Below are 54,871 nucleotides of genomic sequence, written 5' to 3'. Positions count from 1 at the left end.
GCGGCCCACGCGGGGAAGCCGCTGGCGGCTATGCCGGTGCGCATGATGCTGGCCAATGACGAATTGCGCGTCGTGCTGGTGAGCATTCATGTGTCCTTGCTCGAGGCTATTCAAGCGGTGACTTTTGACAACGTGCTGCAGACGCTGCGCATCACGCACGAGTCGCTGGCGGCGATTTTGGGCCGTGCGCCACGCATCGGGGTGGCAGGGCTGAATCCGCATGCCGGGGAGGGCGGATTGTTCGGTCGGGAAGAACTTGACATCATTGCGCCAGCCATGGCGATGGCCCGCTCACAGGGCATGCAGGTCAGTGGCCCGTTCGCCCCGGACACGGTGTTCATGCGGGCGCGCGCCAAAGACGGCCAGCCGGGTGAATTCGACGTTGTCGTGGCCATGTACCATGACCAGGGCCTAATTCCAGTGAAATACCTGGGGGTGGAAAAAGGCGTCAACGTCACGCTGGGCTTGCCGCTGGTGCGCACCAGTCCGGATCACGGTACCGCCTTTGACATTGCCGGCACAGGCCAGGCGGACGCGTCCAGTCTGATCGAAGCGATTCGCATGGCGCGGCAACTGAGCCAGTTAGCCGAAGTATAAAAAATAGCCGTGAACGCCCAACCGATGAGCGTTCACGGCCATTCAGTCTAGGGCGGCATTACTTTTTAAGGCTGTCCCGAATCTCGCGCAACAGCAATACATCCTCGGCTGTCGCGGCAGGTGGTGGTGGCGTGTTCTTCTTCAGCCGGTTGATTTGCTTGACCATCATGAAAATGATGAATGCCAAAATTGCAAAATTGACGGCAACGGTGATGAAGTTGCCATAGGCAAAAACCGGAACGCCTGCTTTTTTCAGGCCATCAAGTGTCATGACCGTGCCTGCCGGCGGCTGCGCCAGTGCGACATAGAGACTTGAAAAATCCAGTTTTCCAAAAATGGCGCCAACCACCGGCATGATCAGGTCGCCCACCACGGAATCCACGATTTTTCCGAACGCGCCACCAATGATCACGCCCACGGCGAGATCCATCACATTGCCTTTAACGGCAAACTCTTTGAATTCTTGCATCATGGCCATGTTTGAAACTCCTATTCAAATTAGATGAATGAAGTATTAACCAAAAGCGCAAAGATGAGCAAGCTTCCCGCGCAGTGTTGGCCGCAAACGGTCAGCTACAATCTAGCGTTAACCCCAGTAGCGATGTTTTCATTGAGGATACTCATGAGCGAAACCCTTGTCGACCAAAGTCAGATCGACGCCAATAAACGGACGTGGCTGATCGCGTCCAGCTGCGCTGGCGCAGTAGGCGGTATAGCCGCCGTTGTCCCCTTTATCAGTAGCTTTCAACCCTCGGAACGAGCCAAAGCGGCTGGCGCGGCGGTGGAAGCAGACATTTCTGCGCTCAAGCCGGGCGAAAAAATGACGGTAGAGTGGCGTGGCAAGCCGGTGTGGATCATGCGTCGCACGCCCGAGCAACTGGCCGCTTTGCCGACGTTGGATTCGCAATTGGCGGATCCAAAGTCCGAGCGCAAGCCAGCCGATCAAGCTCCTGAATATGCGCGCAACGCAACCCGCTCCATCAAGCCGGAATATTTGGTTGCCGTGGGTATTTGCACTCATTTGGGCTGTTCCCCTTCTGATAAGTTCAAGCCTGGTGCGCAGCCTTCTTTGCCGGATGACTGGCAGGGTGGCTTCTTTTGCCCTTGTCATGGTTCTACCTTTGATTTGGCTGGCCGGGTCTATAAAAACAAGCCTGCGCCGGACAATCTCGAGGTGCCGCCGCATATGTATATCTCCGACACCAAGCTGATCATTGGTGAAGACAAGAAAGCCTAAGGACGAACAACATGGCTGAATTCCACGAAATTTCCCCGAACGCCCCGGCAGGTGAAAAACTGCTTAATTGGGTCGATAACCGGTTTCCGGCGTCCAAGCTCTTCAAGGAGCACATGAGCGAGTATTACGCTCCGAAAAATTTTAATATTTGGTACGTATTTGGCTCGCTCTCCCTGTTGGTGCTGGTGATTCAAATCGTCACCGGCATTTTCCTTGTGATGCATTACAAGCCTGATGCCGCCTTGGCATTTGCTTCGGTTGAATACATCATGCGCGACGTGCCATGGGGCTGGTTGATTCGCTACATGCACTCCACTGGCGCGTCGGCGTTCTTTGTTGTGGTCTATCTTCACATGTTCCGTGGGTTGATGTACGGCAGTTACCGTAAACCCCGCGAGTTGATCTGGATTTTCGGTTGCGGTATTTTCCTTGCCTTGATGGCAGAAGCTTTCATGGGTTATCTGTTGCCTTGGGGGCAGATGAGTTACTGGGGCGCTCAGGTGATCGTCAACTTATTCTCGGCCATTCCCTTCATTGGTCCTGATCTGGCACTGCTGATTCGTGGCGACTTTGTGGTGGGTGATGCCACGTTGAACCGCTTTTTCAGCTTTCACGTGATCGCCGTGCCGTTGGTGCTGCTGGGTCTGGTTGTGGCACACATCATTGCTTTGCATGAAGTTGGCTCCAACAACCCGGACGGTGTCGAAATCAAGGGTCCCAACGCGCCGAAAGACGCCAAGGGCCATCCTCTGGATGGCATTCCTTTCCATCCTTACTACTCGGTGCATGATATCTTTGCGGTCAGCGTGTTCCTGATGGTGTTCACCGCCATTGTGTTCTTCGCGCCGGAAATGGGCGGCTACTTCCTTGAGTACAACAACTTCATTCCGGCCGATCCATTCCAAACGCCATTGCATATTGCACCGGTCTGGTATTTCACGCCCTTCTACTCGATGTTGCGTGCTGTCACGGGCGAAATGATGTACGCCCTGATTGCCTGCGTGCTGGGTGGTGCGGTGCTGGGTGTGTTGAAAAACAAGATGCCGAATTTGTTCAAGGGCATTATCTTGGGCGTCGCAGTCGTCGTGGTGGCCATGATGCTTGCCATTGATGCGAAATTCTGGGGCGTCGTTGCCATGGGCGGTGGTGTCGTGATTCTGTTCTTCCTGCCATGGCTGGATAACAGTGCGGTTAAATCGATCCGGTATCGGCCTGATTGGCACAAATATCTGTACGCGGTTTTCGTCATCGACTTCCTGGTGCTGGGCTACTTGGGTATGCAGCCTCCTTCGGCAATCGGTGGACGTGTGTCGCAAATTGGCACCCTGTTCTACTTCGGCTTTTTCCTGCTGATGCCTTGGTGGAGTCGCATTGGTAAATCCAAGCCAGTGCCGGATCGCGTTACTTTCACGGCGCATTGAACGGGAGAAATAATATGAAAACTTTAAGTTTCACTAAAAAAATCATTCTCGGTTTAATGATGACGCTCGGTGTAACGCTGGGTGCACAAGCCAATGTGGGGGCCTTGGTATGGGACAAGGCACCCAATAAGATGAATGACATGGCAGCCTTGCAAAATGGTGCCAAACTGTTTGTCAACTACTGTCTGAATTGTCATTCGGCGGCGTTCATGCGCTACAACCGTTTGCAAGACATCGGCTTGACCTCGGCTCAGATCAAAGACAACCTGTTGGCAACGAATACCAAGATTGGCGACACGATGAAGGCCGCCATTGATCCGCAGCAGGCGAAGGCCTGGTTCGGTGTCAATCCGCCAGACCTGACAGTGATCGCCCGTTCGCGTGCGGGTGCTGGCGGAACCGGTGCCGATTATCTGTACACCTACTTGCGTACTTTCTACAAAGACGAAACGAAGCCAACTGGCTGGAATAACATGGCGTTTCCGAATGCCGCCATGCCGCACGTCCTGTGGGAGCTTCAGGGTGATCGCCGCCCGGTGTATGAAGAAATCGAGCAGCATGGCGCTTTGGTGCATGTGCTCAAAGGCTGGGAACAAGTCAAGCCCGGCACCATGACCCCTCTCCAATATGATGAGTCCATCGGTGACTTGGTCAACTACTTGCAGTGGATGGGCGAGCCGATTCAAAGCACACGCGTTCGTGTCGGTATCTGGGTATTGCTGTTCTTGGGTGTATTCACTTTCTTCGCTTGGCGACTCAATGCCGCTTACTGGAAAGACGTCAAGTAAAGCAGATAAACGGCTCGGGTTTCGCTCAAAAGGCGTGGCTTGAGCTTCTCGGAGTGGGACGGCGTAAAGCATCCCACTCTTTTTGATTTTTAGGAGCTTCCGCCATGATGGTGTTGTATTCAGGTACTACCTGCCCGTTTTCCCACCGTTGCCGTTTTGTCCTGTTTGAAAAAGGCATGGACTTTGAAATTCGCGACGTGGATCTGTACAACAAGCCCGAAGACATCAATGTGATGAATCCGTACGGTCAGGTGCCGATCCTGGTCGAGCGTGATTTGATTTTGTACGAATCAAACATCATCAATGAATACATTGATGAACGCTTCCCTCATCCTCAGTTGATGCCCGGAGATCCCGTTGATCGCGCTCGTGTTCGCCTGTTCCTGCTCAATTTTGAGAAAGAACTGTTCGTGCATGTGTCGACTCTGGAGTCCCGCGCTGCCAAAAGCAACGAAAAGGTGCTGGAGAAAGCCCGTGCCCACATTCGTGACCGCTTGACGCAACTCGCACCTGTATTCCTGAAAAACAAGTACATGCTCGGCGACGGCTTTTCCATGCTCGATGTAGCCATCGCGCCCTTGCTGTGGCGCCTGGATTACTACGGTATTGATCTCAGTAAAAATGCGGCGCCTTTGCTTAAATATGCCGAGCGTATATTTTCGCGTCCGGCCTACATTGAAGCACTGACTCCTTCCGAGAAAGTGATGCGCAAATAAGCGCATTGCCTGCGACCGATGATTAACGCTCCAGAAGCTACTTCCACTCGTCCTTACCTGATTCGGGCTTTGTACGAGTGGTGTACTGACAACGGGTTTACGCCTTACCTTGCCGTCTCGGTGAACGACAGTGTGCAGGTTCCTCGTGAGTACGTGAAGGATGGTGAGATTGTGCTTAACATCAGTTTTGATGCCACGAGCTCGCTCCAACTGGGCAACGACTTTATTGAGTTCAAAGGCCGCTTCGCCGGCACGGCGCGGGACATCATGGTGCCTGTCAATCAAGTCATTGCTATTTATGCCCGCGAAAACGGACAGGGCATGGCGTTTCCTTTGGGTCCCCCGCATGGGGTTAACGCAACGGCATCGTCTTCGACCAATCTGGTGTCTGTGCGAGATGCTGCCGCGCCAGCCACACCGGAGATTAAAGCGGTCAAGTTAGCCAGCGTTGAATCGGAACGACGGACCAACGAGCCAGGCGATGAGCCGGATCCACCGCGCTCCCCATCGACGAGTCCGAGGCCCGCGCTGAAACGGGTGAAATAATTTAGTTTTTCTCAGGAAAGCTTGAAGAGTCCGCTAAAATAGAAAAAGTGCCGATTTAGCTCAGTTGGTAGAGCAACCGCCTTGTAAGCGGTAGGTCGTCAGTTCGAATCCGACAATCGGCACCATTTTTCTCAGTCAAACGCAACTCAACGATTGCGTGCAATTTGAACTTTCACTCGAATTGAGTTCACATCCCACCCCTTAGTCCGTAAGTGAGCTTCAAGCGCAGGCAGCAACTGACGGATTTTCGCGGCGGCCGCATTGTTGTCTAATACCAGGCACCATACGGGTCCTTCAATCGGACCGGCTTTAACGGCGGTTCGCAAAGTCCCGGGTATGAGGGATTCAATGGCTTTGAGTCGTGCAGCTGATTCACTGGCAAGTTCAATCAAACCTGCCAGCGTGGGGGAGTTTTGACTGGCCTGCAGCAGCGTGACTGAGTGTTGGCGGCGGTTCATAAGTGAGTTGTTGAGGGACCATCAGAATGCAATTGATTATCACGGATGCCTGGCTCGCTAAAAGCCGCGCCATTCAGCTTAGTGGCACCCGGCTGGTTTTGACCGCATTGCTCGCTTCATTTATCTTGATGCTGGTCGCCGCTGTTTTGTATCACTGGGTTTTTCTGAAGGGTGCGCGAGAAGGTTGGCCGGTGGTGGGTTCACTGGTCAAGCTGGTCGTCAAGGATGAATTTGATCAGCGCGATCGATTCATGCGGGAAAACCTTGATGTGCTGGCACGCAAGCTTGGAGAAATGCAAGCCAAAATGACGCAGCTTGAATCCTTGGGTGAACGTGTTTCGAGTTTGGCGGGTGTCAATCCCACCGAGATCAAGATGAAGCCCGGGCAAGGGGGTGTTCTGGTGTCGGGCCGCCCTCTGTCCGTTGAAGAGCTTCAAGCTACGCTGGCGGACCTTGATCGCCTCACAGATCAACGCACCGATTTGATGACGGTGATGGAGTCCCGACTGTTCGACCAAAAAATTCGAAACATGATGGTGCCGACACAGCAACCGGTAGCGGCAGGCAATCTGGGTTCCCTGTTTGGCTGGCGCATAGATCCGTTTACGGGACGGTCGGCACTGCACACGGGCCTTGATTTTCAGGCGGATTTTGGCACCTCCATATTGGCTGCTGCCGGTGGCATCGTGGTGACGCAGGAATTTCACCCGGCGTATGGCAACATGATTGAAATCGATCACGGCAATGACCTGATCACACGTTATGCCCATGCATCCAAAACGCTGGTTAAAAGAGGCGATTTGATCAAGCGGGGCCAGAAAATTGCCGAGGTGGGAACCACCGGTCGTTCCACTGGCGCGCATTTGCACTTTGAAGTGCTGGTGCAAGGGATTCCGCAAGATCCACAGAAGTTTTTGGCGGCTGGCCGCAATCTGCCATCACAGCGTTTGGCCAAGCTGGTGGCCCCGACTCATACAGTTCCGCTAGCCCAGACGGTGCCAGCTGAAAGCCGCTTGCCCGGTCAAAGGTAAAATCAAGCGTTTGGTTATCTCAGCGCGGCGTATTCCGTTCTAACGGTTGCATTTCGCGACAGTGACCCCATTTCATTCAGATTAGAAAAAAGGATTGCGCAGCTCTGTTGGCCCAAGTGGGTTGGCGAGTCCGTCTTGCATTCATGGCCACAAATATTCTTACCAAAATTTTCGGCAGTCGCAATGACCGCCTGCTCAAACAATATCGCTCCAGCGTGGTGCGCATCAATGCGATGGAAGCTGACTTTGAGAAGCTTTCTGATGACGAGTTGCGCGGCAAGACCGAGGCCTTCAAGGCGCGCATCGCCAATGGGGAGCCGCTGGACGCCTTGTTGCCGGAGGCCTTTGCCGTGGTGCGCGAGGGTTCCAAGCGCGTGATGAAAATGCGCCATTTCGATGTGCAGATGCTGGGTGGCATGTCGCTGCACAACGGCAAGATTTCAGAAATGGGCACAGGGGAAGGCAAAACACTCACGGCCACGTTGCCGGTCTACCTGAATGCCTTGACCGGCAAAGGCGTTCACGTGGTGACGGTGAATGACTATCTGGCCAATCGGGATGCGCAGTGGATGGGCAAGCTTTACAACTTCCTGGGCTTGTCGGTCGGTATCAATTTGCCGAACATGGCGCGCGAGGAAAAGCAGGCGGCTTACCAGAGCGACATTACCTACGGTACCAATAACGAATATGGCTTTGATTACCTGCGCGACAACATGGTCTACGAGGCCGGCGACCGTGTTCAGCGGGGTCTGAATTACGCCATTATTGACGAGGTCGATTCCATTCTGATTGATGAAGCGCGCACGCCCCTCATCATCAGCGGTCAGGCAGAAGACCACACCGACCTTTACCTGGCGATCAACAAAGTCGTTCCCTTGCTGCACCGGCAAGAGGGCGAAGAAGACCCGCGTACCGGCGAGGGCATCACCAAGCCGGGCGACTTTACGCTGGACGAAAAGAGTCATCAGGTCTTCCTGACCGAGCAGGGCCATGAGAGCGCCGAGCGCATTCTGTTCGACCTCGGACTGATTCCCGAGGGTGCCACGCTTTACGATCCGGCCAACATCACGCTGATGCATCATCTGTATGCGGCCTTGCGTGCCAACCACCTCTACCACCGTGACCAGCACTATGTGGTGCAGGACGGCGAGATCGTGATCGTGGATGAGTTCACCGGTCGCTTGATGTCGGGTCGTCGTTGGAGCGAGGGCTTGCATCAGGCCGTGGAAGCCAAAGAAGGCGTGACCATTCAGCCTGAAAACCAGACGATGGCGTCGATCACCTTCCAGAACTATTTCCGTCTGTATGGCAAGTTGGCCGGCATGACCGGGACGGCAGATACCGAAGCCTATGAGTTCCAGGAAATTTACGGACTTGAAACGCTGGTGATGCCACCTAACCGCCCCAGCAAGCGTGATGACCAGCTGGATCGCGTTTACAAGACAACGCGTGAAAAATACGAAGCCGCCATCAAGGATATCCGGGAGTGCTATGAGCGCGGCCAGCCCGTGCTGGTTGGCACCACTTCCATCGAGAACTCGGAAATCATTGCGCAGTTGCTGGAAAAAGAGAAGCTGCCCCACCAAGTGCTGAATGCCAAACAGCATGCGCGTGAAGCCGATATCGTGGCTCAGGCAGGTCGTCCCAAAATGATCACCATTGCCACCAACATGGCGGGTCGTGGAACCGATATTGTGCTAGGCGGCAACATCAGCCAAGCGGTGGAGGCGGTGGAGGCGGATGAATCGCTGGACGCTGCGCAGAAGCAAAAACAGATCGAGGCAATCCGTGCGGAGTGGGCGCTCGTCCATGAGCAGGTCAATGCACTGGGTGGTTTGCGCATTATTGCCACTGAGCGGCACGAGTCACGCCGGATTGACAACCAGTTGCGTGGTCGCTCCGGCCGGCAGGGCGATCCTGGCTCATCGCGTTTCTACTTGAGTCTGGATGACTCCCTGATGCGTATTTTTGCCGGTGACCGGGTCAAGGCCATCATGGACCGGCTCAAAATGCCCGATGGCGAAGCCATTGAAGCGGGTATCGTGACACGCAGCATCGAAAGCGCCCAGCGCAAAGTCGAAGCCCGCAATTTCGACATGCGCAAGCAGTTGCTCGAATATGACGATGTGTCCAATGACCAGCGCAAGGTGATTTACCAGCAGCGCAACGAAATTCTGGATGCCAAGGACCTGTCGGCCCAGATTACGTCCTTGCGTGAAGGTTGTTTCACTGATCTGGTGCGGGAATACGTGCCTGCCGAATCGGTTGAAGAACAGTGGAATATCGCAACGTTGGAGCGAGTTTTGTCCGACGAATGGCAGGTAACGTTGCCCCTGCAGCAGCAGGTGAGTGAGGCCAGTGCCATTACAGATGCTGATCTGCTGGAGGCAGTACGCAACGAAGCCAACAAGGCATTTGCAGCCAAGGTGGCGCAGGTTGGCGGTGAAAATTTCACCCAGTTTGAACGCATGGTCCTGTTGCAGAGCATTGACACGCATTGGCGGGAACACCTGAGTGCGCTGGATTATTTACGCCAAGGCATTCATTTGCGGGGCTATGCCCAGAAACAACCGAAACAGGAATACAAGCGGGAAGCTTTTGAGCTGTTCGGCCAGTTGCTGGACTCGGTGAAGAACGATGTCACCAAGGTCCTCATGACCGTCAAGATTCAATCCAACGAGCAGTTGGAGCAGGTCGCCGAAGAGATGGAAAATCGTGCTGAAAGCATTTCCAACGTCACCTATACGGCGCCCACCGAAACGGGCGAGGTTGAAACAATCGTTGATGCCGAAACGGTGAACAAAAGATCGCTTGCCATGGGGGCCGCCGTGCCGCGTGTGGGGCGCAATGAACTCTGTCCTTGTGGCAGTGGCAATAAATACAAGCACTGCCACGGCAAGCTGGCTTAAAGTAAACAGTCGCTGAGCAATCGGGTCTTGGATTATTTCCAAGGCCCGATTGTTTTTTGGCAGGATGACTTTTTGGATAATCCGTTATTTTCTAAAGGAAAAAAATGTCCGTTAACTTAGCCGCTCCCAACCCGGCAGAACTGTATCCCGTCACCGGTGTCCGCATCGGCGTGACCGAGGCCGGTGTGCGCAAGGCCAACCGCAAAGACCTGACAGTCGTCTTGATCGACCAGGGGGCTTCGGTGGCGGGGGTCTTCACCCAGAATCGTTTTTGTGCGGCGCCGGTGCAGATATGCCGGGCGCATCTCGCCAGTAGCGCGGGTATCCGGGCCATGCTCATCAATACCGGCAATGCCAATGCCGGAACCGGCGAAGACGGGCGGGTCCGCGCCCTCAGCACCTGTGTGGCGCTCGCCTACAAGCTTGAGATCTCACCCGACCAGGTGCTGCCGTTTTCCACTGGCGTCATCATGGAGTCCTTGCCCGTTGAGCGGATCGAAGCCGGGCTGGACGCTGCATTAGCGGATGCCCGTGAAGACAATTGGTTGCGTGCCGCTGAAGGCATCATGACCACGGACACGGTGCCCAAGGCCTTTGGTGCGCAAGTGATGATTGGCGGTGCCCTGGTGAGCATCACGGGCATCAGCAAGGGCGCTGGCATGATTCGGCCCAATATGGCGACCATGCTGGGCTTCATGGCCACCGACGCCTGTGTCAGCCAAGCGCTGATGCATCAACTGGCGACGGAACTGGCCGAGGGCTCCTTCAACCGGGTGACGGTGGATGGTGACACCTCCACCAATGACTCGTTCGTCGTCATTGCCACCAACAAGGCGGCGCATGCGTCGATTGATTCGCTGGACAGTGCCGAGGGAGGCGCACTCAAGGCCGCCATGCTGGAAGTTGCGCGAAAACTGGCGCAAGCCATCGTGCGTGATGGGGAGGGTGCTACAAAATTTATAGCAATCAAAGTCGAAGGTGGCAAAACACAGGCCGAGTGCCGCCAGGTGGCCTATGCCATTGCCCATTCACCGCTGGTGAAGACTGCCTTTTTTGCCAGCGACCCGAATCTGGGTCGCATCCTGGCCGCGGTCGGTTATGCCGGCATCAGCGATCTGGATCAGACCGGCATTGATTTGTACCTGGATGACGTTCATGTGGCGGTGCAGGGCGGTCGCAATCCGCTGTACCGTGAAGAAGATGGCCAGCGGGTCATGCAACAAAGCGAAATCACGGTGCGGGTGGTGCTGGGGCGCGGCGATGCGCAGGACACAGTCTGGACTTGTGACCTCAGCCATGACTACGTCACGATCAATGCGGACTACCGCTCATGAACGAGAAATTCGAACATCTGCTGCTGCGCGCTGAGCAACTCATCAGCCGCATTGAATCGGTGCTGCCACAACCGCTCTCGCAGCCTGACTGGACCGCCTCCGTCGCCTACCGCTATCGCAAACGGAGTTCAGGTCATGGCGCGCTGGAGCCCGTCCGTCATGTTGGGGCCATGCGTTTGTCGGACTTGAAAGAAATTGAGCCTCAAAAAGAGAAGATTCAGATCAACACCCTGCAGTTTGTCAACGGGAAACCGGCCAACAACGTGCTGCTGACCGGTGCCCGCGGTACCGGCAAGTCGTCGCTGATCAAAGCCTGTCTGCATGAATATGCCGAGCGCGGTTTGCGGCTGATTGAAGTCGATAAAGCGGATTTGACCGACCTGCCCGATATTGTGGACGTGGTGTCGGAACGGCCCGAAAAATTCATTGTGTTCTGCGATGACCTGAGCTTTGAAGACGGTGAGCCAGGCTACAAAGCGCTCAAGTCCATTCTCGATGGTTCGGTTGCCGCCACCACGCCAAACGTGTTGATTTACGCCACCAGCAACCGGCGACATCTGTTACCGGAGTACATGAAGGAAAACCTCAGCTACACGCATACCGATGACGGTGAGGTGCATCCTGGCGAAGTGGTGGAGGAGAAAATTTCCCTGTCCGAGCGCTTTGGTTTGTGGGTCAGCTTTTACCCCTTCACCCAGAATGAGTACCTCATCATCGTGGCGCAATGGCTGTGCTCTTTTGGCGTGGCGCCTGCCGCCATTGACGCCGCGCGCGCGGAAGCTCTGGTCTGGGCCTTGGAGCGGGGATCCCGCAGCGGCCGGGTGGCCTACCAGTTTGCACGCGACTATGCGGGCAAACACGCGACGAGCGCATGAGCCCCCCCCTCTTGGTGGCGGACGCCGCGCTGCCGCGTGAAGGCGGCACAGACCGTGCCGTGGTCGAGGTCGCGGTAGGTGTGCTGATTCGACCGGACGGTGACTTCCTGCTGACTTCACGACCGGCGGGGAAGGTCTACGAAGGCTACTGGGAATTTCCGGGTGGCAAGCTGGAGGTTGGTGAAACAGTGGCGCAGGCCTTGCAGCGGGAACTGCATGAGGAGCTGGGGATCACCATCGGCCCGGCTGCGCTTTGGAAAGTTGAACTGGTGGACTATCCCCATGCGCTGGTGCGCTTGAGTTTTTGCAAGGTCTTCAGTTGGTCCGGTGACCTGCAGATGCGGGAGGCCCAGTCGTTTGCCTGGCAGCGCCTTCCGGTGCAGGTGATGCCGGTGCTACCGGGCACCGTGCCGGTGCTTCAATGGCTGGCAGAGGAACGGGGTTTTCAGGGTGCTACTTATTTAGTAGCTGCTTAGGCATATCAGTCGGGGGCTAGAGCCTGACTTTATATAAATTTTGGGCTACTGCTCGTCGTTGGTCAGTTGATCTTCTGGCAGGCCGTTCGTTGGCATGCGGAAGTTTTCAGTAGCCCAGGCGCCAAAATCAATATTTTGGCAACGTTCGCTGCAAAACGGGCGGAACGGGTTGGAGGGCGCGTAAACACTGTCGCCACCACAGGTGGGGCAGCGCACCAGTTTAGGTTGACCTGGAGCGGTCTTGTTGTCAGGTTTCATGAGCACAGGGCCAGTTCAAAAGCGGCGTCTTCAAGGCAGGCATGGAGTCTGTCGTCATCCCCGTGGCGCATGAGCCGAATCGACACCATGAGGCGGTTACCACTGATTTCTGGAATCAAGCCCAGTGACGAATCCAACGCCAGACGCAAGAGCTGAAAGGTTCTGCCTTGGGGCAGATTTTGCTGAAATACCCCCGCGTTGGCAATCACCTTTTGCGGTGCGCCGGAATCTCGCAGCAACTTGAGCAAGACATGAATTGAATCAGAAAGAGGTGCCAGGGTGGAAATCCAGCGCTGCAGATCGGTTCTGCGCTGGTCGCCGGTTTTGTGTTGCCACGCATAGTAAGCCGGCAGGTCAAATTCGCAGGTGCCGCCCGGAATTCCGACGCGGCTTCGGATGCTCATCAGCCAGTCATTCTCGGTCAGCGATTGACCCGCTTTACCCGGCAGACTGTTCAAGGCCTGGAAGCAGCTGGCCAGCTGGCCGATCACCTCATCCAGAACACTTTCAGCGATGGCGGGGTTGCCCCGGTAGCTGTCAAGAATATGTTTTTGCTTGTCCAGGTCTTTGAGCACATCGGACTTGAGGTCGGCACGGGCCCCCACATCCATGATCTCGAAGAGCGTGGTGAGCGCATAGTGGTGATCCAGTGCGGGTTCACGCGAGACAAGTTCTGTCAGGCGAAGAAACAAGTGTTCCAAGCGCAAATAGGTGCGGATTCGCTCGTTAAAGGGGTATTCGTAAAGGATCAAACTTATTTCTTCGGTAGGCCGGATGCTACTTGGATGATAGCCCGAAGCGATGTGAAATTTGACGCACTTCGTCAGCGAGAGACTCAAGTGTTACATCGACATTAAAAATAACCGTGTCGGCCGCGCCTAAGCGCTGTTCACGCCCCGCTTGGGATGAAATGATTTTTTCGATGACCTTGCGCGTCAACTGGCTGCGCGCCATCACCCGGCTAACCTGAACTTCGGGTGTGCAATCCACCACCAGGACATGATCTACCTTTTGGCGCCAAGTGGGAGACTCAACCAGCAGGGGAATATCAAAAACGATGCAAGCTCGCCCATCGCTTGCGGCGATTAAGGCTTGGCTTTGTGTTTCCCTTGCCACCAAAGGGTGAATGATGGATTCCAGTCGTTTGCGGGCCGTTGGGTCGGCGTAGGCGAGCGCCCGCATTTTGTCCCGGTCCAGTGCGCCAGCCGAAGTGATGAAGTCCTGGCCAAACGTGTCAGCAATCATGGGCATGGCCAGACCGTTGGGGGCGGTCAGTTCACGGGCAATGGCATCGGCATCCACCACGGCGGCCCCCCGTGCCGCGAGGAGACTGGCCACGGTACTCTTGCCGCTGCCAATGCCACCGGTCAGGCCAAGCCGGACAACGGGCGCCACGGCTTACAGTCCGACGAAACGAAGAATGGACGCCGGGCCAAAAATCATGGCTGTCAGCCCGGAGCCCGCCAGAAAGGGCCCAAACGGCACATAGCCGCCTTCGCGCAAACCGCTGGAGAACTTCATGGCAATGCCAACAACGGCACCAATGACCGAGGCCATCAAAATGATGGGTACCAGTGCCTGCCAGCCGAACCAGGCCCCCAGTGCGGCAAACAGCTTGAAATCGCCGAAACCCATGCCGTCTTTGCCGGTGATCAGTTTGAAGGCCCAGTAGACCAGCCACAGCGACATATAGCCCGCCACCGCGCCCCAAACGGCGGCTGACAAGCCAACCGTGGTCCATTGCAGTGCGGCTGCAATGAGACCACTCCACAGCAAGGGCAAGGTGATGTCATCAGGCAAGAGCGTGGTGTCCCAGTCGATAAAGGCCAGGGCCAAAATCGCGGCGGCAAAGCCGCTCCAAACCAGGGCGGTAGCGGTGGCGCCCCAAGTCCAGGCGCAATAGAAAAACAGTGCGCCAGTCGCCAGTTCTACCAGCGGGTAGCGCAAGCTGATGGGGGTTGCGCAGGCGGAGCATTTGCCCCGCAAAAAAAGGTAACTCAGAACGGGAATATTTTCATACCAGCGGATTTGATGGTCACACTTGAGGCAGCGGGAGCGTGGCACCATCAAGTTAAAGGCTTTTGCGGCCGGTAAATCTTTGCCAGCCTGTTCAGCACACTCGGCTTTCCATTGGGCTTCAAGCATGAGGGGAAACCGGTAAATCACGACGTTAAGAAAGCTGCCGATCAGCAAGCCCAGAACGCTGAAAACGGTGGCGTCAAACCATGGCGAAACTTGCATCAAACCACCTGACCCAATTTGAAGATGGGCAGGTACATGGCCACCACAATACCGCCAATCACCGTACCCAAAATGACAATGATGATGGGCTCCATCAGGCTGGAAATGCCCGCCACCATGTCATCAACCTCGGCCTCATAAAAATCGGCCGCCTTGCCGAGCATGTGATCGATGGAACCCGATTCTTCACCGATCGAGCACATCTGCAAGACCATGGACGGGAAGAGATTGGCATTGGTCATGGCGACCGTCAGGGCGGTACCTGTTGACACCTCTTGCTGGATTTTGATGGTGGCCGCCTCATAGACATAGTTGCCAGCGGCGCCGCCTACCGAATCAAGTGCTTCCACCAAAGGCACGCCCGCGGCGAACATGGTGGACAGGGTTCGCGTCCAGCGGGCAATGCATGATTTATCAACCAACGTGCCAAAAATAGGCATTTTGAGCATAAGGCGATCCATGACGTGCTGCATTTTTTCGTTGCGTCGCCACGCTTGCATGAAAAAGTAGAAACCACCGCCAAGCCCCCCAAAAATCAGCCACCAATATTTGACGAAGATCTCACTGATGGCAATCACGACCAGCGTGGGGCCGGGGAGGTCGGCTCCAAAATTGGAAAACACTTCTTTGAAGGCCGGCACTACAAAAATCATGATCACGGCCGTGACGACAAACGCCACGATCAAGACGGAGATCGGGTACATCAGGGCTGACTTGATTTTGGACTTGATCGCCTCTGTTTTTTCCATGTAAACCGCAAGCCGGTCCAGCAATTGGTCCAAAATACCGGCTGATTCGCCGGCCTCGATCAGGTTGCAATAAAGGTTGTCGAAATACAGGGGGTACTTGCGAAAGGCAACGCTCAGGGAGGTGCCTGTTTCGACGTCGGTACGAATGTCGTTGAGCAGCTTGGTGACGCTGGCGTTCGGGTTGCCGCGTCCCACGATATCAAAGGCCTGCAGCAGGGGAACGCCCGCTTTCATCATGGTGGCGAGTTGGCGCGTGAAGATGGCCAGATCTTTGGGCTTGATGGATTTGCCACGGCCCATCCGGCGCTTCTTGATCTTGGTCGCCATCACCCCCTGTCGGCGCAAGGCGGCTTGCACCTGATTCTCGCCAGCTGCTCTTGTTTCGCCGCGCACTTGTTTGCCGTTGCGGTCTTTACCTTGCCATTCAAAGACAAACTCTTTGGTGCCTTTTGACTTTGCGGTTGCCATATGGTGCCTTGGATTGTTGGTTTATTCGTTGGTGACAGCGAGCACTTCTTCCAGAGAAGTCAGACCCATTTTGGCTTTGTGCAGGCCGGCCTGTCTGAGCGTGCGAACGCCTTCGCGCTGGGCTTGCTCTGCAATCTCCAGGGCGTTGCCATCGCGCAGAATGATGCGCTGGATTTCTTCACTGATCGGCATGACTTGGTAGAGGCCCACCCGTCCCTTGTAGCCGTTGTTGCACATGGAGCAACCAACGGCACGGTAGGAGACCCAGTTGTCATCCAGTTCATCCTCGGTGTAGCCGGCATCAAGCAATACCTTGTGGGGAATCTCGATCGGGGTTTTGCAGTTGGGGCAAAGGCGACGTGCCAAGCGCTGCGCCGAAATCAGGATCACGCTGGATGCGATGTTAAAGGGCGCAATGCCCATGTTGCGCATGCGTGTCAGCGTGGTGGGGGCGTCGTTGGTGTGAAGCGTGGAGAGCACCAGGTGACCGGTCTGCGCCGCCTTGATGGAAATATCAGCGGTCTCCAGGTCGCGGATTTCACCCACCATGATGATGTCGGGATCCTGACGCAGGAATGATTTGAGCGCCACCGCAAAAGTGAGCCCCGCTTTGTCATTGACATTGACCTGATTCACGCCCGGCAAGTTAATCTCGCACGGATCTTCGGCCGTGGCGATGTTGACGCCCGGTTTGTTCAGCAGGTTCAAGCAGGTGTACAACGAGACCGTTTTGCCCGAGCCAGTGGGCCCGGTGACCAAGATCATGCCGTACGGCCTGGTAATGGCTTGCATCATCCGTGCTTTTTCATCGGGTTCATAACCCAAGGCATCAATGCCCAACTTGGCACTGCTCGGGTCGAGGATCCGGATCACAATCTTTTCGCCGAACAGCGTAGGCAAGGTGCTGACCCGGAAGTCGATCACCCGGTCGGGTCCGATCTTCAGTTTCATCTTGCCGTCTTGGGGCACCCGTTTTTCCGAGATGTCCATTCTCGAAATAACCTTGATGCGCGATGCCAGCTTGTCTTTGATGGCAATCGGGGGCGAGGCGATTTCCCTGAGCTCGCCGTCAATCCGGAAGCGGACACGGTAATTGTGCTCATAGGGTTCAAAGTGCAAATCGGAGGCCCGCATGCTGAAGGCGTCCAACAGCATCTTGTGCAAAAATTTGACGACCGGGGCATCCTCAACTTCGGAAACCGTGGTCTCCGCGCTTTCCGCCACTAATTCTGCGGACGCTTCATCGAACTCGAACTCGCTGCCAATAATGTTGTCCATCGTTTCCGATGCGGTCGTGGCATTGGCCGTAACCAATTTCAGCAGCTTGTCGTATTCGGCGATAACCCAGTCAACCCCTAACTGCGAGGCAAACTTGATTTTTTCAGCGGCTTGTTGATCTGACGGGTCGGCGGTCGCCACAATCAGCCGGTTATTCCGCTTGCTCAAGACCACCACGCGATAGTCAAGGCAAATTTTCCCGTCCAGAAGGCCTTTGGGGAGGCGCTGAGGGTCAATGGCATCCAGATCAACCAGCGGGGCCGCAAAGGCGGAAGACATGGTGTGCGCCAGGTCAGCCGCCGAAACTACCCCGGAGCCTGTGAGTTCCGCGATAAAGCTGGTGCGGCCACGTTTGGCTTTGAGATAGATTTCTTCCGCTGACTTTTGTCCCAGTTTCCCCGCCAGAATAAGGGCACGGCCCAGTCCAGGAAGAGCGGTGGTGGAGGATTCAGGAGGAGTGGTTTCGACTGCGGCCATAGCCCGAGAATGTACTACGTCAGGAAGGGGCTTTGCGATTAATCGTCGTTTGGATGGGCAATGTAAATTGAAAGCGACGGACTTTGATCGCAGAAAGCAAAATGGGCTAGCTCGCCATCAGAGCTAACCCATTGATTTGTATGGTCGGAATGAGAGGAATTCCGACCAAATGGGCTTAACTTATTGAGAATACAAGTGTTTTTGGTTAATTTTCACGAAATTAATCACACCGATTGATCACACTTTGCCTAATCTTTAAGCGCTGTGGCTGATACACAAATTAAAGTCGCTCTGCGTGTGTCTGATAGCCTTGGAACTAGCCACACGCCAAGTCCATGAACGCGTCGAGGTCTTAATCAAATAAGTTGTCCATTTCACTCTGGGAAAGATTGTCGTCGCCGTCAGGGGCAGAGGCCACCACATCAGCAGTGCCATGTGCGGGATCAGAGTGATCTTCGCCATCGTTATGGTCGGGCGTGATTTCGTTATCGGGTGAGTTTTCAACCAGTTCAATGTGACTCGGGTCTACGCGAAACAAGCGAAGCACTTGATTGACGCCGTCCGACGGAAAATAAACCGTAGGTTTTCGAACGAGAGTGCTATCAGTTTGAGTTACACCGATGCGTCCCGCTAAACCTTGCCTATCGCGTGTTGTCAAGATGGACAAGCGCTCTTGCGTGAAACGTACTTTCGCATTCAATGGAAATGCAATGCTCATAGATCATTCTTATGGATAAACATCACGGCCATCTAGTCACCTAAAAATTTCAAGCAAAAGTGTTGATCTGAGTGCCCACTGACCCGTCTGTCGCCAAGGGCGGTTGTGGGAGAGCTTGCAACAATGTCATTGCTGCCGTAGCTTGAATGTCCAATGCTTTTTTCAATACCAAAATGTTCACACTGCCGGCGGTTTCACTCGAAGCAGCAGAGGTTGCTGCTTGTACTGAAGTTGTACTGGATATGTTCATAAATGGGCTTTCAAGATGGCTTCAATCGTATCTTTTTATCGACGGGAAACGGTTGAACTTGATCTTTGACTCAATGAACGAAATACCAAACCCCTAGTCCGATACCGCCGTACATCAATCCGGACCATGCCCCAACCTCAAAGTCTGTGGCTGATGGGATGCATGAAAACAGTGAGCAAGCCGTTAGGTATCCAGACGCAACCCAAATCAAGTAATTGGCAACCAGAAAAGTTGGCAGCATCCAATTCACGTATAACAGCCATCCGATACCGAGCATCAGCAAAGGCGCAAACGCAACGGGTGCGGCGTTCCAGATATTCAGATTGGTAAACCCAACCGAACCCAACACCCAAGTGTTCCCTTGTCGCTTGGGGAAGATTGAAAACGACTTAGGTTTGGCCAAAAGAACCAATCCCACCATCCCATGCAATGCTTCATGCATAACTGTCCCGGGCAGGCTGATCATTGCAAGCTGCCACTTCGAATACCGAATCGAGCGCAAGACGACTAACCAAGTCAGGATTAGAACAGCAGAAGCAATTGCTTCAGTCGTCAAGGGAAGGTTGTTTGCTTGGTGCATGCTGGGCAAATATAACAACTCGTAAATTTTTGCATTGTCTGGTGAAAGTTTCATCTGTCACTTGAAAAAACTGGATAGGTCACAGTACGAATAATTCGTCAGATGAGAATCAATTTGGTACCGCCGTTCGCTGAACATTGAATGACTGTTGACTGGGAATTTGAAAGTCGGCTTGCAGTCTCAAGCTGCCGCTTACATGGCAGTCAGCAATGCAGAGACGCCGTCGATTGAAATAGCGCAAAGATTCGCATCAACTCCAATGGAGAAATACCGTATCTGCTTAACAGTGCAAAGCAAACTGTCTTGATCGATATTTTTTACGTTGCTCGCTTATTGAATCCTGTGACTGACTGGAAAGAGGTTGTCTGGCTAACGCATCAAGTTGATCAACTTGATGGTTTAAAAAACCGCATTCAGATTCTTTCATCGACGCAACATTGTTAGTTTCTGCAGCAGGCTGCTGCATGACTACCAGTGGTTGGATTTTTGGTGTGGTTGGAATGAATGCCGGAGGTACTACGTGAGCAACATTTCCAGTGCTGACCGTCACGTAAGAGTTTGTCGAACCACTTGGGCATTTGCCGTCGGTAAAAGTGACTTGGCCATTGAGCAGGCACTTCGTAACCGTGTTGCGCGTATCCGGGACTGGTAATGCTGATCCTGCAGGGGCGTTTTGTTGGCTACTCTCAGTGGTTGACGGCACATTCTTTCCGTGACTCGTTGCAGTTTTCTTTTCTGGTGTCTCTACCTTGCTGCTTGGCATAATTTTATTTCTGGCTTCTTTGTAAGATTCCAGCCAAAGAAATGATTGGTACAGCAGAAAAAGCATCGTAGTCCAAGTTAGGACCATCCAGAGCATAGATCGAAAGGGATGGTTTTGAGTGAAATTTCGTTTTTCGAAAACCTCTGCATTTCGTTCATGCATGTAATCACGGTCTTCAAGACCCATGTCGAACTCCTCCCTTGCATCAAACTGGTTTTTATTGAATCAGTGTAGACGCAGCGCTTTGGCGCGCCGTGTAGAGGTGCTTAAAGAGAATGCATTCATCTCGGGATATCTGACGGCATCTGAAACGCGGGAATCACGAATAGCGGTTGGGACAATGGCGTGGCTAAGCTTAGCTTAGCTTTTGCCATGGTTGGGGTAACGAAGACAATCAGAGTCAAAAAACAAAATGGGCGAGCACTGTAAAAGTGCTCGCCCATTGATTTGTTTGGTCGGAATGAGAGGATTCGAACCTCCGACCCCTTCGTCCCGAACGAAGTGCGCTACCAGGCTGCGCCACATTCCGATATTTCTGTCACTGTGCGCACTCAGTTTTAATACTGGCGCTCAAGCAACTGAGTCGATAATTGTATCAAACACTCGGTGTGTGGTCCTGGCGGAAGTTGCCTGGCCGCGGCGCTGGCTCGTTGCGCTTCCTGTTTTGCGGCCAGCCGAGCAACGTCCAGTGCGCCCGTTGTTTTGACGATGCTCACGACCTCATCCAGCATTGCGACATCACCCGTCTCAATCGCCGTCTTGATGGTTTCCATCTGGCCCGAGGTGCCCCGTTGCATGGCGGCAATCAGGGGTAATGTGATTTTGCCTTCGCGCAGGTCATCACCCAGATTTTTCCCCATGACCTCAGCATCACCGGTGTAGTCAAGCAGGTCATCAATGACCTGAAAGGCGGTGCCGAGTGCTTGGCCATAAACAGCGCAAGCCTCTTCCATCGCAGGCGTGCTTCCCGCCAGGATTGCCCCGACCTTGGCACTGGCCTCGAATAATTTGGCGGTTTTGGAGCGGATGACCTGCAAGTAACCGGCCTCATCCAGGGCAGCGTTGTGCATGTTCATCAGCTGCATCACCTCACCTTCAGCGATGACGTTGGTGGCATCGGCCAGGACTTGCATGACGCGCATGTTCTGGGCATCAACCATCATCTGGAAGGCACGGGAATACAAAAAATCGCCCACCAGCACGCTGGCTGGGTTGCCGAAGGTTTCATTGGCGGTGGCGTTGCCCCGGCGCAAGGCAGAGTCGTCCACCACATCGTCGTGCAACAAGGTCGCGGTATGGATGAATTCCACCACGGCCGCCAGATTGAACCGCTGTTCGCCTCGATAGCCCAAAGCCCCGCTGGTCAGCAAGAGAAGTGCAGGCCTTAATCGCTTGCCGCCTGCGGCAATGATGTAGCGCGATACTTGGCCGATGAGGGGAACGCCAGAGTCCAGTCGGCGGGCGATGACTTGATCCACTTCGTGCATATCCTGCGCGATGATGGACATAGAAGGAGTGGGGCTTGAGGGATTGACTTGCAAAACAGATGACCAGTTGTGTGCGCGGATTATAGAAAGCTGAATGCGTTGAAATCTGGGCGAAGCGGCCCTGTTTGCTGTTAAAGGAACGCTGCGTTATAATTTAGGGCTCTGAGAAAATTCGTTCCCGGAGCTAAATTGAAGAGGTCAACATGTACGCGGTCATAAAAACCGGCGGCAAGCAATATCGAGTTGCAGCCGGCGAAAAAATTAAAGTAGAACAGATTGCTGCGGACGTAGGCCAAGAGATTGTGTTCAACGAGGTTTTGGCGGTCGGCAACGGCGCAGAGCTTAAAGTTGGTACTCCCTTGGTGTCCGGCGCAACGGTGAGTGTCACCGTTCTAGCACACGGCAAGCACGACAAGGTCAGCATTTTCAAAATGCGCCGTCGTAAGCATTACCAGAAACGTCAAGGGCATCGTCAACAGTTCACAGAACTGCTGATTGGTGCGATTGTTTCTTAAGAGGTAAGAGTCATGGCACAGAAAAAAGGCGGCGGCTCTACGCGAAATGGGCGCGATTCCAAGCCCAAAATGCTCGGTGTTAAAAAATTCGGTGGTGAGTTGATTGGCGCAGGCGCCATCATTGTTCGCCAACGTGGCACCAAGTTCCATCCCGGCGTCAATGTCGGTATTGGCAAGGATCACACGTTGTTTGCACTGGTCGACGGCAATGTGTCGTTTACCATCAAAGGTGCATTGAACAAGCACACGGTGAATGTTATCTCGGCTTAATTAGCCGGGGTTTCCCAATTAAGACCCTGCGCACGGCGCGGGGTTTTTCGTTTATAAAGCTGGAAATCATGAAATTCGTTGACGAAGCCTATATTGACGTCTCTGCGGGAGACGGCGGCGCTGGCTGCGTCTCGTTTAGGCATGAAAAATACAAAGAGTTCGGCGGGCCTAATGGCGGTGACGGTGGTCGTGGCGGCCATGTCTTTGCGGTGGCCGACCCGAATCTGAACACGCTGGTGGACTTCCGCTTTTCGCGGCGGCATCATGCCAAGCGCGGTGAGCACGGCATGGGCTCTGACATGTTTGGCGCGGCAGGCGACGACATCACCCTGAAAATGCCGGTGGGCACCATCATCACCGATGCCGAAACCGGTGAAGTGCTGTTTGAATTGATCACCCCGGGTGAAGTGATCACGATTGCCAAGGGTGGCGATGGTGGTTTTGGCAACATGCGTTTCAAGAGCGCCATCAACCGCGCACCACGGCAAAAAACTCCTGGTTGGCCGGGTGAAAAGCGCGAGCTCAAGCTTGAACTCAAGGTGTTGGCCGATGTGGGTTTGCTGGGCATGCCCAATGCCGGTAAATCTACGCTGATCTCTGCTATCTCCAATGCGCGTCCGCGCATTGCCGACTATCCGTTCACCACTCTGCACCCCAATTTGGGCGTCGTGCGTGTGGGGCCGGAACAGAGTTTTGTGGTGGCCGATTTGCCCGGTTTGATCGAAGGTGCGTCGGAAGGCGCAGGCCTGGGGCATCTTTTCCTGCGCCATTTGCAGCGTACGCGCTTGCTGCTGCATGTGATCGATATGGCCCCGTTTGACGAGGGTGTCGACATCGTCGCGCAAGCCAAGGCGATTGTGAATGAGCTGAAGAAATACGACCCGGCGCTGTACGCCAAGCCCCGCTGGCTGGTTCTCAACAAGCTTGACATGGTGCCGCTCGATCAACGTCCGGCGCTGGTCAAAGATGTTGTCAAACGCCTCAAGTTCAAGGGACCGGTGTTTGAGATTTCGGCGCTCACCCGCGAAGGCTGTGAGTCCCTGATCAAGATCATCTATCAGCATGTGAAGGCGGTGCAGAAGGCCGAGCAGACGCCCGAAGTCATCGATCCCCGTTTTGCGGTTGATCCCGAATAACGTAAAAACGCTATTTTATTTGTAGCGCCTTGCGCTTGATTGACGGGGGCTGCAGGCCATTATGACTATAGAAACTGCTTCGTTTGTATTGCGTGATGCCAGGCGCATCGTCGTCAAGGTGGGCTCCAGTCTGGTGACGGACGAAGGGCGCGGGCTGGATGAGGCGGCCATTGGTGAATGGTGCCGCCAGATGTCGCTGCTGGTGCGTGGCGGGCGTGAGGTCATCATGGTGTCCAGTGGCGCCATTGCGGAAGGCATGAAACGCCTGGGTTGGAGCAGTCGGCCACACGCTATTCATGAACTGCAGGCTGCCGCCGCCGTGGGGCAGATGGGGCTGGCGCATGTGTACGAAACCAAGCTGCGTGAAAACGGCCTGGGCAGCGCGCAGGTGCTGCTGACGCATGCGGACCTGGCCGACCGCGAGCGCTACCTGAACGCACGTTCGACTCTGCTGACGTTGCTCAAGCTGGGCGTGGTGCCGGTGATCAATGAAAACGACACGGTGGTCAACGACGAAATCAAGTTTGGTGACAACGACACCTTGGGCGCGCTGGTGGCCAATCTGGTGGATGCCGATGCCCTGGTCATTCTGACCGACCAAAAAGGACTTTTTACCGCTGATCCGCGCAAAGACGCCTCTGCCCAGTTTGTTCATGAGGCCAAGGCGGGCGACCCGGCGCTGGAGGCGATGGCCGGCGGTGCGGGATCCAGTCTGGGGCGCGGCGGCATGATCACCAAAATTCTGGCAGCCAAGCGGGCCGCCGGTTCCGGTGCCTCCACCGTGATCGCCTGGGGGCGTGAGCCGGACGTGCTGGTGCGCTTGAGCCAGGGTGAGCCGATTGGCACATTGCTGGTAGCGCAGACCCAAAAAATGCAGGCCCGCAAACAATGGATCGCCGATCATCTTCAGTTGCGTGGGTCGGTGACGGTTGATGATGGTGCGGTCGACAAGTTGCGCGACGAGGGCAAAAGCCTGCTGCCCATCGGCATGACGGCCGTTGACGGCGATTTTTCCCGCGGTGACGTGATTGCCATCCGGGATGCACTCGGCGCCGAGATGGCCCGCGGTTTGGCGAATTACGCCAGTGCCGAGGCACGCCTGATTTGCCGCAAGCCTTCCAGTGAATTTGAAAAACTACTGGGCTATGCCGCCGAGCCGGAAATGGTGCATCGGGACAATCTGGTGCTGACCCGGTAATACGCCCATTTCGGGCTGCGCCGTTAGGCTAGTTTTTCAAGGCTTTGACAATGTCCGCCACGGAATTGGCGGTGGTTGAGCCGCTGTCGCAGATTCCTTTTCTTGCCAGCACGAACGCATGCTTGGAGGGCCGGTTGTCACTCAGGCTTTCCCATTGCGGATCACGCACGGCCGACCATTGCCCGTTGGCGTTGTAGCGGGCATAAGTCTTCACTTCCCAGGTCGCGCAGCGAATTCCCTCGTACATCGCACCGATCGAGCCGGTCGCGTTGGCGGTGACCACCACATAGCGAACGATGCTGTCCGGGGTAATGATCAAAGTTGCCGGATCAACGCCAAACTTGAGCGTGACATAGTTCGGCATGTCCAGAGGAATCAGCTTGTCCTTGTTAAAGGCGGGCGGCGCGGGCGCTTCGGTTTCTTTCCAGTCGGGGTCGGTGACCACCTGGGCCGATGCACTCAATGCGGCCAGCGTCAGGCCAAGCCAGAATAGCTTTTTAATTTTCATGCGTCTTTACTGTGTATCAGGGCTGTAGCCACTCTGCGGATCGGGATCGAACGTGCCCCCGGGAGGGAGTTCGAAATTGGCACCTGGCATGGCCTCAAATGCCTGCTCTTGATCGAGCGGCCGCATGCCTTGCCGCAAGAAGCGGTTTCTGTGTTCGTTACGCGGTAGGTAGCGGGCCAACTCGGTCAACGCCATTTCGTAAACGCCGCGCTTGAACTCGACCACGGCATCGAGTGGCACCCAGTAGTCGTGCCAGCGCCAAGCATCGAACTCGGGGTGCTCGGTGGCGCGCAGGTTCAAATCCCAGTCGTGACCCACCAGTTGAAGCAAGAACCAGATTTGTTTCTGGCCTTTGTAATGGCCGCGCGCATCGCGGCGGATGTATCTGTCCGGCACCTCGTAGCGCAACCAGTCTCGGGTGCGGGCCACAATGCGAATATGCTCACGGAAGAGCCCCACTTCCTCGTGAAGTTCACGAACCATGGCCTGCTCGGGGGTTTCGCCCCGGTCAATGCCACCCTGCGGAAACTGCCATGAGTGTGTACGAATTCGCTTGCCCCAGAACACCTGATTTTTCTGGTTGAGCAGGACGATGCCGACGTTGGGCCTAAAGCCGTCCCGGTCAAGCATAATCAAACCCCAATTTTTAAACTTCGTCCATTATGCACAGCACGCGCTGGGCATCAAGGGGCGTAGCCCTTAGTTATTTCCCGGATATCTGCCATGAAAGCCTCCCAATTCTTTATTTCCACCCTCAAGGAAGCGCCAGCCGACGCCGAGGTGGTAAGCCACAAGCTGATGATGCGCGCCGGCATGATCAAAAAGCTTGGCGCCGGCATCTACAGCCTGATGCCGATGGGGCTGCGCGTTGTGCGCAAGGTGGAGCAAATCGTGCGTGAAGAGATGAACCGCGCCGGTGCGGTGGAGTTGAGCATGCCGGTGGTGCAACCCGCCGAACTCTGGGCCGAGACCGGTCGCTTCGAGAAGATGGGCCCCGAGATGCTGCGCATCAAGGACCGTCACGGGCGTGATTTTGTGATCCAGCCGACCAGCGAAGAAGTGGTGACCGACATCGCGCGCCAGGAAATCAAAAGTTACAAACAGTTGCCAAAGAACTTCTACCAGATCCAGACCAAATTTCGGGACGAACGCCGTCCGCGCTTTGGCCTGATGCGCGGGCGTGAATTCATCATGAAAGACGCCTACAGCTTTGACCGCGACCCGACCGCCGCCAAAGCCAGTTACCAGGTGATGGCGGCCGCGTACCGCCGAATTTTTGACCGTTTTGGCCTGACCTACCGTGCCGTGGCGGCCGACAGTGGCGCTATTGGTGGCGATCTGAGCGAAGAGTTTCAGGTGATTGCCGCCACCGGCGAAGATGCCATCGTCTATTGCCTGACCAGCGATTACGCCGCCAACATGGAGAAAGCCGAGGCCTTGGCGCCGCAATCGGCACGCTCCCTGCCGCTGCAGTCCATGACCAAAACCGCCACCCCGGGCAAGAGCACCTGCGCCGACGTGGCCGAACTGTTGAACCTGTCGCTGCAGCACACCGTTAAATCGCTGGTGCTGGCGACCGACACACTGAACAAGGAGGGCGAGATCGTCAAAAGCCAGGTCTGGCTGCTGCTGCTGCGCGGCGACCACGACATGAACGAAGTCAAGGTTGGCAAGCTGCCCGGTCTGGCTGAATTCCGTTTTGCCACCCTCACTGAAATTGAAGACCACTTTGGCTGCAAGCCCGGCTACCTGGGCCCGATTGGCTTGAAGAAGCCGCTCAATCTGGTGGTGGACCGCGACGTCGCCGTCATGAGTGACTGGATTTGTGGCGCCAATGAGCCTGATTTCCACATCACCGGCGTCAACTGGGGTCGCGATCTGCCGGAGCCGGCGCTGGTGGCAGACCTGCGCAACGTCGTGGCCGGTGACGCATCACCTGATGGCCAGGGCGTGCTGGCGATCGAGCGTGGCATTGAGGTCGGCCATGTGTTCTACCTCGGCACCAAATACAGCCAGGCCATGAATGCCACCTTTCTGGACGTCAATGGCAAACCCAGTTTCATGGAAATGGGTTGCTATGGCATTGGTATCACGCGTCTGCCGGCGGCGGCCATTGAGCAAAACCATGACGAGCGCGGCATCATCTGGCCGGACGCACTGGCGCCGTTCACCGTGGTGCTGTGCCCCATTGGCCCGGACCGCTTCCCTGATGTCAAAGCCGCTGCCGACAAGTTGTATGCCGAGCTGCTGGCGGCTGGTGTGGACGTGATCCTGGACGACCGCGGTGAGCGTCCTGGTGCGATGTTTGCCGACTGGGAGTTGATCGGTGTGCCGCATCGCGTCACCCTGGGTGACCGCGGCCTGAAAGACGGCCAGGTTGAATACCAGCATCGCCGCGACACGGCGGCAACGTCCGTTTCCTTCTCTGAAATTCTGGGCTTGCTCCAGTCCAAACTGGCGGTATGACCGCGTCACTGGTGACGGGCCTGGTCTCCCGGCGCACCAGCCTGGTGTCCCTGGTCGCCGGGCTGGGCGTGTTGTCCGTTCCTGAACTGGCGCAGGCCGGGCGCCAGATGGAGGAGCCCTTGGTGGACTCGGTGCGCAGCGCCTTGAGTTCGGCCATTGCCAACCATGCGCCGCCGGTGCCGGAGTTTCCGGATACCGAGTCGCGCCTCCAGTACCTGCGCTGGTTGGGCGGCCTGAGCGAGCGCCTCAAGCGACAAAAACCGGACTGGAACGTCCGCAAGGAATTCCTGCAAACCATCTGGTACGAAAGCCGGCGGGCCGGACTTGATCCGGCGCTGGTGTTGGGGCTGGTCCAGGTGGAAAGCAATTTCCGGAAATTTGCGGTGAGCAGTGTGGGGGCCCGCGGCTACATGCAGGTCATGCCGTTCTGGACGCGGGTGCTGGGAGATGGCGATGCCGGCAAGCTGTTTCACATGCAGACCAATCTGCGCTTTGGCTGTGTGATCTTGCGCCACTACCTGAACCGTGAGAACGGTGACTTGTTTCTGGCGCTGGGTCGCTACAACGGCTCACGCGGCAAGGCGCCGTACCCGAATGCCGTGTTCGGCGCCAAGCGGCGCTGGGAGTCGGTGACTTCCTGAACCGTCGAGGACAAGCTGCTGCAGCTTGGCGCTGCCAGCCGGCCCTGTCCCGACGGATCAAATGGCTCAGGCCTTGGCCGTCAGCGCCTGCTGCAGTTCGCCGTTCTCGTACATCTCCATCATGATGTCCGAGCCGCCAATGAACTCGCCCTTGACGTAGAGTTGCGGAATGGTCGGCCAGTTGCTGTAATCTTTAATGCCAGCGCGGATTTCGTCGTCTTCCAGCACATTGACGGTTTTCAGCGTCTTGGGGTCCACGCCACAAGCCTTCAAAATCTGGATGGCGCGGCCGGAAAAACCACACTGGGGGAAACTGGCGTTGCCCTTCATGAACAGCACCACTTCATTGGATTTCACCAGTTCGTCGATGCGTTTTTGTGCGTCACTCATGTCAATAGTCCTTGTATATAGATAACGCAATTATTTCACTTTCAGCCCCTTCGTTATGCCGTTAACCCTGACTGCGGAAGGGGTTGCGCTAGTGTGCTATGTAAATAATAGCTACTTGCGCATACATGACGGGGGCTGGAGGCTTATTTTATATAAATCGAGCATTTCTTCGGCCATCTGCGCCTTCCCCGAGATTGATCCGTCAAGGCCTCCGTAGGGCCGGCGGATAATCACCGTTCCAACTCAAATACATCTATGAAAATCGAAAAAAACACCGCCGTCACCTTGCTGTACAAGGTGGCCGACACCGCTGGCAAACTGCTGGAGCAAAGTACGGAACCCATGGTCTACCTGCATGGCGGCTACGACAACACGTTCCCGAAGGTGGAGGCCGCGCTGGAAGGGCAAGTGCCGGGCTTCCAGGTCACGCTTGACTTGGCGCCGCAAGACGCCTTTGGCCTGCGCAACGAGAGCCTGGTGCAGACGATTCCCAAGACCCAGTTTCCAGCCGGCGTCAAGGTCGGCGGGCAGCTCCAGAGCCAGGGGGCGGATGGACACGCCCAGTTGTTCACCGTGATGAAGATCAAGGGCGACAAGGTCCTGCTGGACGGTAACCATCCGTTGGCGGGCAAGGCCTTGCGCTTTTCCGTCACCGTCACGGACGTGCGTGCGGCCAGTGAGGAAGAAGTTGCGCACCGTCACGTGCATGGCGCACACGGACACCACCACTGATCGCTGACAGCCCGGTCAGGCCTGTGGCCGCTGTCCACCGCTGCAGCGTTCAATGCCACTGAGGTCTTGCCGCGACTGGACATGGCGGAAGCCGGCCGCCCGCAACAAGTCACGCACCGCTGCAGCCTGGTCGTAGCCATGCTCCAGCAGCAGCCAGCCGCCAGCCAGCAAGCAGGCCGGGGCTTGGGTGATGATCTGACGAAGGTCGTCCAGACCGTCATCACCACTGGCCAGCGCCTGCAGTGGCTCGTGGGTGAGGGCGCTCAGGTGCTCGTCCTGCGCGGCGATGTAGGGCGGGTTGGAGACGATCGACTGGAACTTGCCCGCGACGCCCGCCAGCCATGAACCTTGTTGAAACTGAACGTCGAGGTTCAGGCGCTGGGCATTGGCGCGCGCTACGGCCAAGGCGTCGTCGCTGTAATCAATGGCGCGCACGGTCAGATCAGGCCGGGTTGCTTTGAGTGCCAGCGCAATGGCGCCGCTGCCGGTGCCAAGGTCGAGCACGGTGGTATCGGTCAACTGACCGGTGGCTGGTGCCAGCACTTCCAGCGCCCAGTCCACCAGCGTTTCGGTGTCTGGCCGGGGCACCAGCACGCGGGCGTCTACCCGCAGGTCCAGACCGTAAAACTCCTTGTGACCGGTGATGTAGGCCAGCGGTTCACCGGCAGCGCGACGTTGCACGCAGGTGTCAAATGTCGCCCGCTGCGCAGGTGACAGCGCGTCGGTGTCATGGGCCAGCAACCAGGCCCGGTCATGGGCGGGCTTGCCCAGCACATGCAACAGCAGTAACTGGGCATCGAGCCGGTCCAGACCGGTTGCCACGGCGGTGGCGATGGCCTGCGCCACGCACAGGTCTGGAGCGCCTGGCCGGTTCATGTTCGCGCTGATTGCAGACATGGGCGTTCTGGACGTATGCTGTCAGCCTGAATGAATGAAGTTACAAGGGTCAACATGCACAGTTCACCAGTGAAATTTTTGATCGTGATCGATTCGGGTGGTTCCATGGTCGCCCGCCTGTTCGATGCGAAGCGGCTCCACGTCATTGACATGGACGCTTCGACCGAAGATGTGGTGGCGACGACCGACGGCATCGTCCCGGCGCACAGTGGTGCTGCACCGGAGTGGGACCAGGCGCTGGCGGGGCACAGCGCGGCGGAACGCGCAGCCGCGCAGGTCTATACGCTGGAGGTCTAGGGCGGCGGTCTTCATGCGGCGCCCACTTCCAGCGCCGCCAGTTGCTCGGCCGCTTCATAGGCCTGCAGCGCCTCCACCACGTCGTCCAGATCGCCTTCCATGATGTACAGCAATTTGTACAGCGTGAGGTTGATGCGGTGGTCGGTCAGGCGGCCCTGCGGAAAGTTGTAGGTGCGGATGCGGTCGCTGCGGTCGCCGGTGCCAATCAGGCCCTTGCGCTCGGCGGCGTCTTTGGCGGCGCGCTCGGAGCGGTCTTTTTCATGGATGCGGGCGGTCAGCACTTTGAGCGCCTGCGCCTTGTTGCTGTGCTGGCTGCGACCTTCCTGGCATTCGGCCACGATGCCGGTGGGCAGGTGGGTGATGCGCACCGCCGAGTCGGTCTTGTTGATGTGCTGGCCGCCGGCGCCGCTGGCGCGGTAGGTGTCGATGCGCAGGTCAGACGGGTTGATGGAAATAGCCACCGCCTCGTCCGGCTCGGCCAGCACCGCCACCGTGCAGGCGCTGGTGTGGATGCGGCCCTGCGTCTCGGTGGTGGGCACGCGCTGCACCCGATGGCCGCCCGACTCGAACTTGAGCGCGCCATACACATTCTCGCCTTCGATCCGGATCACCACCTCTTTGTAGCCGCCCAGTTCGCTGGCCGACTCGCTGATGATCTCGGCCTTCCAGCCGCGCCGTTCGCAGTAGCGCGTGTACATGCGCAGCAAATCGCCGGCAAACAGGGCCGATTCATCACCGCCGGTGCCGGCCCGGATTTCCATGAAGGCGTTGCGGGCGTCGTCCGGATCTTTCGGCAGCAGCATGCGTTGCAGTTCGTCTTCGAGTTGCTGCAGTTCGGTCGTGGCGCCGTCGATTTCTTCTTGCGCCATTTCTTCCATGTCGGCGTCGCCGGCCGAACTTTTCAGCAGGTCCTGCGCCGCGGCCAAGTCGGCTTCCCGCTGGAGATAGCGCGTCCAGCGGGTGGTGACGGCCGAGACATCGGTGTGCTCGCGCGACAGCAGCAGGAACTGTTTCATGTCTTTCATGATGTCCTCGCGCGAGAGCAAGAATTCAAGTTCGCCCAGCCGGTCGGCGTAGCGTACAAGTTGTTGGCGGAGAAAAGGTTTCATCAGGTGAGTTCCAGTTTGCAATCGAGCAACGTGAGTGCCGATCGCATCTTGTCGGGGCGGTCATCGCGGCGCGAGCCGGGAATCAGGGGGTGGCAGGTAGACCCCGGACTGGGCCCGGATGACTGGCTGCGCGGTGGTGGTCAGTCAAAGCTCGACCAGTGCGAGCTCCAAGAGGCCGGCAGGGCAGCGTCGCTAACGTTCTTTGCGTAAAAAGAAGTGCTGAATGGCGGCGCTGGCCCGCTCACGCGCGCTGGCGTCGCCGGTATGCAATTCGGCCATGGCGCCGTGCAGCATTTTTTGCGTCAGCCCTTTGGAGAGCACTTCCAGCACGGCGTCGACGTCCTCGCCTTTGGCCAGCAGTTTGCGGGCGCGGGCCAATTCGGCCGCACGCCACTGGTCGGCCTGGGCATTGAGTTGCTGAATCAGCGGCACCGAACTGCGCTGGTCGACCCAGTGCATGAAGCTCTGCACGCCGGCATCCACAATGGCTTCGGCCTGCGCCACCGCCGCCTGGCGGCTGGCCTGCGCGGTTTGCACCACGCCGGCCAGATCGTCCACCGTGTACAGGTAGACGTCTTCCAGCGCTTTGACTTCGAGCTCAATGTCGCGCGGCACGGCCAGATCGACCATGAACATGGGGCGCCGTTTGCGCCGCTTCAGGGCCCGCTCCACCGCGCCCAGACCAATGATGGGCAGGGTGCTGGCGGTGCAGCTGATGACGGCGTCAAACTCGTGCAGCCGTTCCGGCAAGTCGGCCAGACGCATGACCTCAGCCCCAAAACGGCTGGCCAGCTTTTCGCCGCGTTCCAGCGTGCGATTGGCAATGGCGATGGTTTTGGGTGATTTGGCGGCGAAGTGGGTGGCGCAGAGTTCGATCATCTCGCCGGCACCGACAAACAAAATATTCACCTGGCCCAGGTCTTCAAACAGCTGCCCGGCCAGGCGCACCGCGGCGGCAGCCATGCTGATGGAGTGGGCGCCGATTTCGGTCGAGGTGCGCACTTCCTTGGCGACGGCAAACGAGCGCTGGAACAACTGGCTCAGCGTGGTGCCCAGCGAACCGGCAGCCTCGGCGGCACGGACGGCGTCTTTCAGTTGCCCCAGAATTTGCGGTTCGCCCAGCACCATCGAGTCCAGTCCGCTGGCGACCCGAAAGGCGTGGCGTGCGGCAAAACCGTCTTCCAGGGTGTAAGAGTGGGCGCGCAGCAGGCTGGAGGAGATGCCGCCGGAGTGGGCCAGCCAGTCCAGCGTGTGCTCCAGCTCGGGTTTTTCACCGGCGCAATAAATCTCGGTGCGGTTGCAAGTGGAGATCAGCGCCGCCTCCGGCTGGCGTGCCAGCGACGCACGTAAGCCGCGCAAAGTTGGCTCGATTTGATCGAGTGCGAACGCAAAACGACCGCGCAGATCGAGCGGCGCGGTCGTGTGATTGATACCTAAAGCCCAGACTGCCATATACGGATTATAAAATCAGCTTGCGTTGACAACTATTCACACACTTTTCATTTTCGTAAAGATAGGCATTGATGGGCCCGCTTGACCTCTTGAATCATTTGCTGAATTTCGTGGCCCCGGCGCTCTGGATCGCCGTGCTGGTGACGCTGGTGGCTCGAATATTTATAAAAAAAGTGCCTGCAGCCCCCGTGCTATGGGCGCAAGTAGCTATTAATTTCATAGTGGGTGTGGTGGTGCTCGGGCTTGGCCTGTTGTTTTTTGGGAATGACGGCAAGATGGCCAGCTACGCCGGCCTGGCGCTGTTGTGCGCCACCAGCCAGTGGGTCATGCTGCGCGGCTGGCGTTGAACTGTTGGCGGGTCTTGGCCACAATATTTTCGGCTGATTGATCTGGATCAGCGGTGCCAGTGCCGGTGTCGCTACGCTCTCCGATCCAATCATAAAACCGGAGACACCATGAAATTTCCTACCTTGCTGGCCGCCCTTGTCTTGGCCAGTGGCCTGGCCTCAGCCGTTCACGCGGCCGACCCTGAGTACCTGCGCATCATCGGCACCGACACCAAATTTGTGGCGAAAAATGCCAAAGGAGAAGAAACCGTGATCACCCGCGTGATGACGCCGTGCGCCAAAAACAAGGGTTGGATCCAGGCGATGGTGCCGGTGGCGGGCGTGCATCCGGTGGGCGAGATCGAAGTTCTCAACGCCATGAATGACCGCGATGCCCTGCTGGTGGACATGCGCGAGCCGGAAGACCGTGCCAACGGCACCATCGCCGGCTCGATGCACATTGTGTACACCGAAGTAGCCGGTCGCCTGAACGAACTGGGCTGCAGCAAGACCGCAGGCAAGTGGGATTGCAGCAAGGCCAAGAAGGTCTACGCTTTTTGCAACGGCCCGGCCTGCCCGCAAAGCCCGGGCGCGATCGTGGCCATGACGCGCGAAGGTTTTCCGGCTGACCGCATCTATTACTACCGTGGCGGCATGCTGGACTGGGCCGCGCTGGGCTTCCCGGTCGTTAAAGGCGACTTTTAAGCGTCAAACGCGCCGGGTGCAAAAAAATCCACCCGGTCGGTGATGATGCCGTCTGTGCCGAGGCCGATCAACCGCTGGGCCTCCGATTCGTCGTTCACGGTGTAACTCAACGTCCGAAAGCCCGCGCTTTGGGCTTGCGTCACGCTGGACTGGTCCCACAAGGCGTGATCGCAGACGATGGCGACACATCCCAGTGTGCGGGCGGTCTCCAGCCAGCCTAGCCACAGCGATTCCAGCAACAGGCCGCGCGGCAAATGCGCTTGCGCAGCGCGGGCCGCCTCCAGCGCTTCCGGGTCGAAGGAGGTCAACAGTGGTGGCACTGCCGCACCTTGCCAAAGGCGGGCGACGGCGTTCGCCACCACCTCACCCGTCTGGCGCTCCAGCCCGGGCGTGGGTTTGATTTCAAGGTTTAAAAAATAGCCGTTGTGTCGGCAGAAGCGGGCTATGTTCTCCAGGCAGGGCAGCGGTTCGCCGGCAAAGGCCGGGGCGTGCCAGTTGCCGGCGTCGAGTTGCGCCAAGGTGCGCCAGTCGTGGTCGCCAGCGACAGGGCTGGCCGCCGCACCCAGCAGGTCGGGGCCATTGGTGGTGCGGGTGAGCGTGTCGTCGTGCAGCAGGAAGGGAATGCCGTCGGCACTCAGCTTGACGTCGCACTCAAACATGCGGTAGCCGTGGCTGGCCCCCAGGCGAAACGCGGCCAAGGTGTTTTCGGGCGCCAGTTTGCCGGCCCCCCGGTGGGCAATCCAGCGAGGGTAGGGCCAGTTGTCAAAAGTAATGGGCATAAGCAGCTGGGGTTTGATCGGTAAAAACGGGTCTGGCCATTGAGCCACAGATTAAACACACGATTATTTCGGGCGGGCCTGATCCAGAGTTCCCGTCAAGCCAGCAGGTGAATGCTGCGCTGCGGTAATATCTCGGTCCAGCCGGGCCTCACGTTACCCCGTGTCACGTTCTGGCTGCAACCACAGAACAAGATGAACGCTCCCATTCAGCTCAATCAATTAGTGTCCGCGCAAGCGCACATGTCGCCTGCGCACGAGCGCATTCGCGAGATCCCGTACAACTACACCTCGTTTTCTGACCGCGAAATCGTGATTCGCCTACTGGGCGCCCCGGCGTGGGACTGGCTCAACCGTCTGCGCGACGAGCGTCGCACCGGCCGTTCGGCCCGCATGCTGTATGAAGTGCTGGGCGATGTCTGGGTGGTGCAGCGCAACCCCTATTTGCAGGACGACCTGCTGGACAACCCCAAACGGCGCGTGCTGCTGGTCGAGGCCTTGCACCATCGGCTGGGCGAAGTGCAAAAACGCCGCACGCCTGACGTCGACCCGGAGCGCGATGCGCTGGTGGGCGAGTTGCTCAAGGCCGCAACTGCGGCGGTGCAGGCCTTTGACGCGGCCTTTATTGAAACCGCCGCCTTGCGCCGCAAGACGCAGCGCACGCTCATTCGCTTGACCGGCAAAGACAACATCAAGTTCGACGGTCTCTCAAGGGTCAGTCATGTGACCGACGCCACCGACTGGCGGGTGGAATACCCGTTTGTCGTGCTGACGCCCGATACCGAAGAAGAGATGGCGGGGCTGGTCAAGGGTTGTATCGACCTTGGCCTGACCATCATCCCGCGGGGCGGCGGCACCGGTTACACCGGCGGCGCGATCCCGCTGACGTGGAAGAGCGTGGTCATCAACACCGAAAAGTTGGAGGCCATGACCGAAGTCGAGATGGTGACCTTGCCGGGCTTGTCCGAGCCGGTTGGCACGGTCTGGACCGAAGCCGGTGTGGTAACCCAGCGCGTGGCCGATGCGGCCGAGCGCGGTGGTTATGTGTTTGCGGTCGATCCGACCTCGGCCGAAGCCTCCTGCATTGGCGGCAACATCGCCATGAATGCCGGTGGCAAAAAAGCCGTGCTGTGGGGCACCGCGCTGGACAATCTGGCCAGCTGGCGCATGGTGACGCCGCAGGCCGAATGGCTGGAAGTCACGCGCCTCAACCACAACCTGGGCAAGATTCACGATGCTGAAATTGCCAGTTTTGAGCTGAAATACTTCAAGGCCGACGGCAAAACGCATTTGCGTACCGAGCGGCTCGACATCCCCGGCAAATCGTTCCGCAAGGAAGGCCTGGGCAAGGATGTCACCGATAAATTCCTGAGCGGTCTGCCGGGCATTCAAAAAGAAGGCTGCGATGGCCTGATCACCAGCGCCCGTTGGGTGGTGCACCGCATGCCGGTGCACACGCGCACCGTGTGCCTGGAGTTCTTTGGCAATGCCAAAAACGCCGTGCCCAGCATTGTCGAAATCATTGATTTCATGTTTGCCGAGCAAAAACGCTCAGGCGTGCTGCTGGCCGGGCTGGAGCATCTGGATGACCGCTACCTGAAGGCGGTGCGCTATGCCACCAAGTCCAAGCGCGGTGGCCTGCCCAAGATGGTGCTGTTTGGCGACATTGCCGGTGACGACGCCGACGCCGTGGCCCGCGCCACGTCGGAAGTGGTGCGCATTGCCAATTCGCGCAGTGGCGAGGGCTTTATCGCCATCAGCCCGGAAGCGCGCAAAAAGTTCTGGGCCGACCGCAAACGCACGGCGGCGATTTCCCGCCACACCAACGCCTTCAAGATCAACGAAGACGTGGTGATCCCGTTGCCGCGCATGGCCGAATACACCGACGGCATCGAGCGCATCAACATCGAATTGAGCCTGCGCAACAAGATCGCCTTGTGTGATGCGCTGGCCGAGTTTTTAGCCAACGGCAATTTGCCGCTCGGCAAGTCCGACGATGCGAATGGCATTCCTTCGCCTGAATTGCTGGAAGACCGCGTGGCGCAAGCCCTGGCCTTGGTGGGCGACGTGCGGACGCTGTGGGCCGGTTGGCTGGAGGGCGTGGAAACGCTGTTTCCCCAGTTGCAGGACCACACCTTGCGCGCCAGCTGGAAGACGCAAATCCGGGAGCCGCTGCAAAACATCTTTACCGGCGGCGCGTTTGAGCCGATCCTGCTGGAGTGCAATGCGATCCATCAGCGCGTGCTCAAGGGCCGCGTCTGGGCGGCACTGCACATGCATGCCGGCGACGGCAATGTGCACACCAACTTGCCGGTCAACAGCGACGACTACGAAATGCTGCAAGCGGCGCACGGCGCCGTCAAACGCATCATGGCGCTGGCGCGTTCGCTCAACGGCGTGATCTCGGGCGAGCACGGCATCGGCATCACCAAGCTGGAGTTTTTGAGCGACGAAGAGCTGCGTCCGTTCACCGAATACAAAGCCCGGGTCGACCCCGAAGGGCGCTTCAACAAAGGCAAGTTGCTGCGAAATTCAGAGCTACTTAAGCAGGATGGACGGGGGCTACAGGCTGATTTGACCAATGCCTACACGCCCAGCTTTGGCTTGATGGGCTACGAGTCGCTGATCATGCAGCAAAGCGACATTGGCGCCATTGCCGACAGCGTGAAAGACTGCCTGCGCTGCGGCAAGTGCAAACCGGTGTGTTCCACCCATGTGCCGCGCGCCAACTTGCTGTACAGCCCGCGCGACAAGATTCTGGCGACCTCGCTCCTGGTGGAGGCTTTTCTGTACGAAGAGCAGACGCGTCGCGGCATCTCGATTCGCCATTGGCAAGAGTTTGAAGACGTGGCCGACCACTGCACCGTGTGCCACAAATGCCTGTCACCGTGCCCGGTGAACATCGACTTTGGCGATGTCACCATGAACATGCGCAACCTGTTGCGCAAGATGGGCAAAAAGAGCTTCCGCCCGGCCGGCGCCGCCGCCATGTTCATGCTGAACGCGACCAACCCGGAAACCATCAAATTGGCCCGCGGTGCCATGGTCAACGTGGCGATCAAGGCGCAGCGCATGGCCGCCGACGTGATGAAAGTCATTTCGCGCAAGCAAACCAAGGCGCCGCCCGCCACGGTTGGCACGGCGCCGATCAAAGAGCAGATCATCCACTTCGTCAACAAGAAACTGCCTGGCGGCTTGCCGAAAAAGACGGCGCGCGCCTTGCTCGATATTGAAGACAAAGACTACGTGCCGATCATTCGCGACCCGCAAGCGACGACGGCCGAGACCGAGGCGGTGTTTTACTTCCCCGGCTGCGGCTCGGAACGCCTGTTCAGCCAGGTCGGCTTGGCCACGCAGGCCATGCTGTGGCACGCCGGCGTGCAGACGGTGCTGCCACCGGGTTACCTGTGCTGCGGCTATCCGCAGCGCGGTTCAGGCCAGTTCGACAAGGCCGAGAAGATGATCACCGACAACCGGGTGCTGTTCCACCGGGTCGCCAACACCTTGAACTACCTGGACATCAAGACCGTGGTGGTGAGCTGCGGCACCTGCTACGACCAGTTGCAAGACTACGAGTTCGACAAGATTTTCCCCGGTAGTCGCATCATCGACATTCACGAGTACCTGCTGGAGAAGGGCATCACGCTGCAGAACGCCGGCGCTTTCATGTTCCACGACCCGTGCCACAGCCCGATGAAGTTGCAGGAGCCAATCAAGACCGTCAAGGCGCTGTTGGGCGACAACGTGATCCAGTCCGAGCGCTGCTGCGGCGAGTCCGGCACGCTGGCGCTGAACCGGCCGGATATTTCCACCCAGGTGCGCTTTCGAAAGGAAGAAGAAATTCGCAAAAACGAAGTCCAGCTGCGCGAAAAAGGGAGCTTGGGGCCGAAGGAAAATCTCAAGATTCTGACCTCGTGCCCGGCCTGCCTGCAAGGCTTGAGCCGTTTTGGCGAGGATCTGCAAAACGGCTTGCTGGAGGCCGACTACATCGTGGTCGAGATGGCGAACCAGATTCTGGGCGATCAGTGGATGCCGGATTACGTCAAACGGGCCAACAACGGCGGCATTGAGCGCGTGCTGGTTTAATAATTTTTTAGCAGGTGATCTTCATGGCAGGTTTGCAATCAGGCGCTCCAACGCCGCAGGCAATGACGGTGCATAGCCAGTCCAAGGTGCTGGAGATTAGTTTTTCTGATGGCGCCGAGTTTCGGATTCCGTTTGAGCTGATGCGGGTGTACTCCCCGTCGGCCGAGGTGCAGGGCCATGGGCCGGGGCAAGAGGTCTTGCAGAGCGGCAAGCGTGAGGTGGCGCTGACCGCACTGGAGCCGGTCGGCAACTACGCCGTACAACCGACGTTTTCTGACGGCCACAGCTCCGGCATTTTTTCATGGGACTACCTCTATTTTCTGGGTTCCCAGCAAGACAAGCTGTGGGCCGACTACACGGCCCGTCTGGCTGCCGCCGGGGTCGAGCGCGACGCGCCCATGCCGGAGAAAGCCGGACACAATTGCGCCAGTCACTAAATCGCTAGTTGCTATTTAAATAGTAGCTGCTTGCGCAGTCGGGGCGGGGGCTAGCGCCGTATTTCCATCATAATCACCGCAAAGTACTCATGGATACGAAGATTTGTCATCTTCGGCTGGGTATTTCGCGTCTAGTATTGCAGTCATGACAACAACACATTTTGGTTATCAATCGGTTGACGAGGCCGAAAAAGCAAAGCACGTGCGTGGCGTGTTTGATTCGGTCGCGCCCAAGTACGACTTGATGAACGACCTGATGTCGATGGGCATGCACCGCGCCTGGAAGGCGTTCACGGTGCTGGTGGCGAATATCCAGGAAGGCTACCAGGTGCTCGATATTGCCGGCGGCACCGGCGATCTGGCATTGGCTTTTTCCAAAAAAGTGGGCAAAAGCGGGCGCGTGGTGCATACCGACATCAATGAAGCGATGTTGCGCACCGGGCGCGATCGCCTGCTGGATGCGGGAGTAGCGCTGCCGACCCTGGTGTGTGATGCCGAAAAACTGCCGTTTCCCAGCAACCATTTTGATGTGGTGAGCGTGGCCTTTGGCCTGCGCAACATGACGCACAAAGACGTGGCGCTGGCCGAGATGAACCGGGTTCTCAAGCCGGGTGGCAAGTTGCTGGTGCTCGAGTTTTCCAAGGTGGCGCCGCCGCTGGAAAAAATTTATGACTGGTATTCCTTCAAGGTTTTACCTAAGTTGGGGAAACTGGTAGCGGGTGACGATGCCAGTTACCGCTACTTGGCCGAGTCGATTCGCATGCACCCGGGGCAGGAGGAATTGAAAGCCCTGATGAAAAATAATGGCTTTGGCCATGTGGACTATCACAACCTCAGCGGCGGGCTGGTAGCCTTGCATGCTGGAATCAAGTGCTGAAACTTGTAATTTTGTAAATAATTACCACCTGCGACAAGAACCTTTTGGAGTCATTATGAAATTTTGGTCTTTGCTATTAGCCGTATTTTTAATATTGGCCGGCTTCAATGCCGAGGCCGCAAAACGTTTTGGGAGCGGAAAGTCGATTGGTCAGCAATCCACTAATGTGACGCAACGTCAGGCCGCACCGGCGCAAGGCGCCACCAAAGCGCCCGCGCCCGCCGCTCCGGCTGCCGCCGCTGCGCCGAAACGCCCTTGGGGTGCCATGCTGGGCGGTTTGGCCGCTGGCTTGGGCTTGGCCTGGCTGGCCAGCTCTCTGGGCTTGGGGGCTGCCGCAGGCCAGTTCATGATGTTTGCCCTGCTGGCGCTGCTGATCATGGTGGCCGTTGGCTGGTTCATGAAGTCGCGTAAGGCGGCCCAATCGGGTCAATCTGGTAACGCGGGCAACTCACCGTTTGCCTTTCAGGGTGCTTCACCCGCCAGCATTGCCCAGATCCCCGCCACCTATCGTCCGGAAAATGTCGGTAATGATGCCTCTGCGCGCCCTTGGGAACGCAACAATTTGGCATTTGACAGCACGAAATCGGCGTCTGATGCATCTGGCTCGATGATCGGCTCCGGCTTGGGTGGCTCACAAAGTTGGGGCGTTCCCGCCGGCTTTGATACCGAGGGCTTCCTTAAGTCAGCCAAAGCTAATTTTGTGTCGCTGCAGGCGGCGTGGGACAAGTCGGACATCGATGCCTTGCGCGTCATGATGACCGACACCATGCTCAAAGAGATTCAGGCGCAGCTCGCCGAGCGTGAAGTCCACACCGGTGGTCCGGTCAACATGACTGATGTCGTCATGATCGAAGCCCAATTGCTGGGCATTGAAGATCTGGGTGACGACTACATGGTCAGTGTCGAGTTTTCTGGCATGATCCGTGAAGAGCCCTCTTCGGGCCCGAGCCCGTTCCGCGAAGTGTGGAACATGACCAAGCCTAAAAGCGGTCACAGCGGCTGGTTGGTGGCCGGGGTGCAAGCCTTGCAATAGGCCAAAGTCTGATCGTCCCGCCTGCGCGGGGACGATTTCAGCGCATAAACAGGGAATAATAGGGGACTATGGCAACACAGTCCCCTTTTCTCATGCTGGAGGGTCTCCTTCAGAACCTTCCCCTCCCCAATTTGCAACCTCCGGTTTGGGCGGTTGATGAGGCACAGCGCCGCATCGTCCTGCTGTTGAACCACATCCTGGTCCAGGAAAAAGAGGCAACCAGTCGCCTGGCAAGGCAAAAAGGACGTGTCGTCCTCATGCAGTGGCGTTCATTTGCTCTTAAATTAATAGCAACGCCGGCAGGTCTGCTGGATCGGGCGCCCGCTGAGGCCAAAGCCGATCTGGTGTTGGCGGTGACCGAAGAATCTCCCTTTGTGCTGGCGCAAACGGCGCTGCGCGGCGACAAGCCGGCGGTGCGTATCGAGGGTGACGTGCAACTGGCGGCCGAGGTGAACTGGCTGGCTGACCATGTTCGCTGGGATCTGGAGGAGGATCTTTCCCGGGTCATCGGCGATGCGCCGGCCCACACCTTGGGCCAAGCCGCTCGCGGCATGGCGCAGGCCTTGCGTCAGTTCATTGGCACGGCGGCAGCCTCCGGCGCCGAGAAGGCGCAGACGTGACCCGCCTGTTTCGGGGCGTTTTCATTGTCTGGGTGATGTTGCGTTACGGTCTGGACGAGTTGTTCCTGACGAGTTTCCAGAAACCCTGGCTGCACGCCATCGCCCGCATCGTGTCGATCGGGCGCAACCTGGATGCGCCCCGTGGTCAGCGTATTCGCGAGGCGCTGGAGCGTCTCGGCCCCATCTTCGTCAAGTTCGGGCAGGTGTTATCGACCCGACGCGACTTGATGCCGGTAGATATTGCCGATGAGTTGGCCCGCCTGCAAGACCGCGTGCCGCCGTTTGGCAGCGACATTGCCATTGCCACCATTGAGCGTGCGTTCAACAAAAAAGTCGATGACATTTTTGTTTCCTTTGACCGGGCGCCGATTGCCAGTGCCTCAATTGCGCAAGTGCATTTTGCGGTGCTCAAAGACCGGACTGGCCAGGCCCGTGAGGTCGCCGTCAAGGTGTTGCGGCCCGGCATGCTCTCGGCGATTGAAAAAGACCTGAGCCTGATGCGCATGATGGCGGGCTGGGTGGAAGGGCTTTCCAACGACGGCAAGCGCCTCAAACCGCGCGAAGTGGTAGCTGAATTTGACAAGTACCTGCATGACGAGCTCGATCTGGTGCGGGAGGCGTCCAGCGCCGCGCAACTGCGCCGCAACATGACCGGGCTGGACCTGGTGCTGATTCCCGAGATGTTCTGGGATTACTGCGCCACCGAAGTCATTGTGATGGAGCGCATGAAAGGCGTTCCGATCAGCCAGGTGGAGCGCCTGCGTGCGGCGGGGGTGGATATTCCGAAGCTGGCGCGGGACGGTGTCACCATTTTCTTCACCCAGGTGTTTCGGGACGGCTTTTTTCATGCCGACATGCACCCGGGCAACATTCAGGTCAGCATTGACCCGGCCACGTTTGGGCGTTATATCTCGCTGGACTTTGGCATTGTCGGCACGCTGACCGAGACCGATAAAGAGTATCTGGCGCAAAATTTCACGGCTTTTTTCCGGCGTGACTATAAACGCGTGGCCGAGTTGCATATCGAGTCCGGCTGGGTGCCGGCGGCGACGCGGGTGGATGAGCTGGAGTCGGCCATTCGTTCGGTCTGCGAGCCTTACTTTGACCGCCCGCTCAAGGAAATCTCGCTCGGACTGGTGCTGATGCGCTTGTTTCAAACCTCGCGCCGCTTCCATGTTGAAATCCAACCGCAGTTGGTGTTGTTGCAAAAAACACTGCTTAATATTGAAGGCCTGGGGCGGCAACTGGACCCTGAATTGGACCTTTGGGCGACAGCCAAGCCGTTTCTTGAGAAGTGGATGATTGATCAGCTGGGCCCTAAAAAGCTGATCGACCAGTTGCGCAATGAAGCGCCACGCTACGCCAAGCTGTTACCGGAGCTGCCGCGGCTGCTGTTCGATTTTCTGCAACAAAGCAAGTCGGGCTCCGGCCATGCGCTTCATGAGCTGCTGGTGGAACAAAAACGCACCAACCGTCTGCTGCAGTCGCTCCTGTTTGGCTGCGTTGGCTTTGTCCTCGGCTTGGTGGTCATGCAGGTGATCGTTCGGGTTCATGTTCTCTAGCTGGGTCGGCTTGGGGTGCCACGCCTTATAATTTGACGCTTTGCTACTTGAAATCCGAGCCTAATCGTCATGCCTATTTACGCCTATAAATGCGAGTCCTGCGGGTTTGCCAAGGATGTATTGCAAAAAATGTCAGACCCGCTTCTGACGGACTGTCCGTCCTGCGGCGCATCCGCCTTCAAGAAGCAACTGACGGCTGCGGGCTTTCAGCTCAAAGGTTCCGGTTGGTACGCCACTGACTTCAAGGGTGGCACCTCTGGGACATCCGTGCCAGCGACCACCGCCACTTCCAGTGGCTCGGATGCTGCGTCGAAGACGACCGAAAGCAGCAAACCGAGCGAGAGTTCGCCGGCCAAATCCGATTCGACACCGCCCTCTGCCTCGGGTGGCTGCGGTGGCTCTTGCGCCTGCCATTGACCCGTTGCCTGCAAAACTCTGGGGATTTCTGTGCCAATTAAAAAGTATCTGCTCACCGGCCTGCTGGCTTGGCTGCCTCTGACGCTCACCATCTGGGTGTTGTTGTGGCTGGTGGGTCTGCTCGATGCCATTTTTGGCGGTATCTTGACCGGACTTTCCGCCTTCTCCTCGGAGTCGACGGGCGCCGTGATTGAGCAGTTGCGCCACATTCCGGGCTTGGGTGTGATCCTGGTTTTTTCTGCCTTGCTGCTGACGGGGGCTTTCGTTTCCAATGTGGCGGGACGATGGTGGCTCCAGCAATGGAGCAAGCTGTTCACCAATATCCCGGTTTTTAAATCGATTTACAACAGCGTAAAAAAAGTGTCCGACACACTTTTTTCCAGCAATGGCAATGCGTTTCGCACCGCCATGCTGGTCCAGTATCCCCGGGCCGGTGTCTGGACCATCGCGTTTCAGACCGGCACACCGGGTGGTGAGGTTGCTGAGCATCTGGGGGCGGACCTGGTGAGTGTCTATGTGCCCACCACGCCCAACCCCACCAGTGGCTTTTTTCTGATGTTGCCCCGTTCCGAAATCATCGAACTGCACATGAGTGTGGATGAAGCGCTGACCTATGTGATTTCCATGGGCTCCGTGGCTCCATCGGTTGCCGTTGACGTTTCCTCCAAATAATTTTTGATAACCTGTGCCGCCTCTTGGGGCGGGCTTTGAAAGCTGTCCATGGCCATGCGCTCCCACTATTGCGGTCTTGTGACCGATGCCCTGTTGGGCGAAACCGTCACTCTTTGCGGTTGGGTTAACCGTCGTCGCGACCATGGTGGCGTGATTTTTGTCGACATCCGTGACCGCGAAGGTTACGTGCAAGTGGTGTGTGACCCAGACCGTGCCGAGATGTTCAAGACCGCTGAGGGCTTGCGCAATGAGTTCTGTATCCAGATCAAAGGCTTGGTGCGTGCCCGTCCTGAAGGCACGGTCAACGACAACCTCAAGAGCGGCAAGATCGAAGTGCTGTGTCAAGAGTTGAACGTGCTCAATCCGTCGGTGACACCACCGTTCCAGTTGGATGACGAGAACCTGAGTGAGACCACGCGTCTGACGCACCGGGTGCTGGACCTGCGCCGCCCCTACATGCAAAACAACCTGATGCTGCGTTACCGCGTGTCGATGGAAGTGCGCAAGTTTCTGGATGCCAATGGCTTCATTGACATCGAAACCCCGATGCTGGGCAAGTCCACCCCCGAAGGGGCGCGCGATTACCTGGTACCCAGCCGCGTGCATGAAGGTCACTTTTTTGCCTTGCCACAAAGCCCCCAGCTGTTCAAGCAGTTGTTGATGGTGGCCGGCTATGACCGCTACTACCAGATTACCAAGTGCTTCCGCGACGAAGATCTGCGCGCAGACCGTCAGCCCGAATTCACGCAGATCGATATTGAAACTTCATTCCTGAGCGAGCAGGAAATCCGCGACATGTTCCAGGGCATGATCACCACCGTGTTCAAGAACACCCTGAATGTGGACCTGGGTGAATTCCCGGTGATGACGTTCCAGGAGGCCGCTCACCGTTACGGTTCGGACAAGCCGGACCTGCGCGTGAATCTCGAATTCACCGAACTGACTGACGTCATGACCGACGTGGACTTCAAGGTGTTCGCCGGTGCGGCCACCATGAAGGACGGCCGTGTGGTCGGTCTGCGCGTTCCCGGTGGCGCCCGTGAAACCGGTGGCCTGAGCCGCAGCGAGGTGGATGCTTACACCGAGTTTGTCAAGATATACGGCGCCAAGGGCTTGGCCTACATCAAGGTCAATGATCTGGCGAAAGGCCGTGAAGGCTTGCAGTCACCGATCGTTAAAAATATTCATGACAAGGCGCTGGCGGAAGTGCTGACGCGCACCGGCGCCCAGAATGGCGATTTGATCTTCTTTGGCGCCGACAAGGCCAAGATCGTCAATGACGCCATTGGTGCCTTGCGCATCAAGATCGGACACAGCGAGTTTGGCAAAAAGAACGGCTTGTTCGAGAAATCATGGCGTCCGCTGTGGGTGGTTGACTTCCCGATGTTTGAGTACGACGAAGAAAATCAGCGCTACTCTGCTGTGCATCATCCTTTCACGGCGCCTAAAGAGGGCCATGAAGACTGGATGGTCACCGCCCCCGAGAAATGCATCTCGCAAGGTTACGACATGGTGCTCAATGGCTGGGAAATGGGCGGCGGCTCCGTCCGTATCCACCGTGCTGACGTGCAGCAAAAAGTGTTCGATGCGCTGAAAATTACCCCCGAAGAAGCGCAAGACAAGTTTGGCTTCCTGCTCGACGCCCTGCAGTATGGCGCGCCACCCCATGGTGGTCTGGCCTTTGGCCTGGACCGCATCGTCACTCTCATGACCGGTGCCGAGTCCATTCGTGATGTGATTGCTTTCCCGAAAACCCAGCGCGCCCAATGCTTGCTGACGCAGGCCCCCAGCACGGTGGAAGAGAAGCAGTTGCGCGAATTGCACATCCGGCTGCGTCCGACCGAGCTGACCAAAGCGGTTTAATCAAGTCCGGGCCGGGAGGCTTCAGGCAGAATGAAAGGGCGCTCACTAAGCGCCCTTTTTCATGGTTCGTATTTATGTCTATTGCTTACAAAATTCCCGAATCCGTCCTGGTGGTGATTTACACCCCGGCGCTGGACGTGTTGTTGATCAAGCGGGCCGATGCTTCCGATTTTTGGCAATCCGTTACCGGCAGCAAAGATGCGCTGGAAGAACCCTTCGTGCAAACAGCGGTGCGCGAAGTGTTTGAAGAAACCGGCATTGACTGCGGGCCCGACACACCGTTGCCCAACAGCCTGCTGGATTGGCAGCTGGAAAACGTCTATGACATTTATCCGCGCTGGCAGCACCGTTACGCGCCGGGTGTCACGCGCAACACCGAACATTTGTTTGGTTTGAAGGTGCCGGCCGGAACCACCGTGCGCTTGAGTCCACGCGAACATACGGACTACCAGTGGCTACCTTACCGTCAGGCTGCTGAGGCCTGTTTTTCACCGTCCAACGCGGAGGCTTGTTTGATGTTGCCGAGGTTGGCTACATTGGCGGTTCAAGCATGAATATCGTTCGTATTGCCACCTACAACATTCACAAGGGCGTGCAAGGTGTCGGGCCGCAGCGCAGGCTGGAAATTCACAATCTGGGCCACGCCGTCGAGCAACTGGATGCCGACATTGTGTGTCTGCAGGAGGTGCGCAAGTTGAATCGGAGCGAGGCGCAACATTTCACACGCTGGCCTGAGATGCCGCAAGCCGATTTTCTGGCGCCGGAAGGTTACGAGGCGGTGTACCGCACCAACGCCTTCACCAAGCACGGCGAGCACGGCAATGCCTTGTTGTCGCGCTGGCCCGTGGTGACGCACCAGCACGAAGACATTTCTGATCATCGTTTTGAGCAGCGTGGTTTGCTGCATGTTGAGGTCATGGTGCATGGGCAGTCGGTGCATGTGCTGGTGGTTCACCTGGGGCTGGTTCGGGGCAGCCGTGCCCGGCAGTTGGCGCAGTTGCAGCGCTTTATCGAGCGCGAAGTACCGCCAACGGCACCGCTGCTGGTCGCGGGCGACTTCAATGACTGGGGCGCGCTGGTGAAGCGTGTGCTGAATACCGTCAATTTGAGAGCATTTGAGGGCGCGCGACAACCCACTTTCCCGGCGCGGCTGCCACTGGTGCAGTTGGACTATGTGTATGCCAGAGGCCTGACGCCCTTGACGGTACAAGTGCCCAGCGGACGCATCTGGTGGCGCATGTCGGATCACTTGCCACTGATTGCTGAGTTTGCCCTCCCAATTTAGAAGCGTTCCCATGCAGCCAGTCCGACCCGGCCATCAGGTGCAGCTACTGCAGGGGGGGCAGGCGTTTTTCCCGGCGCTGATTGGTGACATTGACCGCAGTGCCCATGAGGTTCGGATCGAGACTTATATTTTCAGTGTGGAGGCGGCCGGCGAGCAGGTGGCGGTGGCACTTGAACGAGCGGCGCAACGTGGTGTATCGGTGTATCTGGTGGTCGACGGCGTTGGCACACCCCGCATTCCCGCTGAATGGGTGACTCGCTTCAATGCCGCAGGCGTCCAGTGGCGGATTTTTTCGCCCTTGGGGCGGTTGGGTGTGCTGATTCCCAGTCGCTGGCGGCGGTTGCACCGAAAGCTGTGCGTGCTCGACGGCACGGTGGCCTTTTGCGGCGGCATCAATCTGCTGGACGATTTTTATGATCCCAATCACGGTGCTTTGGATGCGCCCCGCTTTGACTTCGCCGTCCGTGTGACAGGCCCACTGGTGCAGTCCGTCCATGAAGCCACCGTGCAGTTCTGGTGGCGGTTGCAGGCGGCCAGCAACGTGCGCCAGAATGATTTTCGGGCCGCCTGGCGGGCACTGCAGGAAGCGGTGACGCTGGCGCTGCAGTCCCGTTCGGCTCAAGACTTGGGGCAGCTGGTGGCAGACAGTACGGCGCACAACACCAACGCGACGCTGGTGCTGCGCGACAACGTGCGCAACCGCTCCCGGATTGAACGCAGTTACCGCAAAGCCATTGGTGCAGCAACCAAAGAGATCATCATTGCCAACGCTTATTTTGTGCCCGGCCGCAAACTGCGCAAGGGCTTGATTCATGCCGCGCTGCGTGGGGTACGGGTGCGACTGTTGCTGCAGGGGCGGTATGAGTACTTCATGCAATTCCACGCGACCCGGCCGGTGTACGGTGCGCTGCTGGCGGCGGGCGTGGAGATTTACGAGTACTCGGTCAGCTTTCTCCATGCCAAGGTCGCCGTGATTGACGGTCACTGGGCCACGGTGGGCTCTTCCAATCTGGACCCCTTGAGTTTGTTGCTGGCGCGTGAGGCCAATGTGGTGGTGGACGATGTTGCTTTTGCGCAGGATTTGCGGGCGCGGCTGGAACAGGCGTTTGAGCAGGGTGGTGTGCGCGTGGACCCGGCGGCTTATGCCAACCGACCGTGGCGCCAGCGCTTTCTGGATCGCATTGCGTTTGGCGTGATGCGTTTATTGCTCTTTTTAAATGGTAAACGCTATTAATTTAATAGCGAATGGCGCTCAATTGACGCGGGCCAATGGCCAAAAACCTTACAAGTAAAACGCTGGTACCATTCTTTCATGTTAATGAAAAGCCAAAGCACCATGATCTCTGCCGATGCCGATGAAGGCACTCCCGTCTCCGTCAAAATCCGGGAACGTCTGATGGCGGCGCGCAAGCGCTTCAATGCCAACGACAACATTGCCGACTTCATCGAACCGGGTGAGCTTGAGCGTTTGCTTGACGAGGTGGAAGACAAAATGAAAGGCGTGCTGAGCAGCCTGGTCATTGACATTGACCACGATCACAACACCGACAAGACGGCCCGCCGGGTGGCCAAGATGTACCTCAATGAGGTATTCAAGGGCCGCTATGTCAGCGCACCGACCATCACCGAATTCCCCAACGCCGAACATCTCAATGAATTGATGATTGTCGGCCCCATCACGGTGCGTAGCGCCTGCAGCCATCACCTCTGCCCGGTGATTGGTCAGATCTGGATTGGCGTGCTGCCCAACGAGCACACCAACGTGATTGGTTTGTCCAAATACGCCCGTTTGGCGGAGTGGGTCATGGGTCGGCCGCAGATTCAGGAGGAAGCGGTGGTTCAGCTGGCTGACTTGATTCAACAAAAAACCCAACCGGATGGCTTGGCCATCGTGATGGAAGCCACTCATTTTTGCATGGGCTGGCGCGGTGTCAAGGACATGGACAGCAAGATGATCAATTCGGTCATGCGTGGCAGCTTCCTCAAAGACCCCAATTTGCGTCGCGAATTTTTATCGCTTATTCCCCGGAAAGGCTGATCATGTTGGTCCGTTTGCTTTACGCCAGCCGTGCGGTTGACACCAGTCCCGACGCTATCGATGCGATTCTGGCCCAGTCGCGCCAATTCAATCCCGGTAGCGGTATTACCGGCATACTTTGTTATGGCGGCGGGATATTCCTGCAGGCGATCGAGGGTGGACGCATGGCCGTGAGCGAGCTGTACGGCCATATCCAGCGGGATCCCCGTCACAAGGATGTTGTGCTGCTGCACTACCAGGAAATAGCCGAGCGCAGGTTTGCGGGCTGGACCATGGGGGCGGTCAATATGTCCAAGATCAATACTTCCATTTTGCTCAAGTACGCCGAGAAACCCGAACTCAACCCCTATACGGTGTCGGGCAGCGTGTCCCTGGCCCTGCTGGAAGAACTGATGGCAACTGCCTGCATCATTGGTCGCACCTGAACGTTTGACGGCTGCCCCATTGCAGCATGATGTGGGGCTGGACGTTGCGCTGGTCGGGTGCGATTTTTCCAGCAGCCCCTCCCGCAAAAAACCGATTGTTTTGGCGCATGGGTCTTTGCAGTCGGGACGTGTTTTGCTATCAAAACTGGAACGGCTGGAATCGCTGGAGGCGTTTGCCCAATGGTTGCAGCGACCGGCCTGCTGGATTGGCGGCTTTGATCTCCCTTTCGGACTGCCGCGAGAACTGGTTGAGACCCTGGGCTGGCCCACGCAATGGGATGCCTGTATCCGCCACTACGCCAGCCTCAGCCGGGCGCAAATCCGTGCCACCTTCGCTGCGTTTTGTAATGCCCGGCCAGTGGGGGGTAAATTTGCCCACCGGGCCACTGACCTGCCAGCCGGTTCCAGTCCATCTATGAAATGGGTTAATCCGCCGGTGGCTTATATGCTGCATGCCGGCGTCCCCTTGCTGCTAAATGCGGGAATTTTTCTGCCGGGCTTGCATCCGGGTGACCCGCTTGATGTGGATGCTCGGGGCCAAGCGCATCGGGTGGCGCTGGAAGCCTACCCCGGTTTGCTGGCGCGCGAGGTGTTGGCGAAACGTAGCTACAAAAGTGACGACAAAGCCCGCCAGACGCCCGAGCGCCTGATTGCCCGCAAAGACCTGATCACCGCGTTGGAACACGGCCAGACCCGACTCGGTCTGCGGCTCAAACTGACCCATGCGCAACGTGATGTACTGGTGGATGACGCCAGCGGTGATTCGCTGGACGCGGTGCTGTGTCTGGTTCAGGCGGCCTGGGCGCAAACCCGGCAGCGCGAGGGTGATGCGCGTTATGGTTTGCCGGATGATCTTGACACCCTGGAAGGGTGGATCGTCACCGCTTGACGCCCCCAGCCCAGCCTGCGGCTAGGCCACTCGTGCGATGATGGTTTCTTCCAGTTTGAGGGCCAGCTGGGAAATCGCCAAAGCAGCCGGGCAACCGGGCATGGACTGAATCAACAACTGGCGGCGCATCACGGCTTGCCGTACCGAGGGGTCGGAAGGGATGTCGCCCATGTGAATCAAGCGAATCGGACGCCCCGGTTCTGTCACCACAAAACGATCCAGCACCTGCTGCAACTGCGTTGTGATGGCACGACCATCTCCCAGGCGCGCCGTCTGGTTCACCACCATGCGAATGGTTTGTCGCTTTTGCTGACCCACCAGCACCTTGATCGTGGCATAGGCATCGGTCAGTGAGGTGGGTTCGGGTGTCGCAACCACCAGTACCTCGGAGGCCAGCGAAACGGCAAAAAGCACCACATCAGAAATACCAGCGCCGGTATCCAGCAGCACGATGTCGTAATGCGGTATCAGCCCATTCATGATGCGCAGGAAATCGTCCCGAACTTCGGGCGTCAGGCGCGAATATTCGACCATGCCGGAGCCGGCCAGCAAGACGGAAAATCCGCCCGGCGCCCGGACAATCGCCTCTTCGAGTTTTGCTTTTCCGGTAAACACATCGTGCAGGGTGACCTTGGGGTACAAATTGAGCACCACATCCAGGTTGGCCAGCCCCAGGTCCGCGTCCAGCACCAGAACACGGTGCCCACGCTTGGCCAGCGCCGCCGCCAGATTGGCCGAGACAAAGGTCTTGCCAACGCCCCCTTTGCCGCTGGTGACGGCGAGCACCTTGCCAAGTGGCTTGAGAGGTACTGCGGTAGGGGCCACATTGTCTTGTGGGAGATTCAGGACGTCGCTCATGGTGAGTTCACTTTATTGATTGCGTTGCCTGTTGCCGCACCTGACGCGTCACTGGAAGCATTTTCGATCCAGGCCGGGTCTCCCAGTGAGAGGTGGCCGAACAACATGCTCTTTTCTTCTGCGCTTACCGCGATCTCCCGCTGCTGCTCAATATAGACGCGGTTGCGTCCCTCGGACTTGGCCCGATACAGCTGGATATCGGCCCGATCGGTCCACAACGCTGTCGTGGAGCGAACCCATTCCGGTGCGTAAGCGCCCCCAATACTGACCGTCACCTGGATACTGACCAGCGGGGATACAAAAATGGAAAGGTTGCCGACGGTTTCGCGGATCCGCTCGGCCACGATTTGTCCAAACGAAGCCGGGCAGTTTGGCAGGATCGCTGCAAATTCTTCGCCACCGTAACGGGCCACAGTGTCCATCGGACGCACGCAGGCCGCCAGGCAGTTGGCAATGGCCTGAAGCACCCGGTCGCCAGCCAGGTGACCATAGGTGTCATTGACTTTCTTGAAATTATCAATGTCCAGCATCAACAGCAAGGCTGAATCGCCGGAGCGGGCCACGGCATCAATTTCGCGGCTCAGCACATTGCGGAAATGACGCCGGTTAGACAAGCCTGTCAGCGGATCTTTCAGCGAAAGTTCGCACAGGTTGTCGACGACGCTTTGTACATAAACGGTGGGAGATTCTTCCGGTTCGGGAAGGCTGCATGTTGGGTCATGCTCCAGCAGGGCCCGTGCGTCGTCCAAGCGCAAATCACGCATATCGATCATGGAAGATTCAGTTTTGATAGTCACGGGCACACTGGATAATTAACAAATTGAGTCTAACAGGAACGTTTTTTGAAATGCGGTGAAAAATCCATCGTTTTCCCTCTGTATTAATCCTGTTTTGGGAGGCTTTCCAGTGCGATGATGGCTTCTGCATCGGTGCGGTACATCTTGAGCCGGTTCGAGTCTTTCAATTCCCCGGCCTGTCTCAGTATCTTTTCCACAGGCAGTTTGATGCCGCTGATGTGAAGCGTAATGTTGTGCTGCGTCAAGGTTGAGTGCAATTGGCTGAATGTTTCGACCCCGGTGGCATCGACACGGTTGATGGGCTGGGCGAACAGGCACACATGTTTGATGTCTGGGTGGGTGGAGAGGTGCTCCACAATGGCGCGTTCGAAGCTGTTGGCGGAGGAAAAATCGAGTTCTGCGTCCATGCGCAGCGCGTAGAGGTGAGGTGCCAGCGCGGGGAGGTGCCAGAGATGACGGTCGCGCAGGCTACCGTCTGCGTGCAGCCCGACTTCAATGATGCGCGGATGCAGCCGCTGATATAGAAAGTAACTCAAGCCCATCAGCACGCCAGCGAGCACCCCCCAATAGAGTCGAGGCGCGGCAAGAAGCGTGATGGCGATGGTAACGCCAGCGGTACTGGCCTCCACCCGCGAGATGCGCCATAAACGCTTGAACTCGCCGGGTTTGAGCAAGCCCGCCACGGCGGCCAGCACAATGGCTGCCAGCACGGCTTGCGGCACATGGCGCAATACCGGTGTGAACAGCAGCAGCGCCAGCAACACCACCATCACCGACACGACCGTGGCCCAGCCGGTACGGGCACCCGCATACAAATTTAATGCGGAGCGCGAAAACGACGAGCTGGTCGGAAAAGCCCCGCTCAAGCCCGACAGAATCTTGCCCAGACCCTGACCGATCAAATCTTGATCCTGGTCCCAGCGCTGGCCGGCACGCTCACTGTCGACCTTGGCGCTGGACGCAGTTTCCAGAAAACTCACCAATGTGATGACAAGGGTGGGCAATACCAGTTGGCTCAGGGTATGCCAGTCGGGCAGGCCCGGGACAAAGAGCGATGGCAAGCCTTCAGGCAGCACGCCCACCACCGCCCCGCCCGAGGCCTCGAATCCGGTCCACACGCTCAAGGCCGCCGAGGCCAGCACCACAAGCAGTACCGTGGGGAAGGCCGGCTTCCAGCGCCGCGCCAATGTCAGCAGGATCAGGCTGGCCAGCCCGAACAGGACGGAGGGGATGTGCCACTGCGGCTGCATCCACATTTGGCCCCAGGCCACTTTAAAACCAAGTAGCTGGGGTAGTTGCGAGCTGATAATCAGCAGCGCCGCCGCTTGGGTGAAGGCCATCAGCACCGGTGCACTGACCAGGTTCAGTAGCCAGCCAAAGCGCATGAAACCCAAGCCCACTTGCAAGACGCCGGACAGCAGCGCCAGCCACACCGCCAGCTCGACCCAGTGCGCGCTGCCGGGCTCGGCCAAGCCGGTGAGCGAGGTGCCGATCAGCAGGCAGGTCAGGGCGGTCGGCCCTACCGACAGTCGGGTCGATGCACTGAACAGTACCGCAACCAGGGCCGGCAGCATGGCCGCATAAATACCCGTGACCAGTGGCATGCCGGCCAGAGCCGCATAGGCCACGCCCTGCGGAATCACCATCAGGCCCACCGACAGGCCGGCCAATGCCTCGCCACGTAGCAGTTTGGGGCGGGGCTGCGGCCAATTCAAAAAAGGGAGCAGGCGTTGTAGTCTGGACATGGGTGAAGGGGGTGATGAGCGCTGTATCCTAACGCTGCAGAGTTTTTTTTAAATCCGGGCTGATCCCCGCTCACGAGTTCCTATGACTGTTTTCAGACTTTTCTTGCTTGCTATTATTTTGATGACAACGAATGTCCATGCGAAGAGGGCCTTTGCTGGAAAAGTCTCCTACGTCACGGATGGTGACACGCT

At 57.4% G+C, this 54,871-nt stretch carries 60 protein-coding genes and 2 tRNA genes (2 of these 62 cut by a window edge); 38 read left to right on the top strand and 24 right to left on the bottom strand.

The genetic code is table 11. The features are described 5' to 3' along the window. Positions 1-597 carry the 3' portion of a 4-hydroxythreonine-4-phosphate dehydrogenase PdxA gene (gene pdxA, locus HHJ17_RS01785; RefSeq protein WP_296500475.1) on the top strand. The gene continues 453 nt to the left of window position 1, outside the view, so 597 of the gene's 1,050 nt are visible here — the last part of the coding sequence; its start codon lies beyond the left edge, outside the window; its stop codon occupies positions 595-597. 58 nt (positions 598-655) lie between these two features. Here pdxA and mscL read toward each other — a convergent pair whose 3' ends face one another. Continuing rightward, on the bottom strand, positions 656-1,075 hold the full coding sequence (gene mscL, locus HHJ17_RS01780; protein WP_296500474.1) for a large conductance mechanosensitive channel protein MscL: 420 nt from the start codon (positions 1,073-1,075) through the stop codon (positions 656-658). A 144-nt stretch (positions 1,076-1,219) separates the two neighbouring features. Between mscL and petA the strand changes: the two genes are divergently transcribed. The 6 genes from petA to HHJ17_RS01750 all read left to right on the top strand — a co-directional run bounded on the left by petA (position 1,220) and on the right by HHJ17_RS01750 (position 5,430). Continuing rightward, positions 1,220-1,834 carry a ubiquinol-cytochrome c reductase iron-sulfur subunit gene (petA, locus tag HHJ17_RS01775; RefSeq protein WP_296500634.1) on the top strand — a complete coding sequence of 205 codons (615 nt, stop codon included), beginning with the start codon at positions 1,220-1,222 and terminating at the stop codon, positions 1,832-1,834. An 11-nt stretch (positions 1,835-1,845) separates the two neighbouring features. Further along, positions 1,846-3,255, top strand: coding sequence for a cytochrome bc complex cytochrome b subunit (locus HHJ17_RS01770; RefSeq protein WP_296500472.1), 1,410 nt, complete (start codon positions 1,846-1,848; stop codon positions 3,253-3,255). Positions 3,256-3,269: 14 nt separating this feature from the next. Continuing rightward, the gene (locus tag HHJ17_RS01765) at positions 3,270-4,043 is read left to right on the top strand and encodes a cytochrome c1 (protein ID WP_296500471.1); all 774 of its coding nucleotides are present in this window, start codon (positions 3,270-3,272) and stop codon (positions 4,041-4,043) included. A 104-nt stretch (positions 4,044-4,147) separates the two neighbouring features. Beyond that, positions 4,148-4,759: a glutathione S-transferase N-terminal domain-containing protein gene (locus HHJ17_RS01760; protein ID WP_114968986.1), complete on the top strand. Its 612-nt coding sequence runs from the start codon at positions 4,148-4,150 to the stop codon at positions 4,757-4,759. Positions 4,760-4,777: 18 nt separating this feature from the next. Beyond that, positions 4,778-5,305, top strand: a complete 528-nt coding sequence (locus tag HHJ17_RS01755; RefSeq protein ID WP_296500469.1) for a ClpXP protease specificity-enhancing factor — start codon at positions 4,778-4,780, stop codon at positions 5,303-5,305. A gap of 49 nt (positions 5,306-5,354) precedes the next feature. Next, a tRNA-Thr gene (locus HHJ17_RS01750) sits at positions 5,355-5,430 on the top strand. A gap of 21 nt (positions 5,431-5,451) precedes the next feature. Here the strand turns inward: HHJ17_RS01750 and HHJ17_RS01745 are convergent. Beyond that, on the bottom strand, positions 5,452-5,763 hold the full coding sequence (locus HHJ17_RS01745) for a hypothetical protein (protein WP_296500468.1): 312 nt from the start codon (positions 5,761-5,763) through the stop codon (positions 5,452-5,454). 26 nt (positions 5,764-5,789) lie between these two features. Here HHJ17_RS01745 and HHJ17_RS01740 point away from each other — a divergent pair, with 26 nt between their 5' ends. From HHJ17_RS01740 to HHJ17_RS01720, 5 genes are all read left to right on the top strand, one after another. Next, complete coding sequence (locus tag HHJ17_RS01740) at positions 5,790-6,794, top strand: M23 family metallopeptidase (RefSeq protein WP_296500467.1); 1,005 nt, start codon at positions 5,790-5,792, stop codon at positions 6,792-6,794. Positions 6,795-6,937: 143 nt separating this feature from the next. Beyond that, a complete protein-coding gene (gene secA / locus HHJ17_RS01735; protein ID WP_296500464.1) occupies positions 6,938-9,703 on the top strand; it encodes a preprotein translocase subunit SecA in 2,766 nt (921 codons plus the stop codon). A 104-nt stretch (positions 9,704-9,807) separates the two neighbouring features. Continuing rightward, complete coding sequence (gene argJ, locus HHJ17_RS01730) at positions 9,808-11,037, top strand: bifunctional glutamate N-acetyltransferase/amino-acid acetyltransferase ArgJ (RefSeq protein WP_296500462.1); 1,230 nt, start codon at positions 9,808-9,810, stop codon at positions 11,035-11,037. Continuing rightward, positions 11,034-11,912 (top strand): ATP-binding protein, encoded by an 879-nt coding sequence (locus HHJ17_RS01725; protein WP_296500460.1) that lies wholly within the window; start codon positions 11,034-11,036, stop codon positions 11,910-11,912. Before argJ ends, HHJ17_RS01725 begins: the two co-directional genes overlap by 4 nt. After that, a complete protein-coding gene (locus HHJ17_RS01720) occupies positions 11,909-12,388 on the top strand; it encodes an NUDIX domain-containing protein (protein WP_296500459.1) in 480 nt (159 codons plus the stop codon). The genes HHJ17_RS01725 and HHJ17_RS01720 overlap by 4 nt, the downstream gene beginning before the upstream one ends. Positions 12,389-12,433: 45 nt before the next feature. Here HHJ17_RS01720 and HHJ17_RS01715 read toward each other — a convergent pair whose 3' ends face one another. The 12 genes from HHJ17_RS01715 to HHJ17_RS01660 form a co-directional block, all read right to left on the bottom strand. Continuing rightward, a complete protein-coding gene (locus HHJ17_RS01715; RefSeq protein WP_296500458.1) occupies positions 12,434-12,646 on the bottom strand; it encodes a DNA gyrase inhibitor YacG in 213 nt (70 codons plus the stop codon). Next, positions 12,643-13,398: a cell division protein ZapD gene (gene zapD, locus HHJ17_RS01710; RefSeq protein ID WP_296500456.1), complete on the bottom strand. Its 756-nt coding sequence runs from the start codon at positions 13,396-13,398 to the stop codon at positions 12,643-12,645. Before zapD ends, HHJ17_RS01715 begins: the two co-directional genes overlap by 4 nt. A gap of 25 nt (positions 13,399-13,423) precedes the next feature. Then, complete coding sequence (gene coaE / locus HHJ17_RS01705) at positions 13,424-14,041, bottom strand: dephospho-CoA kinase (protein WP_296500454.1); 618 nt, start codon at positions 14,039-14,041, stop codon at positions 13,424-13,426. Between the two features lie 3 nt (positions 14,042-14,044). After that, positions 14,045-14,887: an A24 family peptidase gene (locus HHJ17_RS01700; protein WP_296500452.1), complete on the bottom strand. Its 843-nt coding sequence runs from the start codon at positions 14,885-14,887 to the stop codon at positions 14,045-14,047. Beyond that, complete coding sequence (locus HHJ17_RS01695) at positions 14,887-16,104, bottom strand: type II secretion system F family protein (protein ID WP_296500451.1); 1,218 nt, start codon at positions 16,102-16,104, stop codon at positions 14,887-14,889. The genes HHJ17_RS01700 and HHJ17_RS01695 overlap by 1 nt, the downstream gene beginning before the upstream one ends. A 21-nt stretch (positions 16,105-16,125) precedes the next feature. Next, positions 16,126-17,859 carry a type IV-A pilus assembly ATPase PilB gene (pilB, locus tag HHJ17_RS01690; protein ID WP_296500450.1) on the bottom strand — a complete coding sequence of 578 codons (1,734 nt, stop codon included), beginning with the start codon at positions 17,857-17,859 and terminating at the stop codon, positions 16,126-16,128. A gap of 352 nt (positions 17,860-18,211) precedes the next feature. After that, positions 18,212-18,577 carry a hypothetical protein gene (locus HHJ17_RS01685; protein ID WP_296500448.1) on the bottom strand — a complete coding sequence of 122 codons (366 nt, stop codon included), beginning with the start codon at positions 18,575-18,577 and terminating at the stop codon, positions 18,212-18,214. Between the two features lie 49 nt (positions 18,578-18,626). Continuing rightward, positions 18,627-18,827 (bottom strand): YjfB family protein, encoded by a 201-nt coding sequence (locus HHJ17_RS01680; RefSeq protein WP_296500446.1) that lies wholly within the window; start codon positions 18,825-18,827, stop codon positions 18,627-18,629. A 70-nt stretch (positions 18,828-18,897) separates the two neighbouring features. After that, the gene (locus tag HHJ17_RS01675) at positions 18,898-19,461 is read right to left on the bottom strand and encodes a hypothetical protein (protein ID WP_296500443.1); all 564 of its coding nucleotides are present in this window, start codon (positions 19,459-19,461) and stop codon (positions 18,898-18,900) included. A 226-nt stretch (positions 19,462-19,687) separates the two neighbouring features. Beyond that, entirely contained in the window at positions 19,688-20,356 is a 669-nt protein-coding gene (locus HHJ17_RS01670; protein ID WP_296500441.1) for a hypothetical protein, read from the bottom strand. A gap of 266 nt (positions 20,357-20,622) precedes the next feature. Then, a tRNA-Pro gene (locus tag HHJ17_RS01665) sits at positions 20,623-20,699 on the bottom strand. Between the two features lie 28 nt (positions 20,700-20,727). Beyond that, positions 20,728-21,678, bottom strand: a complete 951-nt coding sequence (locus HHJ17_RS01660) for a polyprenyl synthetase family protein (protein WP_296500438.1) — start codon at positions 21,676-21,678, stop codon at positions 20,728-20,730. A gap of 182 nt (positions 21,679-21,860) precedes the next feature. Between HHJ17_RS01660 and rplU the strand changes: the two genes are divergently transcribed. From rplU to proB, 4 genes are all read left to right on the top strand, one after another. Continuing rightward, a complete protein-coding gene (gene rplU / locus HHJ17_RS01655; protein WP_296500436.1) occupies positions 21,861-22,172 on the top strand; it encodes a 50S ribosomal protein L21 in 312 nt (103 codons plus the stop codon). Positions 22,173-22,184: 12 nt separating this feature from the next. After that, on the top strand, positions 22,185-22,442 hold the full coding sequence (gene rpmA / locus HHJ17_RS01650; RefSeq protein ID WP_296500434.1) for a 50S ribosomal protein L27: 258 nt from the start codon (positions 22,185-22,187) through the stop codon (positions 22,440-22,442). 68 nt (positions 22,443-22,510) lie between these two features. Beyond that, the gene (cgtA, locus tag HHJ17_RS01645; RefSeq protein WP_296500432.1) at positions 22,511-23,578 is read left to right on the top strand and encodes an Obg family GTPase CgtA; all 1,068 of its coding nucleotides are present in this window, start codon (positions 22,511-22,513) and stop codon (positions 23,576-23,578) included. A gap of 61 nt (positions 23,579-23,639) precedes the next feature. Then, a complete protein-coding gene (gene proB, locus HHJ17_RS01640) occupies positions 23,640-24,776 on the top strand; it encodes a glutamate 5-kinase (protein ID WP_296504812.1) in 1,137 nt (378 codons plus the stop codon). 28 nt (positions 24,777-24,804) lie between these two features. On the opposite strand, the gene HHJ17_RS01635 is transcribed toward proB, so the two are convergent. Beyond that, positions 24,805-25,284: a CNP1-like family protein gene (locus HHJ17_RS01635; RefSeq protein ID WP_296504810.1), complete on the bottom strand. Its 480-nt coding sequence runs from the start codon at positions 25,282-25,284 to the stop codon at positions 24,805-24,807. A gap of 6 nt (positions 25,285-25,290) precedes the next feature. Then, positions 25,291-25,914, bottom strand: a complete 624-nt coding sequence (locus tag HHJ17_RS01630) for an RNA pyrophosphohydrolase (RefSeq protein ID WP_296504809.1) — start codon at positions 25,912-25,914, stop codon at positions 25,291-25,293. Between the two features lie 93 nt (positions 25,915-26,007). Here HHJ17_RS01630 and HHJ17_RS01625 point away from each other — a divergent pair, with 93 nt between their 5' ends. Beyond that, complete coding sequence (locus HHJ17_RS01625; protein ID WP_296500424.1) at positions 26,008-27,750, top strand: proline--tRNA ligase; 1,743 nt, start codon at positions 26,008-26,010, stop codon at positions 27,748-27,750. After that, positions 27,747-28,391, top strand: coding sequence for a lytic transglycosylase domain-containing protein (locus HHJ17_RS01620; RefSeq protein WP_296500421.1), 645 nt, complete (start codon positions 27,747-27,749; stop codon positions 28,389-28,391). Before HHJ17_RS01625 ends, HHJ17_RS01620 begins: the two co-directional genes overlap by 4 nt. A gap of 66 nt (positions 28,392-28,457) precedes the next feature. Here the strand turns inward: HHJ17_RS01620 and grxD are convergent, their stop codons facing one another. After that, positions 28,458-28,781 (bottom strand): Grx4 family monothiol glutaredoxin, encoded by a 324-nt coding sequence (gene grxD / locus HHJ17_RS01615; RefSeq protein ID WP_296500419.1) that lies wholly within the window; start codon positions 28,779-28,781, stop codon positions 28,458-28,460. A 255-nt stretch (positions 28,782-29,036) separates the two neighbouring features. On the opposite strand from grxD, the gene HHJ17_RS01610 reads away from it, so the two are divergent. Beyond that, entirely contained in the window at positions 29,037-29,513 is a 477-nt protein-coding gene (locus tag HHJ17_RS01610; RefSeq protein WP_296500417.1) for a peptidylprolyl isomerase, read from the top strand. A 15-nt stretch (positions 29,514-29,528) separates the two neighbouring features. On the opposite strand, the gene prmC is transcribed toward HHJ17_RS01610, so the two are convergent. Next, entirely contained in the window at positions 29,529-30,410 is an 882-nt protein-coding gene (prmC, locus tag HHJ17_RS01605; protein WP_296500415.1) for a peptide chain release factor N(5)-glutamine methyltransferase, read from the bottom strand. A gap of 54 nt (positions 30,411-30,464) precedes the next feature. Here prmC and HHJ17_RS01600 point away from each other — a divergent pair, with 54 nt between their 5' ends. Then, positions 30,465-30,707 (top strand): hypothetical protein, encoded by a 243-nt coding sequence (locus HHJ17_RS01600; protein WP_296500413.1) that lies wholly within the window; start codon positions 30,465-30,467, stop codon positions 30,705-30,707. Positions 30,708-30,718: 11 nt separating this feature from the next. Here the strand turns inward: HHJ17_RS01600 and prfA are convergent, their stop codons facing one another. Continuing rightward, on the bottom strand, positions 30,719-31,816 hold the full coding sequence (gene prfA / locus HHJ17_RS01595; protein WP_296500411.1) for a peptide chain release factor 1: 1,098 nt from the start codon (positions 31,814-31,816) through the stop codon (positions 30,719-30,721). Between the two features lie 192 nt (positions 31,817-32,008). After that, positions 32,009-33,268, bottom strand: a complete 1,260-nt coding sequence (gene hemA / locus HHJ17_RS01590) for a glutamyl-tRNA reductase (RefSeq protein ID WP_296500409.1) — start codon at positions 33,266-33,268, stop codon at positions 32,009-32,011. 71 nt (positions 33,269-33,339) lie between these two features. On the opposite strand from hemA, the gene HHJ17_RS01585 reads away from it, so the two are divergent. Next, positions 33,340-33,615: a hypothetical protein gene (locus HHJ17_RS01585; RefSeq protein WP_296500408.1), complete on the top strand. Its 276-nt coding sequence runs from the start codon at positions 33,340-33,342 to the stop codon at positions 33,613-33,615. A 108-nt stretch (positions 33,616-33,723) separates the two neighbouring features. Then, positions 33,724-34,299: a rhodanese-like domain-containing protein gene (locus HHJ17_RS01580; RefSeq protein ID WP_296500407.1), complete on the top strand. Its 576-nt coding sequence runs from the start codon at positions 33,724-33,726 to the stop codon at positions 34,297-34,299. Here HHJ17_RS01580 and ugpQ read toward each other — a convergent pair. Continuing rightward, a complete protein-coding gene (ugpQ, locus tag HHJ17_RS01575; RefSeq protein WP_296500406.1) occupies positions 34,296-35,078 on the bottom strand; it encodes a glycerophosphodiester phosphodiesterase in 783 nt (260 codons plus the stop codon). The genes HHJ17_RS01580 and ugpQ overlap by 4 nt on opposite strands. A 192-nt stretch (positions 35,079-35,270) precedes the next feature. Here ugpQ and HHJ17_RS01570 point away from each other — a divergent pair, with 192 nt between their 5' ends. From HHJ17_RS01570 to HHJ17_RS01500, 15 genes are all read left to right on the top strand, one after another. After that, positions 35,271-39,161 (top strand): FAD/FMN-binding oxidoreductase, encoded by a 3,891-nt coding sequence (locus HHJ17_RS01570; protein WP_296500404.1) that lies wholly within the window; start codon positions 35,271-35,273, stop codon positions 39,159-39,161. Positions 39,162-39,184: 23 nt separating this feature from the next. Next, positions 39,185-39,598 (top strand): DUF971 domain-containing protein, encoded by a 414-nt coding sequence (locus HHJ17_RS01565; RefSeq protein ID WP_296500402.1) that lies wholly within the window; start codon positions 39,185-39,187, stop codon positions 39,596-39,598. A gap of 145 nt (positions 39,599-39,743) precedes the next feature. After that, on the top strand, positions 39,744-40,475 hold the full coding sequence (gene ubiE, locus HHJ17_RS01560; protein WP_296500401.1) for a bifunctional demethylmenaquinone methyltransferase/2-methoxy-6-polyprenyl-1,4-benzoquinol methylase UbiE: 732 nt from the start codon (positions 39,744-39,746) through the stop codon (positions 40,473-40,475). 55 nt (positions 40,476-40,530) lie between these two features. Next, entirely contained in the window at positions 40,531-41,508 is a 978-nt protein-coding gene (locus tag HHJ17_RS01555; protein WP_296500400.1) for a Tim44 domain-containing protein, read from the top strand. Positions 41,509-41,576: 68 nt separating this feature from the next. After that, complete coding sequence (locus HHJ17_RS01550; protein ID WP_296500398.1) at positions 41,577-42,128, top strand: hypothetical protein; 552 nt, start codon at positions 41,577-41,579, stop codon at positions 42,126-42,128. Then, on the top strand, positions 42,125-43,690 hold the full coding sequence (gene ubiB, locus HHJ17_RS01545; RefSeq protein WP_296500396.1) for a ubiquinone biosynthesis regulatory protein kinase UbiB: 1,566 nt from the start codon (positions 42,125-42,127) through the stop codon (positions 43,688-43,690). The genes HHJ17_RS01550 and ubiB overlap by 4 nt, the downstream gene beginning before the upstream one ends. 69 nt (positions 43,691-43,759) lie before the next feature. Beyond that, on the top strand, positions 43,760-44,107 hold the full coding sequence (locus HHJ17_RS01540) for an FmdB family zinc ribbon protein (protein ID WP_296500393.1): 348 nt from the start codon (positions 43,760-43,762) through the stop codon (positions 44,105-44,107). A 36-nt stretch (positions 44,108-44,143) separates the two neighbouring features. After that, positions 44,144-44,779 carry a DUF502 domain-containing protein gene (locus HHJ17_RS01535; protein ID WP_296500633.1) on the top strand — a complete coding sequence of 212 codons (636 nt, stop codon included), beginning with the start codon at positions 44,144-44,146 and terminating at the stop codon, positions 44,777-44,779. A 48-nt stretch (positions 44,780-44,827) separates the two neighbouring features. Beyond that, positions 44,828-46,642, top strand: a complete 1,815-nt coding sequence (gene aspS / locus HHJ17_RS01530; RefSeq protein ID WP_296504808.1) for an aspartate--tRNA ligase — start codon at positions 44,828-44,830, stop codon at positions 46,640-46,642. 74 nt (positions 46,643-46,716) lie between these two features. Further along, a complete protein-coding gene (gene nudB / locus HHJ17_RS01525) occupies positions 46,717-47,196 on the top strand; it encodes a dihydroneopterin triphosphate diphosphatase (RefSeq protein ID WP_296504807.1) in 480 nt (159 codons plus the stop codon). Continuing rightward, on the top strand, positions 47,193-47,927 hold the full coding sequence (locus HHJ17_RS01520; RefSeq protein WP_296504806.1) for an endonuclease/exonuclease/phosphatase family protein: 735 nt from the start codon (positions 47,193-47,195) through the stop codon (positions 47,925-47,927). Before nudB ends, HHJ17_RS01520 begins: the two co-directional genes overlap by 4 nt. 10 nt (positions 47,928-47,937) lie before the next feature. Continuing rightward, positions 47,938-49,161, top strand: a complete 1,224-nt coding sequence (gene clsB, locus HHJ17_RS01515; protein ID WP_296504804.1) for a cardiolipin synthase ClsB — start codon at positions 47,938-47,940, stop codon at positions 49,159-49,161. A 102-nt stretch (positions 49,162-49,263) separates the two neighbouring features. Then, entirely contained in the window at positions 49,264-49,965 is a 702-nt protein-coding gene (gene folE, locus HHJ17_RS01510; RefSeq protein WP_296504803.1) for a GTP cyclohydrolase I, read from the top strand. 2 nt (positions 49,966-49,967) lie between these two features. Continuing rightward, the gene (locus tag HHJ17_RS01505; RefSeq protein WP_296500381.1) at positions 49,968-50,390 is read left to right on the top strand and encodes a BLUF domain-containing protein; all 423 of its coding nucleotides are present in this window, start codon (positions 49,968-49,970) and stop codon (positions 50,388-50,390) included. Positions 50,391-50,394: 4 nt separating this feature from the next. Further along, positions 50,395-51,279, top strand: coding sequence for a DUF429 domain-containing protein (locus HHJ17_RS01500; protein ID WP_296504802.1), 885 nt, complete (start codon positions 50,395-50,397; stop codon positions 51,277-51,279). A gap of 21 nt (positions 51,280-51,300) precedes the next feature. Here the strand turns inward: HHJ17_RS01500 and HHJ17_RS01495 are convergent, their stop codons facing one another. From HHJ17_RS01495 to HHJ17_RS01485, 3 genes are all read right to left on the bottom strand, one after another. Then, positions 51,301-52,137: a MinD/ParA family protein gene (locus HHJ17_RS01495; RefSeq protein ID WP_296504800.1), complete on the bottom strand. Its 837-nt coding sequence runs from the start codon at positions 52,135-52,137 to the stop codon at positions 51,301-51,303. Further along, positions 52,134-52,910: a GGDEF domain-containing protein gene (locus tag HHJ17_RS01490; RefSeq protein ID WP_296504798.1), complete on the bottom strand. Its 777-nt coding sequence runs from the start codon at positions 52,908-52,910 to the stop codon at positions 52,134-52,136. The genes HHJ17_RS01495 and HHJ17_RS01490 overlap by 4 nt, the downstream gene beginning before the upstream one ends. A gap of 107 nt (positions 52,911-53,017) precedes the next feature. Continuing rightward, positions 53,018-54,679: a SulP family inorganic anion transporter gene (locus tag HHJ17_RS01485; protein WP_296504796.1), complete on the bottom strand. Its 1,662-nt coding sequence runs from the start codon at positions 54,677-54,679 to the stop codon at positions 53,018-53,020. Positions 54,680-54,800: 121 nt separating this feature from the next. Between HHJ17_RS01485 and HHJ17_RS01480 the strand changes: the two genes are divergently transcribed. Continuing rightward, on the top strand, positions 54,801-54,871 hold the 5' portion of the coding sequence (locus HHJ17_RS01480; protein WP_296504794.1) for a thermonuclease family protein. 388 nt of this gene lie beyond the right edge of the window; the window shows 71 of its 459 coding nt (coding positions 1-71); it begins with the start codon at positions 54,801-54,803; its stop codon lies beyond the right edge, outside the window.

Source organism: Rhodoferax sp. (genome assembly GCF_012927445.1).
In the GTDB taxonomy this organism is placed as follows: domain Bacteria; phylum Pseudomonadota; class Gammaproteobacteria; order Burkholderiales; family Burkholderiaceae_C; genus Rhodoferax.
This window is presented reverse-complemented; position numbering and strand designations above follow the sequence as displayed.

Bases quoted from the DNA above. Each gene is read 5' to 3' on its own strand.
- prmC (WP_296500415.1), bottom strand. From the start codon at position 30,410: ATGTCTGCAATCAGCGCGAACATGAACCGGCCAGGCGCTCCAGACCTG.
- HHJ17_RS01725 (WP_296500460.1), top strand. From the start codon at position 11,034: ATGAACGAGAAATTCGAACATCTGCTGCTGCGCGCTGAGCAACTCATC.
- ugpQ (WP_296500406.1), bottom strand. From the start codon at position 35,078: ATGCCCATTACTTTTGACAACTGGCCCTACCCTCGCTGGATTGCCCAC.
- HHJ17_RS01700 (WP_296500452.1), bottom strand. From the start codon at position 14,887: ATGCAAGTTTCGCCATGGTTTGACGCCACCGTTTTCAGCGTTCTGGGC.
- ubiE (WP_296500401.1), top strand. From the start codon at position 39,744: ATGACAACAACACATTTTGGTTATCAATCGGTTGACGAGGCCGAAAAA.
- HHJ17_RS01600 (WP_296500413.1), top strand. From the start codon at position 30,465: ATGCACAGTTCACCAGTGAAATTTTTGATCGTGATCGATTCGGGTGGT.
- aspS (WP_296504808.1), top strand. From the start codon at position 44,828: ATGGCCATGCGCTCCCACTATTGCGGTCTTGTGACCGATGCCCTGTTG.
- HHJ17_RS01635 (WP_296504810.1), bottom strand. From the start codon at position 25,284: ATGAAAATTAAAAAGCTATTCTGGCTTGGCCTGACGCTGGCCGCATTG.
- HHJ17_RS01745 (WP_296500468.1), bottom strand. From the start codon at position 5,763: ATGAACCGCCGCCAACACTCAGTCACGCTGCTGCAGGCCAGTCAAAAC.
- HHJ17_RS01505 (WP_296500381.1), top strand. From the start codon at position 49,968: ATGTTGGTCCGTTTGCTTTACGCCAGCCGTGCGGTTGACACCAGTCCC.
- hemA (WP_296500409.1), bottom strand. From the start codon at position 33,268: ATGGCAGTCTGGGCTTTAGGTATCAATCACACGACCGCGCCGCTCGAT.
- HHJ17_RS01670 (WP_296500441.1), bottom strand. From the start codon at position 20,356: ATGGGTCTTGAAGACCGTGATTACATGCATGAACGAAATGCAGAGGTT.
- HHJ17_RS01695 (WP_296500451.1), bottom strand. From the start codon at position 16,104: ATGGCAACCGCAAAGTCAAAAGGCACCAAAGAGTTTGTCTTTGAATGG.
- HHJ17_RS01565 (WP_296500402.1), top strand. From the start codon at position 39,185: ATGGCAGGTTTGCAATCAGGCGCTCCAACGCCGCAGGCAATGACGGTG.
- secA (WP_296500464.1), top strand. From the start codon at position 6,938: ATGGCCACAAATATTCTTACCAAAATTTTCGGCAGTCGCAATGACCGC.
- rplU (WP_296500436.1), top strand. From the start codon at position 21,861: ATGTACGCGGTCATAAAAACCGGCGGCAAGCAATATCGAGTTGCAGCC.
- HHJ17_RS01585 (WP_296500408.1), top strand. From the start codon at position 33,340: ATGGGCCCGCTTGACCTCTTGAATCATTTGCTGAATTTCGTGGCCCCG.
- argJ (WP_296500462.1), top strand. From the start codon at position 9,808: ATGTCCGTTAACTTAGCCGCTCCCAACCCGGCAGAACTGTATCCCGTC.
- folE (WP_296504803.1), top strand. From the start codon at position 49,264: ATGATCTCTGCCGATGCCGATGAAGGCACTCCCGTCTCCGTCAAAATC.
- HHJ17_RS01610 (WP_296500417.1), top strand. From the start codon at position 29,037: ATGAAAATCGAAAAAAACACCGCCGTCACCTTGCTGTACAAGGTGGCC.
- HHJ17_RS01620 (WP_296500421.1), top strand. From the start codon at position 27,747: ATGACCGCGTCACTGGTGACGGGCCTGGTCTCCCGGCGCACCAGCCTG.
- mscL (WP_296500474.1), bottom strand. From the start codon at position 1,075: ATGGCCATGATGCAAGAATTCAAAGAGTTTGCCGTTAAAGGCAATGTG.
- HHJ17_RS01770 (WP_296500472.1), top strand. From the start codon at position 1,846: ATGGCTGAATTCCACGAAATTTCCCCGAACGCCCCGGCAGGTGAAAAA.
- HHJ17_RS01520 (WP_296504806.1), top strand. From the start codon at position 47,193: ATGAATATCGTTCGTATTGCCACCTACAACATTCACAAGGGCGTGCAA.
- HHJ17_RS01660 (WP_296500438.1), bottom strand. From the start codon at position 21,678: ATGTCCATCATCGCGCAGGATATGCACGAAGTGGATCAAGTCATCGCC.
- HHJ17_RS01555 (WP_296500400.1), top strand. From the start codon at position 40,531: ATGAAATTTTGGTCTTTGCTATTAGCCGTATTTTTAATATTGGCCGGC.
- HHJ17_RS01715 (WP_296500458.1), bottom strand. From the start codon at position 12,646: ATGAAACCTGACAACAAGACCGCTCCAGGTCAACCTAAACTGGTGCGC.
- petA (WP_296500634.1), top strand. From the start codon at position 1,220: ATGAGCGAAACCCTTGTCGACCAAAGTCAGATCGACGCCAATAAACGG.
- HHJ17_RS01540 (WP_296500393.1), top strand. From the start codon at position 43,760: ATGCCTATTTACGCCTATAAATGCGAGTCCTGCGGGTTTGCCAAGGAT.
- HHJ17_RS01740 (WP_296500467.1), top strand. From the start codon at position 5,790: ATGCAATTGATTATCACGGATGCCTGGCTCGCTAAAAGCCGCGCCATT.
- HHJ17_RS01550 (WP_296500398.1), top strand. From the start codon at position 41,577: ATGGCAACACAGTCCCCTTTTCTCATGCTGGAGGGTCTCCTTCAGAAC.
- HHJ17_RS01625 (WP_296500424.1), top strand. From the start codon at position 26,008: ATGAAAGCCTCCCAATTCTTTATTTCCACCCTCAAGGAAGCGCCAGCC.
- HHJ17_RS01680 (WP_296500446.1), bottom strand. From the start codon at position 18,827: ATGAACATATCCAGTACAACTTCAGTACAAGCAGCAACCTCTGCTGCT.
- HHJ17_RS01760 (WP_114968986.1), top strand. From the start codon at position 4,148: ATGATGGTGTTGTATTCAGGTACTACCTGCCCGTTTTCCCACCGTTGC.
- HHJ17_RS01490 (WP_296504798.1), bottom strand. From the start codon at position 52,910: ATGATCGATATGCGTGATTTGCGCTTGGACGACGCACGGGCCCTGCTG.
- HHJ17_RS01755 (WP_296500469.1), top strand. From the start codon at position 4,778: ATGATTAACGCTCCAGAAGCTACTTCCACTCGTCCTTACCTGATTCGG.
- HHJ17_RS01630 (WP_296504809.1), bottom strand. From the start codon at position 25,914: ATGCTTGACCGGGACGGCTTTAGGCCCAACGTCGGCATCGTCCTGCTC.
- nudB (WP_296504807.1), top strand. From the start codon at position 46,717: ATGTCTATTGCTTACAAAATTCCCGAATCCGTCCTGGTGGTGATTTAC.
- HHJ17_RS01580 (WP_296500407.1), top strand. From the start codon at position 33,724: ATGAAATTTCCTACCTTGCTGGCCGCCCTTGTCTTGGCCAGTGGCCTG.
- proB (WP_296504812.1), top strand. From the start codon at position 23,640: ATGACTATAGAAACTGCTTCGTTTGTATTGCGTGATGCCAGGCGCATC.
- HHJ17_RS01720 (WP_296500459.1), top strand. From the start codon at position 11,909: ATGAGCCCCCCCCTCTTGGTGGCGGACGCCGCGCTGCCGCGTGAAGGC.
- pilB (WP_296500450.1), bottom strand. From the start codon at position 17,859: ATGGCCGCAGTCGAAACCACTCCTCCTGAATCCTCCACCACCGCTCTT.
- cgtA (WP_296500432.1), top strand. From the start codon at position 22,511: ATGAAATTCGTTGACGAAGCCTATATTGACGTCTCTGCGGGAGACGGC.
- HHJ17_RS01685 (WP_296500448.1), bottom strand. From the start codon at position 18,577: ATGAGCATTGCATTTCCATTGAATGCGAAAGTACGTTTCACGCAAGAG.
- grxD (WP_296500419.1), bottom strand. From the start codon at position 28,781: ATGAGTGACGCACAAAAACGCATCGACGAACTGGTGAAATCCAATGAA.
- HHJ17_RS01765 (WP_296500471.1), top strand. From the start codon at position 3,270: ATGAAAACTTTAAGTTTCACTAAAAAAATCATTCTCGGTTTAATGATG.
- clsB (WP_296504804.1), top strand. From the start codon at position 47,938: ATGCAGCCAGTCCGACCCGGCCATCAGGTGCAGCTACTGCAGGGGGGG.
- prfA (WP_296500411.1), bottom strand. From the start codon at position 31,816: ATGAAACCTTTTCTCCGCCAACAACTTGTACGCTACGCCGACCGGCTG.
- HHJ17_RS01675 (WP_296500443.1), bottom strand. From the start codon at position 19,461: ATGAAACTTTCACCAGACAATGCAAAAATTTACGAGTTGTTATATTTG.
- HHJ17_RS01570 (WP_296500404.1), top strand. From the start codon at position 35,271: ATGAACGCTCCCATTCAGCTCAATCAATTAGTGTCCGCGCAAGCGCAC.
- rpmA (WP_296500434.1), top strand. From the start codon at position 22,185: ATGGCACAGAAAAAAGGCGGCGGCTCTACGCGAAATGGGCGCGATTCC.
- HHJ17_RS01495 (WP_296504800.1), bottom strand. From the start codon at position 52,137: ATGAGCGACGTCCTGAATCTCCCACAAGACAATGTGGCCCCTACCGCA.
- HHJ17_RS01485 (WP_296504796.1), bottom strand. From the start codon at position 54,679: ATGTCCAGACTACAACGCCTGCTCCCTTTTTTGAATTGGCCGCAGCCC.